Here is a 54049-nt window from a genome sequence, read left to right on the forward strand (position 1 = left end):
CAGATCGCCCCACCCCGCTCCTCCAGTTGCTTGATCCAGCCGGCGGCCTCGGCTTTTTTGCCGGTCTGCAGCACCACGCAGGACTGATGGTCGTAATCCACCACCGGCTCGATGCCGGCAGCTTGATCCGAGGCGAACGCCTGCAGGATGAGAGGGAGGCCACTGAACCAAGGGCCGCGCCCATCCCGGCCGGTAAACCGCCCGGCCGGAATCAGCTCGACCCACTCCGGCACCTCGGCGGGCAGATCGATGGTCAGCGCGTTGATGGCCCGCCCAGGAGAGCACAAGGCGTTGATGGCTAGGTGAAGTGGAGTCGTGTTCATGGCCCGCATTGTGAGCGGGCTGAAAATTGGTAAAACGGGGGAAGGGGTTCGGTAAGCCGGGAGGTGGGGTGACGGCGCGCTACGGTGATGGCGTTAAAAGCCCGTTAAATCGGCTCAGGTGCGGCTTGTGATGGTATTGGCATACATCGGCTACAGTGGCATGATGAACGTGTTGTGGCGGCGGTTTTGGAGATCCCGGCTACGCTTGTGTGTAGGACGCTCAAGATAATGTCCTCCACCAGAACCGGTGCCCACTTCACTGTCAGTCCGGAGACTAAATGGTGAGCCAGGACGAAATCGACATATTGAGGGCAAAGAGAATCTGCCATCGCTGTGTCGGCGAGGAGTATCTACGTGCCGAGATACAAAAGGATGGCCAGCGCCGTCGCTGCTCATACTGCAACAAGGTCGCTAGGTCCTACATCATTGGGGATTTATCCGAACGCATCGACAAGGTCTTCGAACAGCACTATACCCGCACCTCAAACGAACCGGACTCTTGGCAGTATTCATTGCTTTCGGATCGTGAGTCAGACTATGAGTGGGAGCGGGACGGCGAACTGGTTGTTCAGGCGATCGAGAGCGCGGCTCAAATTCCCGTAGAGGCTGCGGAGGACATTCAAGCGATTCTCGATGAGGAGTACAGCGACTTCGACTCTGCAGCGATGGGTGAAGAAACCGAATTCTCGCCGGAAAGCTATTACGAGGAGAAGGGGACCAGTGATCGGGCTTGGCAGGAGGAATGGCGCGACTTTGAGCGGTCTTTGAAAACCGAAGCACGCTTTTTCAGCCGGACAGCGGCGGCCCATCTCGCATCTGTATTTCGTGGGATCGAGACAATGTTTGCAACCGACGGTAGACAGTTGGTGATCGATGCCGGGCCTGGAACGACACTCAGCGCCATCTATCGCGCACGTGCTTTTCAATCCGACGACAAATTGGTGGATGCACTGTGCCGTCCAGATCAACACCTGGGCGCACCTCCCTCAAGTTTGGCGAGTGCCGGGCGAATGAATGCACGAGGCATTTCGGTGTTTTACGGAGCTAACGACCCCCGTGTTGCAATAGCTGAAGTGCGTCCGCCGGTCGGCAGCCAGGTTGCAGTCGCACGGTTTGATATCATTCGGCCCCTTCGGCTGCTTGATCTCACTGCCCTCAGCGTAGTAAGCGAGAGAGGCAGCATCTTTGATCCAGGCCTTGCTGATCGTCTTGAACGTGCCATGTTTTTGCGGTCTCTCAGCCAACGTATCACTAGGCCGGTCATGCCCGATGATGAGGCCTTCGATTACCTACCAACCCAAGCCATCGCTGACTTCCTGGCTACAGAGAACGAGCCTCCGATCGACGGAATCGTCTTTCCATCCGTCCAAGCGGCCGGAGATACGCTGAACGTGGTGCTCTTCCACAAGGCCGCTCGTGTCGACACAATCAGCATTCCCAAGGGAACGGAAATTCACGCGAGCACGGGCCAGGTAGGCGAAGAGGGCTGGGAGGATGACTATAGGGTGATTGAGGAGGTTCCGCCTGATCCGCCATCGGACGCAAAAAATGATGATGATAAGTGGCCGAGTCTCGCTAAGTTAACGGGTGCGTTGGGGTGGCCACCTGAACCTGGTTTCAGAGATCCGACGCTGCGTATTGACTTGGACTCGGTGAAGGTTCATGTCGTGCAACGAGTTGAGTTTGATACAGTTGAACATGATGTTCGTCGACATCGCTGGGTGAAGCGTGATCCAGAATTTTGAGGCTCATGTAGTGTGGGTTGGCTGTCGTCTGAAATTTATCCAAGGGTGAAGCAACTATGAGCAACGAGGAAATGCAGGAAGAGCAAAAGCTGTTTGCGTACATTCAGGAATTCAATGATAGTTTGGCAGGAATAGTTCAGGATTCCCTAAACATCGTGCTCTATCCAGTTGCCGTACTGAAAGCCAATGATTTGTTCGGGCAAAAATGGATGATAGATTCGGCGTTTGCAGGATTTCGCGCCAAAATTCCCATAGAGGCTGCTGTAGCCATGTTCATTCTAGCAAACGCCATGGTATTTACAAAAAACACCTCCACACTGGGCCTGCTATTTTCAAGTAAAAATCGAGAACGAAACCTTGAACTCAAAAAAATAACGCGATTCGTTAGCCCAACATTAGATAAATACGCAGGCAAAGGATTAGATGCTCGATTTATGTCAGAGCTGAAAAAAATAAACCATACTCCATAGCGGAGAGAAGAAATGCGTTTTTAATTCAGTTAAAAATAAGCAAAAACAAACACCTACTACGCTTTATTCCCATGCTCTGGAGCGCTGCTTTATATCGCCCTCCTTACCGCAGACATCTCAAATATGATCAAATAGGAATTTTTCCACACCAACATCCATGACCCATTATATTTTTTGAGTTTCATGACCAAATCAGGAAGTCGTTGCAAAGAAATTCATCAAATCGGCAAAAAATTAATAAACCATTGACTATCTATTTATGGAGCTACCTGTGGGGGCATGGCAAACAATTCTTTTTGCTTTTGGTGGCAATGCTGCATTACTTGCCGTTCTTGGACTTCTTGGGAAATCCCTGCTCGAAAAACTTATAGTTCGCGACACAAAACAGTATGAGGCCGACCTAAAAATCAGAACTGATTCTGCCATTGAGCAGCTAAAGAACAACTTGATGCTCAGCGTTGAAAGCTATAAAGTTCAACTCAAGAAATCAGAGTTTTTCTTTGAGAGAGAGTACGCTGCGGCACAAGAATTCACTACTATTGTTAGTACTATTACTCCACGCCCAAGCTGGCCGGACATGGAATGGCATGATGCACTGGAGGAAGTAATCGACAGCTTTGAAAAAATAGAGCGTCGCCTTCATGCCTTCCTGATATCGAACAGTCCGATTCTGACTGATGACGAAAGAAAGTTGCTACGCGAAACAATTTCCATTGCAACAACCGGAAATTTCCATGCAGTCAAAGGCGACCCGGCCGGATACAAATTGGCAGAATCACTATGCGAAAATATACAAAAACTTGAGACTCAACTAATTAAGCGTGTTCGTGAGCAATCAAGCCTGTAATCAATCAACTCACCTTATAACCTTAAATCACCTCAGCGTTAGAGAATACGCATCGCGGTGGCCACATTTCAATATAACCCAAGCCAAGTACAACCGACCATGCAGCCATAAATAATTTTTCACTTCAATTGTCAGGTTCCTCGAAATACCTCCCCAACACCGCCAGCAGCTCCGCCTCCGCCGCCGGAGCCAGCTGGCCGTTGGCATCCACCGGCAGCCCGGCCCGCACCAGGGTGTCGACCACTCCGGCCAATGCGGTCAGATCCTCCGGCTTGTTGATGCGCAGCCGGATCTTTGGGTAGGCGGCTTGCGGCCCGAGGTTGAGGTCGACCAGCGGGCGCACGTAGTCGCGGCTCAGCGTGCTTTCCAGCTCGATCACGTCCGATTCCAGGATGTCTTGCCTGACCTCGTTGTGCACCTTGCCCAGGGCGTAGGCTCCGCCGCCGCCGTCCCCGGTGTTGGTGGACAGGGTCTGGCCCAGCACCACCTTGCTGATCTGCTTGTCGAAGTACGCCGCCAGCCGGTCGTAGATGTCGACCGACGCCGCCTTGTTGCCGGCGTCGACGAAGTCGATCTCCATGTTCTTGGGGATGACGGCGGCTGCGTCGGTGCCCAGTTGGCGCAGCGCCATCAGCAGGGTATCGATGTCCTCGGCGGTGGCGCTGCTGTCGTACTTGCCGATGCGCAAGGGCTGGCCGTAGGCCTCGGCGAACACCACCCAGTCCTTGATGGCGTAGTTCGAAAACAGGAAGGCCCACGCCGCCATGACCGCTTTGAGGACATGCGACAGCTGGCCAGCCTCCTCTATCAATTGCTGCGGATGCTCGGCATGGAATTTGACCGGCGGGGTATGGCGGAAGAGCTGTTCCTGATGTTCCGGGTCAAGGTGTTTGCGCGAATGGGCTGGGAGGGTGGTCGCTTCGCCCTGGATAAAACTGTCTATGTGCGCGGCGTGCACCTGTTGTGTACAAAGTCCGGGACATGCATCCCTTCTCGTCCTGGTTTGCCCGCTGCCAGGCGATGCAGGCATTGCTCAATGGCAAGAAGGGTCTGGATGCGCAGTTCGGCCTACAGATTTTGCTAGTGCCCGACTGGCGGGACGGCCCACCCACCCGAAAGCAGTGGTGGCTTTGGCAGCAACATAACCTGCATTGGCTATGGGGATGGATGCATCTGAACCGCGATAACTCTGGGCGAGCCCCTGACGACACGTTGTGGAATGAGTTGGAGGCCAAGTTCGATACGCTCGACTGGGCCAAAAATCTGCTCCCTGCTTGGGGGGCACGGTGAGACTCAAGGCCATAGCTTGGCCTTCTTTGCCTGTTTTCAAGGCTAATATTTATAGTGTTACGGGTGAGTCTGGCCCGGCGCGAGATCATGCCAATTGAGAGCCTCTCGTGGAAATACATACTCCTGACTTTGGCAAATGTGGCCATGGTGATTACCTTGGAAATCCCTGCTAACGAAGGTGCAGAGCAAATTTTCAATTTGCGTCAACAAGCAGGTGAAAACCACAGAGTGCAGTCCCGCAGGAAAATTGCCTAACTCGTCGTATATGGACTCCGCTTCATGGCGCGGCGCAGCTCAGACGTTAGATTTCAAGAGGCTTTCTCATGACTTTCGACAGTACAAGAAACGTCATCACAGTGGGTCCCGATTCGGATTTCATAGCCGACTCCGGGGCGCTCTTCATCAGTGAACTGAAAGCCGACGCTGGCCGCGCTAACGCCTCAATGTTCCTGAAGAAAGACTGGGGCGTTATCGAGGCATGGCTTCAATGCGAGGGTCGTCCGTTGACACAAGGCGACTGCGAGAAGATTGGCAATGCGTGGCGCGCCTACATCGCGCTTGGTGTTGCACCATCTGAGCAACTTAATTTCGTATTTTTGCACTACTCCATACAAGCAGCACGTGATGGAGTTTTGACAGCACAAGACAGGCCGCCATCGGCGGTGATAGACGTCTTCGATCGTCTCCTTGCATCAGACGAGGATATCGCTAGAAAACGAAAGCAAGACTACAACGCTAGCCAGATCGCATCGAACACATCTGACACTGCCAACGTAGAGGAATACCACATGGATCTCGTTCACATTTCGAGTGCGGCGGAACTACTAAAAGTTGAGCACCCTCACTTTGGTAAGATTCAGAAACTTGGATTCCTCAAGACAACAGCCGGCTTGTTTACTGGTACCAGCAGGAAAGCCGACGCCATTGCGGATTACAGTTCAGGTAAACGCCAGTCTGTCGCGCTGCATATCGAAGCAGATAATTTCATGGCAACCATTGCCAGTTCTTTTTTGCTCGTCACACTTAAAGAAGGCGCGAGTAGATTCCCGGTTATCAGAAAAAAATGGAAGCTGGTCAATCAGGAAAAGGGCGAGGGAATTACAGAGTTCTTTGGTACGGTTAACACCTATGTAGATTCCGATGGCTTGAGGTGGGAACACAGATTCAAAAGGGCAACCGACGAGGATGAATTAGTTGGGTTTGATAGTAATGGGAAAGAAATCCTAGTCATCACACTTGAAACCATCCGATAAATTTGTTATCAAGAAACCGTAATAGATATAACACCTATCGATCGGTTTGACCGGATGCTTACCTATTTAGTGAAGCTGCACCCGATAGTGCTAACTGGGCGCTTATTATCTATGCTTCAGATAAAAAGATAGCTTGACCATCGTTTCCCTGTAGGTGCTTGGATTAATTGGCTGTTTCACAAAATTGCTGAGGTATTTTAAATTATTTCCTAATTTAAACTATAGTCTAGACGGTCCATGGAGGTGTGAAGTGGGTAGTTCGACTTTCAATATTTTCTTGGCTGCGCTTTCCGGATGTGCAACACAGGGAGATGTTCACTATTGGGATATGACAACTATTCCTAGCTTGTCGAATGATCTCATCGATTTTTATTTAGCAATGCGATAGTAAGGCGACTGTTGTAACAATCAGCCGAAACTACGCTATGCATATTCTCAGGATCAAGGAAAAATATCGAAAGCTGCAGAAATGCCAGTCACTGTATGGATTTCTGACGCTAAGGGTCCCAATACCTTCGCTACTATCGCCAAGTAAGGGAATGCCGTGATAGTAAGAACGATACCCATGATGAAACTGCTTGGCACTGACTATGATGCCTATGCGGCTCTGTTCGGGCATGAAATTGGACATATAGTCAAGAAACATATTGAGCAACATGAAGTGCGAAGAGGGTTCCTAGAAATACTGGGTGTAATCGCTAATCTCGCCATTGCTGCAAAAACTGGTGTTAATGCCAATAGCCTCACCGATTTGGGTGTCAATATCGTGGACAACATCTATAACCGGGACCAGGAACGTGAGGCGGATCGGCTTGGTCTGATCTACATGATCAAAGCTGGCTTTGATCCAAGCGGAGCAGTCCGGCTCCAGTGAGAGCTAATTTCTGCAACCGGTAGCGCGCAGATACCATTCTTGAGTTCGCATCTGACATGGTTGAAGCGGATCGAAAACCTCCAAAATATGGTGGGCGCATGCCGGTCTTCGCAATCAGATCACACTAAATTCTCAGAGTGATATGGCGGTTATCCTATCAAATTCTGGAAATTCATTTAGGATGCGTTGAGTTCAATATATTCAGTGTAATGCGGTTGGTGTAAGTTTTAATGGAGTTGAAATTAGTTGTAAAATTATCGCTCGATCTGTTATTTAGGCGTTTGTCATTTTTTTGAATGCGACTTTTTGTTCGGCTATCTTCTTGGTGTGAGTTAAGGCGGGTTGCAATTAAAGTTGGAATGTCAGGTGAGATTAGGGTTGTTTAGGCTTGTGAGGTGAGAAGGTTGATTGTCTCGATTGGGTTGATAGTCATTTTAAAGGTATAAGTGCAGGTCTGTTGTCTTTGATTTGCATTTGAAAACAATGATGAACTGATGTGTTGGATGAGAATTTATAATAAAGTGTATCGGCATTCCTTTTTTTCTATCCATTGTGTGCCAAGTGGAGGATAAATAATGTTGAAATGTAGATGCCTTCATATTGATGGAAAACCCAATGTGATTCTATGTGTAAAGCAAAGCGATAATAAGAAAAATACGTTGCAAATTTGCTTTTTTGTTGCACATTCCATCATTTTGTTGGCCTTGTGTTTTATGTCAAATTCGGCGGAAGCACTTCAACCTGAGGAAATTTTCAGAATGAATCGGGATGCCGTTGGCACTGTATTGACCCAGCAAGGTCAGGGAAGTGGTGTTGTGATTGGCGCTGGGGTTGTATTGACGAATTGCCATGTGGTGGCCGAAGCAAATTCTATTGAATTTGTGTCTAGAAAGCGTTATTTTTCGGCAAAATTAATTGCAGGCAACCAAGCGCTGGACCTTTGCAAACTTTTCGTGCCAGGGCTCAATGCTCACCCCGTTAAGATTCGTAGCTTAAGTAATATAAAAATAGGTGAAAGAGTTTATGCAATTGGTGGTCCGGAAAAGTTTGAATTGACTATTTCAGAAGGTCTGGTTTCTGGGTTAAGAGATATTGAGGATTCTTTTTTTATTCAGACCACTGCGCCAATTTCGCATGGGTCAAGTGGAGGAGGGTTGTTTGACTCTGTTGGGAACTTGATCGGTATTACGTCTGGGTCTTGGGTAAACGGGCAAAATATTAATTTTGCCATACCTGCCTCTTTCTCTACCAGGATGAAGGGTATGTCATATGTGAGTAAGGAAGATGAGGTGGATGGGATAAGGATAACTCCAGAGATAATTAATAGTGTTTTTACTATTTTTGAACGTCAAGATTTTAATGGCGCTGTAGTGGTTGGTGAAAAATGGGTTAAGCTAGATCCAAATTCTCCACAGGGATGGACAGTTCTCGGTTTCGGCTACTTAAATACAGATCGTTATGTCGATGCAGAGTCCGCATTACATCAAGCAGTGTACCTAGATCCAAGTTTCTCACCTGCTACTTATGGTCTTTCATTGTTATATGATCTGAAAGGTGATGTTGAAGAAAAGACTAGGTACATTCGTCAGTGTGCAGATAATGGAAGGTTAAAAAATTCGTACCTGCAGGGCTATCGTTTCCTCTGTATGGTTATGGGAGGGAATAAAAAGGGCTTGCAAGAGCTGAGAAAATTGGTGAGTGAACATAAATTTAAAAGCTGGTTGTTCACTTTGCTAGGGCAGGCTTATCTATCAGCGCATGATTTTGATCGAGCAAGAGAAGCCTCGGATCGCGCATTGGTAATCAATCCTAATAGTGTATGGGCTTATGATACGGCTGCTGCTGCCTTGATTGGGGCCCATGATTATATTGCAGCCAGCTTGTATGTTGGCAAGGCATTGAAAATAAGTCCGTCAAGCCCTGGTTCTTTGGAGTTGGAGGTGATGATTGCTCTGTTACAGGGGGATCGTGAAACAGCTAAGATGGCCTTCTCTCAATTGCAATCTGTAAATCCTTTAAGGGCAAATATATTGTTGGATAGATTTAGGAAAAAATAGTTGAAGCCGAATAATTATGGATAAGCAGAATTATTGAATTTTCTAGCGCAGTTAATCATGTCGCAAATCATCCAATGCCAAGGCAGCCTCTATACCGATGCTGAGCGTCGTTCAGCTGTCCTTGCTTACCTTACTCTCGGCAACGTGCGCAGTGTTGCAAAAATAACCGGCATCCCCTCCCGTACCCTCTATGACTGGCAGAAGACCGAATGGTGGGAAATCTTGGTCGCGCAACTTCGCGCAGAAAGGGACGCTCTACTCGATTCTGCCTTCACTAAAGTGATCGAAAAGGCGATGTGCTGCGTGATGGACCGCTTGGAAAACGGAGACGTTATCGTTTTGAAAAATGGATTGATAACTCGCCAACCAGTCTCTGTGAATCATGCAGCCCACATTCTCGATATCGTGCATAGTATCCGAGAAAAGCTAAGAGCTGCGATGCAAACCAAGCGAATCATCCCTCTTCATGAGCTAGCGGCTATGCTCGAAATGTTGGGAGAGGCGAGGGTAAAAAAAGACACAATATAAAAGAGATTGCTGTTGCCCGTGTGTGACGCTTCAGTTTTTTTGGCCAAGCTCGCGCAGTGTCAAGGCCCGTCCGCCGCCCGTTGGGCGGTCTCTCGGCCGGGCCATTTATACTTTTATACGTTGGTTTCGCTGTACGGGAATGTTCTATCAAGTGAATCATTTGCTTAGGGTGCAAGAAAAACTACCTGAGTGCGTGATTTGATATAAGTTAATTGCCTATATAATTTTGATTTTTGGTTGAAGACCTCTGGCGTTGTTCCACGCATCAATTTCTGCTTTACGCTCTGGCGAGTTCCAATACTCTATTGCTTCATGATGGCTCCTCCAAATTACTACAACCACAATATGGTTGCAGCTTCTTTTTGGGTCAACACATAAGATGGAATCCAGTCCGCCTGCCGCATGTCGACTGGATTCTTGCCTGTTAAATGTTTCAATAAAGGTCTTGGGAAGTGAAACATTTAATTCAATAAAAACGAGAGCGGTAGCGATTTTATCACCCATTTTGGATTCTCCTTGAGTCAATTTCCCATTTCCCGAGAGTTACCGAGTTTGGGAAGAAATGGGATTTTCGGGGTTTCCCATTTCCCGCTCTTCCCGCCCCTCCCTAGAGGGGGCGGGAACGGGAGGGAAAAATGGGAAAATCAGGGGAGCCATAGCCAGCCATCCTGCTCAAATAACCAGTTATTTTTTATCAAATCGTTGATCACCTTCTTGGCGCGTTCGACTTTCCGATTTTGGGGGCAGTCTAACTGATCTTTGGTCTGGCTAACGGCATCTTCCCTTCGGATAGCTCTTCGATTGTTTGGGATGAAAGATGGCAGGGTGTCACCTTTTATGCTGGTCTGCGAAAACAACTCTTGTAATGCTTTAAGAATAGTTATTTGATTTTTTCCTGAAGGAAGATTTTTCTCCTTAATTATGGCTTTGCCTTCTTTGTCTAAGATTGGTGCTACTATACAAGTCATAACTTTTTCACCGTCTTCGTCAATCCCTATTGCCACCTTCTCCAAGGTAAAATGGTAAGGAACACCTTCGCTGCCATCTTTTGACTTGGTCACTTGCCAGGTTCTCTTATCACTTTTTCCCTGGCGCTTCACCTCGATGGCGACATCCAGTGCAGCAAGAAGGCTGCTGTGTCCCCTCAATCCCTTGTTCTCGTCCTTTCCGGTGTGGTGGATCAGGATTACAAGCCCTCCAATCAGGGCCTGAAGGTGCGAAACATTGCCGATAATATCGCTCATGTCTCGGGACGCGTTTTCGTCTGCTCCTGGGCTGGCCCTATTCAGGGTGTCGATGATCACTACTCCGCTACCTGCTCCTTTTGCAAGAATGGCCTGAGCCAATGCTTCGACATCGTCTCGGTTGCGTAAATTGATAGGCTCAGTAAGAAAATGGAGTTGCTTGTTGTTGGTAGGGTACATTTCTCGGTAGGCTTTGGCCCTGTTCACCATGCCAACCGCTCCTTCCAGTGCGCAGTAGGTCACGTGGCAAGCCGATATATAGGAGCCGAACCATTCCCCGCCGACCGATAGTGCCATTGCCAGGGAAAGCGCAAAAAAACTTTTTCCGGCTCCGCTTGGGCCGAAGATGGCAGCTAACCCTGTTTCAGGTAGTATCCCCTTTGCACGCCACTTGATTGGCGGGAGCGTCATAAGCTCCTCAATTGATAGGAGCGGATATCGCTGTGCTTTCATGTATGTAGCTACTCATGATTCGGTGTCGGAGTGTCCTAGTGATCAGATGGCTCTACTGCTCTCGATCTTTCGTGCAATCCACTCATCAATTTCAGACTCGATCCAACCTTTAGAGCGTGCGCCCAAGAGTATGGACTTAGGGAACTGACCTTTGATCATGAGGGCGTATAGATGGCTACGGCTGATGCCGCAGCGAGCTAAGACAGCGGGTAGGCGGAGGATGCTAATAGCCATGATTGGACTCCTTTCACACTCTTGGTGTGTTGTGGATGTTACATGGCAATGATAACAAACTGGCGAAACGAAGATAATCTGTGTAATTCGCGTTAGCCGGCTATTGCGAATTGAGACGTGATTTTTTTATGATGCTTACGCGGTCTTTTATTCCTGAGATTGGAGATTTAACGGTGGCGCTACTGTTCTTACGCCAAAGTATTGAATCAGCAGTGATGTCCTCGATGACGCCTCCACCCTTCAGTTTTGCCAACTCCTTAAGAACCTGCTTCCAAGTAAAGTCGGGGTGTTGATCAAGGATTTCGGTAATGATGCGATTTAATGCATTTGGGCGTTGCTTGCCGGCAATTTTCTTCTGGTGCAGAGAAAAATTTGCCTGATATACCTCGGACATTGTCAGAACATCCGACAGCCATTTTATTCGCCAATAAAAGACGGCATAGTCATTGCATTGCTCAAAAGTAACCGTTCGTTGTTCAGAGAGAGCTTTGGATAGCATATTGATTTGTTTGGCGGTCTTGATAATTCCAACCGCTGCAATGAATGGATAACGTTCCAGATGATAGGGGTCGACATCCTTGCTTGTCATTCCTTGGGGGAAGTCCTTGTTGGGGTGCATGTGCTTTACAAACATCAATGCTTTAACAAGCTCGTGCTCGCCCTTGTTATCTAGGGCTTTCCAATCGGAGCGAAATTGTTCTCCTCCAACCTGAATCCCTTCATCTAAGAGAAACTGCTTTGCCAAGGTATCAAGCGATGTCGTCAGTTCCAGAAATGCCTTGATCGTGGGATGTGTACTGTTTTCTTTATTGCTCTTGGTGCCCATATGGGGCTGCTCCTGGCGTTGTAATAAAGTCGTACCCTCTGCTGACTGTGAAAACTACCTTTCACACAGGGCAAGAAGATCAATGATCCAATCGCTATGCCTGCTTGGTAGTACAGATGGGTACGACCTTGGCGCCGTTGGCCAATCTATCCAGATAATCGGCCCACGCCTGCATCATCTTTCGCCGTTCGGGCAGATGCTCGGCAAAGTTATACGCTGCACGCACCTGATTCCGCTCTCCATGGGCCAGTTGCCGTTCTATAGCGTCACGATGCCATCCCTGTTCGTTCAAGATGGTGGAGGCCATGCTGCGGAAACCATGGCCGGTCATTTCCTCCTTGGCATAGCCCATTCTGCGAAGGGCTGCGTTGACGGTGTTCTCGCTCATCGGTCGGCCATTCGTCCTGGCCCCCGGAAATACATACTTCCTATTCCCAGTCAGGGGATGTAGCTCGCGGAGAATCTCCACTGCTTGCCTAGAAAGTGGGACAAGGTGTTGCTCGCGCATTTTCATGCGCTCAGCAGGGATGCGCCACTCCGCCGCATCAAGATCAAACTCTGCCCATTCCGCCTTGCGCAGTTCGCCAGGGCGCACGAATACGAGTGGGGCGAGGAGTAGTGCGCACTTGGTAACAACGCTGCCCTGGTAGCCTTTTATGGCCCGTAGCAGGTCGCCAATTCTCTTGGGGTCGGTGATGGTGGCGTGATGCTTTTCTTTGACAGGGGAGAGGGCACCACGCAGGTCCGCTGCCAGGTCTCGGTCGGCTCGCCCGGTGGCGATGGCGTAGCGGAAAACCTGGCTGCAGTTTTGTAGCGCACGGTGTGCGGTTTCCACTGCTCCCCGACTCTCGACTCTACGAAGTGTTGTCAGTAGTTCAATGGCTGTGACTTCTGCGATTGGTCTGTTGCCGAGCCATGGAAAAATATCCCGCTCAAGTCGACGGATGATCTTGTCTGCATGGCTTTCGGCCCAAGTAGGGGAGTACTTAGCAAACCACTCGCGTGCCACAGCCTCGAAACTGTTCTCAGCCGAAATCTTTGCTGCATGCTTTGCCTGTTGCTTGGCTACCCCAGGGTCAACACCGTTAGCGAGTAGCTTGCGGGCTTGGTCACGCCGCTGTCTGGCTTCGGCAAGTGTGGCCTCGGGGTACACACCGAGCGCGAGCAACTTCTCCTTGCCAGCGAAACGGTACTTTAGCCGCCAGTATTTGCTGCCGTTCGGGTTGATGAGTAGGAACAGGCCTTTCTCGTCAGCTAGCTTGATGGGCTTGTCTGCGGGCTTAGCATTGCGTACTGCAACGTCGGTGAGTGCCATGTGGGGGTACCTCCAGGCAGTGGGGGCTGAGTTACCCCCACTTGTACCCCCTGAATGGTCTGGATGTAGGGGGTACTTACTGGACAGTATAGGACAAGCTAGAAAGCAAAAACCCCATGAAATCATGGGGTTCTGGCTCTTCCTGGACGGCTCAGGAAATCAAATTGGTGGAGGCGGCGGGAATCGAACCCGCGTCCGGAAATCCTCTACAGTGAGTTCTACATACTTAGCCGTGTCATTTGGATTTAACTCCGGGTCACGCCGACGGGCAGGCTGGACTGGAGCGAGTCACCTATTGTTTCGCGCTGGATCAAGTGACCCGGTACAGCGCTAGCTGATGTAGAGTGACACTGCAGCGGTTTGACCCACCCGACCCATCAGCGAATCGTTGCAGTGTCTAGCGCGATTAAGCGGCTAGAGCGTAAGTTTCGTCGTTTGCGACTAAATAAATTCAGTGTTTTACGGGGTGACTGAAATCCCGGTATGCCCTCATCTGCTTCGCAACCCCCGTCGAAACCAGGTCGCCCCCAGATAAAGTGTTGTGATTGTACAGACAAAGGGGGGTGTCTGCTAGTTCCGCGGTCGATTAAAGATAATTCAACAATTGGAGCGGGTGGTCGATGGCGAGGTCGGCACCCCAGGCGTGCGGGGTGTCGAGATCCGAGATGTAACCCCAATTGGCCAGCACCGTTTTCATGCCTACGGCGTGGCCGGCCTGGATGTCGCGCTCGGCGTCACCGACGTAGATGCAGCAACTTGGGTCGGCGCCGATCAGTTCGGCCGCATGCAGCATCGGCTTGGGGTCGGGCTTGGCGACGCCGACGGTGTCGCCACTGACGACCACCGCCGGGGGCGTGGCGAAAGGGAGGGCGGGCACCAGGCGGTCGGTGAAGCGCATCGGCTTGTTGGTGACGATGCCCCAGCGCAGATCGCGTGCGGCAAGCTGCAGGATCAACTCGTTGATGCCGTCGAACAGGCAGGTCTGGTCGGCGAAACTGGCCTCGTAATGATCGAGGAAGCGGGTGCGCAGCGCATTGAAATCGGGATGGCCCAGGTCGATGCCGAATCCCAGGCGGATCAGGCCGCGGGCGCCGTGCGAGGCGATGGGGCGGATGGCGTCAAAGGGCTGCGCTGGCAGGCCTTCTTCCGCCAGCAGCCGGTTCAGCGCGGCGCCGAGGTCGCGTGCGGTATCGGCCAGGGTTCCGTCAAGGTCGAACAGTACGGCTTTGATCATGGTGTGTGATGCGGGTCAGGCTTCGGCCAACCTTTTGCACGGGCGCAAGGTTGGCCGCAGGGGTTACAGGGCGGTCTTGCCCAGGAATAGCTTGTACGCCGGGTTGTCGGTCTCTTCGACGTAAGGGTAGCCCAAGCTGTCGAGGAAGGTCTGGAAAGCCTCGTTGTCGTAGCCGGGCACCTGGATGCCAACCAGCACCCGGCCGTAGTCGGCGCCGTGGTTGCGGTAGTGGAACAGGCTGATGTTCCAGTCGGTACGCATGGCGTCGAGGAAGCGCATCAGTGCGCCCGGACGTTCCGGGAACTCAAAGCGCAGGATGCGTTCGTCGCGCAGTGCCGGGGCGTGGCCGCCGACCAGGTGGCGAATGTGCAGCTTGGCCAGCTCGTTGTCGGTCAGGTCGAGGCCGTCCAGCTCGTTGCTCTTGAGGTCGTCGATGATGCGGGTGACGTCGTCCTTGCTGCTGATCTGCACCCCGACGAAGACGTGGGCGGTCTTGTCGTCGGCGTAGCGGTAGTTGAATTCGGTGATGTTGCGGTTGCCGACCACGCTGCAGAACTTCTTGAAGCTGCCCGGTTTTTCCGGAATGGTGACCGCGATCACCGCCTCACGCCGCTCGCCCAGCTCGGAGCGCTCCGACACGTGGCGCAGGCGGTCGAAGTTCATGTTGGCGCCACAGTTGATGGCGACGAAGGTCTTGCCCTGACAGCCTTCCCGTTCGACATAGGCCTTGACCGCAGCCACCGCCAGTGCGCCGGCAGGCTCGGTGATCGAGCGGGTGTCTTCAAAGATGTCCTTGATAGCGGCGCAGATGGCGTCGGTATCGACCAGGATGATCTCATCAAGCAACTCCCGGCAGATACGGAAGGTCTCTTCGCCCACCAGTTTCACCGCCACGCCATCGGCGAACAAGCCCACGTCTTTCAGCTCGACACGCTCGCCCTTGTCGATGGACTGCTTCATGGCGTCGGAATCGACCGGCTGCACGCCGATGATCTTGATTTCCGGCTTCAGGCGCTTGATGTAGGAAGCCACCCCCGCCGCCAAGCCGCCGCCGCCGATGGCGACGAACACGGCGTCGATCGGTCCAGGATGCTGGCGCAGGATTTCCATGCCGATGGTGCCCTGGCCGGCGATGACGTCAGGGTCGTCAAACGGCGGGATGTAGGTCTTGCCGGTTTCCGCCACCAGTTTCATGGCGTGCAGGTAGGCATCGCTGAACGACTCGCCGGACAGCACGACCTTGCCGCCGCGACGGGTGACGCCGTCGATCTTGACCTGAGGGGTGGTCACCGGCATCACGATGATGGCTTCGCAGCCGATTTTCTGGGCAGACAGCGCCACGCCCTGGGCATGGTTGCCGGCGGAGGCGGTAATCACGCCTTTTTCCAGCTGCTCGGCGGTGAGCTTGGCCATCTTGTTGTAGGCGCCGCGCAGCTTGAAGGAAAAGACCGGCTGCAGGTCTTCGCGCTTCAGCAAAATGGTGTTGTTGAAACGGCGGGACAAGTTGGGGGCCGGTTCCAGCGGCGTCTCGATTGCCACGTCATAAACGCGCGAGGTCAGAATACGTTCCAGATAATCTTGAGGGTGGTGCATGGTGATGCCGATTGTCCTGATGTTTTCTTTGTGAACTGTCAGAGTATCAGGAACTCCAAGCTCTCGGGAAGCCGGCAGCTCCTGCATCGGTCGCCACGATGGATCGCCAGGGTAATTTTTGGTTGAAGAGGGCGGATTCGGGTGTGTTTTTGGCCGCATCGGTCCGAAGCAGGGGTATAATTGCTGGCCATATCGTTCACACCCATCATCGTGAAGTGCCGTTCCACGCTAATGAAAAAACTGACTAGCCTGCTTGTGGCAGCCGCTGTTGCTCTGCCGTCCGTTTCCTTCGCCAATGCCCCGTTCGTTCCTCCCGTTCCGGAAATCGCCGGCAAGGCTTATTACCTGGTCGATTTTTATAGTGGCCAGGTCGTGGCCTCGAGCGATCCGGATAAGCGGATCGCCCCGGCTTCGCTGACCAAACTGATGACCGGTTACCTGACCTACAAGGCCATCAAGGAAAAGCGCCTGACCCTCGATCAGAAACTGACCGTGTCCCATAAGGGCTGGACCACGGGCGGTTCGCGCATGTTCCTCGACCCCAAGATTCCGGTCAGTGTCGACGACCTGATCAAGGGCATGGACGTGCAGTCGGGTAACGACGCCTGCGTGACCCTGGCAGAAGCCATCGCCGGCAGTGAAGAGGCGTTCGGCCAGATGATGACGGCCGAAGCGCGCCGGCTGGGGATGAACAACACCCAGTTCCGCAACGCCACCGGTCTGCCGAACCCGGAACACTACACCACGGTACACGATCTCGGCATCCTGGCCAGCGCGATCATTCGCGAGTACCCCGAGTTCTACAAGACCTACTCGCTCAAGTCGTTCACCTATAACGGCATCTCCCAGCCCAATCGCAACCTGCTGCTGTACCGCGACCCCAACGTCGACGGCATGAAAACCGGCTTCACCGACGACGCCGGCTACAACATGGTGGCATCCAGCCGCCGCGATGGCCGTCGGGTGATTTCCGTGGTGGTGGGTACCGCCAGTCCGGAAGCCCGCGCGGTGGAAAGTTCCAAGCTGCTGAACTATGGCTTGCAATTCTTCGATACGCCCAAACTCTATGCGGCGAGCAAGCCGGTTTCGGAAATTCCGGTGTACAAGGGCGATGCCAGGAAACTGCCGATCGGTTTCGCCAGCGATGTCTACACCACGGTGCTGAAGGGGCAGTCTGCCCAGCTCAAAGCCGACCTGACCACCAGTCAGCCGGTCATCGCGCCGATCAAGGCGGGCCAGGTCGTGGGCAAGCTGGTCGTCAGCCTGGATGGCAAGAAGGTGTTGGAACGCCCCGTGGTGGCGCTGAAGGCGATCGAACAGGGTAATTTCTTCAGCCGCTTGTGGGACAGCATCAAGCTGATGCTGGGCTGGTAAGCGCATGCGGTTGGCCGGCTGCCCACGAGGGCTTCGGCCAACCTTTGTCTGTTTTCAGGATGTGGTGTCATGAGTAACGATCTCAAGGATTTGCTGGATTTCCCCTGCCGCTTCCCCATCAAGGTGATGGGCGAGCACCATCCGGAATTCCACACCATCATTTACGAGGTGGTGCGGGTGCACGCGCCGGATCTCGAGATGGTGGACATCGTGGCGCGTGACAGTTCCAGCGGCAAGTACATCTCGCTGACGGTCAACGTCATGGCCGTGTCGCGCGAGCAGCTGGACAGCATTTACATGGCGCTGACCGCCCACGCCATGGTCAAGGTGGCGCTGTAACCATGGGTCGTATCGTCAAGCATCTCGGGCTGGTCGACTACTCGCCCACCTGGCGGGCCATGCAGGCCTTTACCGATAATCGTACCGCCGATACGCCGGACGAGCTGTGGTGCCTGGAGCATCCGCCGGTGTACACGCTGGGTCTGGCCGGCAAGCCAGAGCACCTGATCATGCCGAGCCAGATCGAGGTCGTGAAGTGCGACCGTGGCGGCCAGGTGACCTACCACGGCCCCGGTCAGCTGGTGGTGTACTTGCTGATCGACTTCAAGCGCATGGGCATCGGCGTGCGCGAACTGGTGCGGCGCATCGAACAATCGGTCATCGATCTCTTGGCCGAACTGGGTATCGAAGCCAACGGCGACGTCAATGCGCCGGGGGTATACGTGCGGGGCGAGAAGATCGCCTCGCTGGGACTGCGCATCAAGAACGGCGCGGTGTATCACGGTCTGAGCCTGAACGTGGACATGGACTTGACACCGTTCAGCTGGATCAACCCTTGCGGCTACGCCGGCCTCAAGGTCACGCAGATCAAAGACCAAGGCGCTTCGCTGACGGTAGCTGAAACGGCTGAACGCCTGCTGCCGCACCTGGAGCGACACCTGACGGTGAAGAAGGAGACCGCATGAAACTGGACAACCAGACTGGCGTGAAGCACAAGGGCGCCGAAAAGACCGCACGCATTCCGATCAAGATCGTGCCGCTCGACGAAAAACTGAAGAAGCCCGAGTGGATTCGCGCCAAGCTGCCCAACGGCCAGCGTTTCAACGAGATCAAGCAGATCCTGCGTGAGCAGAAGCTGCATACCGTCTGTGAAGAAGCCACTTGCCCGAACATCGGCGAGTGTTTCAGCAACGGCACCGCTACCTTCATGATCATGGGCGACATCTGCACCCGGCGCTGCCCGTTCTGCGACGTCGGCCATGGTCGTCCCAACCCGCTCGATCCGAACGAGCCCAAGCACCTGGCCGAAACCGTGGCCGCGCTCCGGCTCAAGTACGTGGTGATCACCTCGGTCGACCGCGACGACCTGCGTGACGGCGGCGCCCAGCACTTTGCCGACTGCATCAGCGAAATCCGCAAGTTGTCGCCGAGCACCCAGATCGAAGTGCTGGTGCCGGACTTCCGCGGTCGTCTCGACATTGCGCTGGACATCCTGACGCAAACGCCTCCGGACGTGATGAACCACAACCTGGAGACCGCGCCGCGTCTCTACAAGCAGGCCCGTCCGGGTGCCGATTACCAGCACTCGCTCACCCTGCTCAAGGAATTCAAGGCGCGCAACCCGAATGTATCGACCAAGTCCGGCATCATGGTCGGCCTTGGTGAGACCGACGAGGAAGTGTACGAAGTGATGGCCGACATGCGCGCCCACGACATCGACATGATCACCATCGGCCAGTATCTGCAGCCGACCGACGGCCACCTGCCGGTGCTGCGCTACGTCCATCCGACGGTGTTCAAGCAATTCGAGGACAAGGCTTACGAGGCCGGCTTCAAGCATGCGGCGGTTGGCGCCATGGTGCGTTCCAGCTACCACGCCGACCAGCAGGCGCATGGCGCCGGGGTGTAATAGCGTGAAGCAGCGGGTGATGGTGTGGGATTTGCCGCTTCGCCTGTTTCACTGGGGTATGGCCGGGCTGTTTGGCGCCATGTGGTTTACCGGCAAACAGGGCGGCGACTGGCTGCATTACCATCAGTTGGCGGGTTTTACGCTGGCCACGCTCTTGCTGTTTCGCTTGGTATGGGGCGTGTTCGGCAGCGAGACGGCGCGCTTTGGCCGTTTCGTGGCCGGGCCGCGCACGGTGGTACGCTACCTGCGCGGCGAATTGAGCGAGGCGGAGCAGCCGGGGCATAACCCGCTGGGGGGCTGGATGGTGCTGGCCCTGCTTTGCACCTTGTCGCTGCAGGTGCTCTCCGGGCTGTTTGCCGCCGACGTCGACAGCTATCTGTACGATGGCCCGCTGGCGGCCCGTGTCGCCGGCGAAGTGGCCGAGCGCATCACGGCCTGGCACAAGGCCTCGTTCGATGCGTTGCTGGTGTTGGTGTCGCTGCACCTGCTGGCCATTCTGGTGTATCGCGTGGTCAAGCGCAAAAACCTGGTGCTGCCGATGATTACCGGTTACAAGGCGATCGATGGGCAGGTCCGCTCGCTGCATTTTGCTCCGGCGGGCTTGGCGCTGCTCGCGCTGGGCGGTTCGGCGGGAGTGTTCTACGCGCTATTGCATTAGCCTCCGGATACACAGTCATAAAAAAAGCTGGCCTATGCCAGCTTTTTTTATGACTGTCGTGCGGCTCACTTTTCCGGGCCGCGGAAGCTGTCGTGACAGGATTTGCAGCTTTGTGCCACCACGCCATAACTGCGCTTGATGTTGGCGATGTCGCCCGTTTTGGCCGCGGCATCGAGGTCGTTCACCGCCGTCAGGAACTTCTGCTGTGCGGCCTTGAATTTTTCCGGCTGGCTCCAGATTTCGGGCTTGGCTCGGCTTTTCGCGTCGATGCTGTTCGGCGTGAACAAGGTGAAGGGGGTCGCAGCGATCTGCTTCAGTGTATCCGCCTGCTTGATGAATTCATCCTTGCGGTACGGTGCGCGATCGCGTGCCACCAGCCCCATCGGCTCGAACGTTCGCAGGATTTTCTTGAAGGACTGCTGGCGCTCTTCCCCGGACGAGGCCAAGACCGGGAGCGACAGAACTAACAGGGCGAGGGCGGGGGCAAGGTTTTTCGGGAGTGTCATTGGCGTCGAACTCGGGTTGAACAAGCCGGTAAGAGTGAGCGCTTCAGCTTAAGTTAAGCTGAAGCGCTCGGGTAAAACGCGAGGGAGCGGTGACGGACGGTTGGTCTCAACTCAGCTCGCCGGCCTGCTTCGAGCGACGTGCCGTGTAATGACTGGCTTTACCAGCCTGGCTAGGGGTGTCGAGTTGCAGGGTTTGCTCGGCGAGCATGTCCAGATGAGCGGCCAGTTTGGCCTGTTCGTCGCGCGTCAGATTGTTTTTGCCCGGCGCTGATTGCGCGGTCCGCTGCGCCGCTTGCTGGCACTGCGCGAAGGCGTCGGAACGAGGGGTGATCAGGCCTGCGGCAAGCGCGCTGGTTACCAAGAGGCAGCCAGCCAGACACGATAGCATCCGCTTCATATGTTCTTCTCCGGTCGTTGATTGGCGTGAAGCCAGTCTAACACCATGAGAAATCCATTATACATGCCAAGAGTGTTAATAGTTGTGAAGGGAAGTGTTATATAATAACATAATGACTTCACTCCAGAATCGTTGACCTTTCCCGTGATGAACAAGCAAAGCTATTTGGCCGCTGCCGAGCAGCATTGCCTGCACCGAGGCTGCAAGCTCACTGCCTTGCGCCGGCATATCCTCGAGCTGGTGCTCGAATATGATGGCGTGGTCAAGGCTTACCAGGTGTTGGCCGATCTGCAGCGCGAGCGCGGTGTGGCCGCGCCGCCAACCGTCTACCGGGCACTCGACTTTCTGGTCGAGCAGGGGTTGTTGCATAAGGTGGATGCCTTGAACGGCTTCGTCGTATGCAGTCATTTCGAATGCAATCACCATGGTTTGATCCTGGTGTGCGAGCAGTGCGGGCGGGTCGAGGAAATCGATGCCAGCCAGTTTTTGGGGGCGCTGAAGGAAGTGACCGAGGCGGTGGGTTTTGAAAGTCGTGAGCAGAACTTGCTGCTCACCGGGTTATGCAAGGCATGTCACGCATGAAGAAAACGATTGTCAATCTGTTCACCGGGTTTCTCGGGGTGGGCAAAACCACGGCTTTGCGCCATCTGATCGCCAACCGGCCGGCACATGAGCGCTGGGCTGTTATCGTCAATGAATTTGGCGAGGTCGGTATCGACGGCGCGGCTCTGAGCAGCGACGAACTGCCGGTGGCTGAAATCGCCGGTGGCTGCATGTGCTGCGTGGCCGGCCCGCAAATGACGGTCACCGTGGCCAACCTGCTGCGCCGCGAGCGGCCTGACCGGCTTCTGATCGAAGCCAGCGGGCTGGCCCATGCTGCGGGCGTGATCGACGAATTGCGCGAACCGCCGCTGGGCGATGCACTGACGCTGGGGGCGGTACTGACCGTGGTCGACCCACGCCAGTTCACCAATCCCGATTACTTCCGCCAGCCGCTTTATCGCGACCAGGTCTCACTGGCCGACGTGTTGGTCGCCAACAAGGTCGACCTGGCCGACGTCGACATGCTGGACGCCTTCCGGCGCCAGGCGGCCAGTCTGTTTCCGCCAAAATCGCTGGTGTCTGAGGTGCGGCAGGGGGCGCTGGATCCGGCCTGGCTCGACCTCGCGGTGGTGCCCAAATCGCGTTATCGCCCGGCAGTGCCGCCTCAGGCCGCCATGGACTGGCGCTCGCAGGGCTGGCTCTTCTCCCCGGATACGGACTTCAACGGCGAGGCGCTGACGGATTTCTTCGACACCCTGCCGCAACGTGTGCCGGGGCTGGTGCGTGCCAAGGGGGTATTCCGGGTGCTGGGTTCGTGGGTCTGGCTCAACTGGGCGGAAGGGCAGTGGGGGGCGAGCCAGGTTGCCTGGCGTCGTGACAGCCGCTTCGAATTGATCGCGCCCGAGTTGGATGCGGAAGAGATCGAGGCCGCCTTGCGCGCCTGTATCGAACAACAGTGAATGGCATCATCATGAATAATGATCATCATCATCACCATCATCAGGAACCCACTCCGCAGCTTGGCGTCAGCCTGATGGGAATGTCGGTGGCCGAGCGGCTGGGCGGCGTGCTGGTCCTGCTGGCCCTGTTGTGGAGCATCGTCGGCTGGGCAATGGGGGGCGGGGAATGAGTGTTCGCGTCGAGAACCTGACGGTCTCCTACCTGCGTCACCCGGCGGTGCATCACGTCAGCGGATCGTTTGCCGAAGCCGAGGCGACCGCCATCTTCGGGCCCAACGGCGCCGGCAAGAGCACGCTGCTCAAGACCATGATCGGCGCACTGAAGCCGGACTCCGGTCATGTCAACCTGGGGCCATTTCAGCGCAAGGACATTGCCTATCTGCCGCAACAGTCGGAGATAGACCGTACCCTGCCGGTTTCGGTCCACGACCTGGTGGCCACGGGGCTGTGGCACCAGACCGGGGTGTTCGGCAAGGTTGGCCGAAAGCAGCGGGGAAAGATCCAGGAGGCGCTGCAGGCAGTGGGGCTGGTCGACTTCGCCGAGCGTCCGATCTCGGCCCTGTCGACCGGGCAGTTCCAGCGCGTCTTGTTTGCCCGCATCCTGCTGCAGGATGCGCCGCTGATCCTGCTGGACGAGCCGTTCAACGCCGTCGATGCCAAGACCACTTACGATCTGCTCGAGCTGGTGCGCCGCTGGCGCGATGAAGGACGCACGGTGATCGCGGTGCTGCACGATTATGAACAGGTACGGGCCTACTTCCCGTACACGTTGCTGCTGGCGCGCGAAGTCGTGGCCTGGGGCAAGACTGAACTGGTGTTGACCGACCTCAACCTGCGCCGGGCGGCGGAAACGGCAGCGCACTGGCACGAACGTGCTCCGGTTTGCCGTGTGGACGAGGAGGCGGTGTAATGACGCACTTGTACGACCTGCTCATCTCGCCCTTCGTCGAGTTCGCCTTCATGCGCCGTGCCTTGGCGGGCTGCCTGGCGCTGGCGCTGGGTAGCGGCCCCGTCGGCCTGTTCCTGGTGATGCGACGCATGAGCCTGATGGGCGATGCGATGAGCCACGCCGTACTGCCCGGGGCGGCGGTCGGTTTCATGGTGGCCGGATTGAGCTTGCCGGCAATGAGCCTGGGAGGCTTTGTCGCCGGGGTGCTGGTGGCGTTGCTGGCTGGCCTCGCCACCCGTTTCACCACCGTCAAGGAAGACGCCAGCTTCGCTGCCTTCTACCTGCTGTCGCTGGCCGTAGGGGTATTGCTGGTGTCGCGCAATGGCAGCAACGTCGACCTGATCCACATCCTGTTCGGTTCGGTGCTGGCGGTGGACGATGCCGCCTTGCTGCTGGTGTCCGGCGTAGCGTCGTTCAGCCTAGTGGTGCTGGCGATCATCTATCGCCCGCTGGTACTGGAGAGCCTCGACCCCGTGTTCCTGCGTGCGGTCGGCGGCAAAGGCGGTATCTGGCATCTGGCATTCCTGATGCTGGTCGTGCTGAATCTGGTGGCCGGCTTCCAGGCGCTGGGCACGCTGATGGCGGTGGGTTTGATGATGCTGCCTGCCATCACGGCCCGGCTGTGGGTGCCGAGCATCGGCCGCATGCTGGCCTTCTCGGTCGGGTTGGCGTTTGTCTGCGGCATCGGCGGGCTGCTGCTGTCCTATCATTTTGAACTTCCATCCGGGCCGGCGATCATCCTGCTGGCCGGGCTGTTCTATCTGCTGTCCCTGTTCGTGGCGCCGCTGGGTGGGGCCTTGCCCCGTTATATCCGTGCCCGCCATTTCGAGTCGTAAGGTAAAGAAATGAAGAAAACTTTGTTGGGTGTTGCCCTCTTGAGCCTGCCTTTGTGGGCGTGGGCCAAGCTGCCGGTTATAGCCAGTTTCAGTATCGTGGCGGACATGACCCGTGAAATCGGCGGCGACCGCGTCGAAGTGGTGTCGCTGGTCGGTCCTAACCAAGATGCCCACGTGTTTCAGCCGGCGCCGGCGGACGTGAAACGCCTGGCCGCGGCCAAGGTGTTCGTCGTCAACGGCCTGGGCTTCGAGGGGTGGATGGGGCGTCTTACCCGTTCCGCCGGGTTCAAGGGAACGCTGATCGAAGCCAGCAAGGGTATCCAGCCGTTGATGGTGGAGGAGCATGGGGTGGAAGAGCACGGCCACCAGCATGGTGGTGTCGACCCGCACGCCTGGCAAGACCCCGAGCGGGTGCAGACTTACATCAAGAACATTGCGGAAGGGTTGAGCAAGGCGGATCCAGAGGGACAAGCCGTCTACCGGCAGCGCGCGGCCGACTACGGACGCAGGGTGAGCGAGGTGGATCAATGGGCGGCCAAGGCCTTTGCCGCCGTGCCGGCCGTGCAGCGCAAGGTACTGACCTCGCACGACGCTTTTGCTTACCTGGGTAAGCGCTATGGCATCCAGCTGCTGTCGCCGCAGGGGGTGAGCACCGATACCGAGGCGTCAGCCAAGGCCGTGGCGATGCTGGTACGACAGGTAAAAAAGGAAAAGGTCAAGGCCATCTTCTTTGAGAACATGAGCGACAAGCGCCTGCTCGAGCAACTGGCAAGGGAGGCCAATGTGAAGGCTGGCGCGGCACTGTACGCCGATGCCCTGTCGGCGCCCAACGGACCGGCCAATAGCTACCTGGCGCTGTTCCGTTACAACGTGGATACCATTCTCAAATCGTTCCGTTGATCAAAAGTGGGGGTGTTGCGGCAGCAGATGGCTGAGTAATTGATACACACCCATTCCCACCACGGCCAGTCCGGCAATCAGCCGCACTGGCCGTTTTTGCAGCCAGCGTTTCAAGGTGTTGGCGAACAAACCCATGGCGAGCAGATTGGGCAGCGTTCCCAGAGCAAACGCCAGCATGACCAGCGCGCCACGAGCGGCCGACCCCGAGGCCAGGGCGGTGAGGCTGGCACTATAGACCAATCCGCACGGCAACCATCCCCACAGCGCGCCTGCCAGCAGCGCCTGACCTGGATGGCGTATCGGCAGCAGGGGAGCCAACAGCGGCTGCAAGCGCCGCCACACGGGCTTCCCGATTGTTTCGATGCGGGTGATGGCGGGCGATAACCCTGCCAGGTATAACCCCATGCCGATGATCATCACGTTGGCCAGCAGGTAGAGGCCAATTTGCAGCGGGCGTACTTGCAGCAAGGAGAGCCCTGCCTGCGCCAGACCGCCGAGTAAGGCGCCAATCAGTACGTAGCTGGCCATGCGCCCGATATTGTAGGAGAGCAGGATGAAACCGCGTCGTTGCTCGGGCAGATTCAGGGACAGCGCCGTGACTATGCCGCCACACATGCCGATACAGTGCCCACCGCCGAGGAGCCCGGCCAGGAACAAAACAAGAAAACTGGTTTCAATCATCGACGGCACCGTCACGGAAAGCCTGATTTTACCAAAGAGGCAGTGGCTCTACCTGCATGTCGCTTTTCTTGCCTTTGGAATAATTGAAAAGGCACCGATTTTATTTTGGCATTCACCAAGCAAAGAGCTAAAAATCAATAAGTAAGAAACAGTTGTTGTACTGGTAAATATCTGTGTCAACAATGGCTGGGCGCACCCTGCGCTGCCCTGAGAGGCTGCTGTGAGGTGCCTGCCGCCATGAACGTTCACAACCATAACAAACGAGAGCGTAGTGAGGAGCATCATGGCGAACAGTGTGACTGTCGAGAAACTCGGGCAATCGGCCATTCTGACCATCAACAACCCTCCGGCCAACCTGTGGACGTTGGCGAGTCTGCGTGAATTGGGGGCGGTGATGGAGGAAATCGAACAAGACGATTTGATCCGTTCCGTGGTGCTAACTGGAGAAGGCGATGCCTTCTTCTCGGCCGGTGCCGACCTTAATCAGTTTGCCGGCGGAGACCGGCAGTTGGCTGCCGAGGTCATCGATGCCTTTGCGCTGGCATTCGGTGCGATCCGCGGTTTCCATGGAGTAACTGTGGCCGCGATCAATGGCTATGCCTTGGGGGGAGGGCTGGAGTGCGCCTTGGCTTGCGATTACATGGTGGCAGAAGTCGGCGCGCAGCTTGGTCTCCCGGAGACCAAGGTAGGGCTGCTGCCTTGCGCTGGTGGCACCAAGGCGTTGACTGACAAGGTCGGTGTGTCCTGGGCGAAGCGGATCATTCTTGGCGGTGAGATTCTCACGGCGGCCAAGGCCTTGTCCATTGGCCTGGTGGAAGAGGTGGTTGACCCCGGCCTGTCCAAGATTGTTGCCGTCAGTCTGGCGAATAAAGTCGCGCGCCAGGCTCCGCGAGCCATCCAGGAGGTACGCAAGCTGATCGTGGGCAGTGCATACCATGACATGGAGGAACATCTGGCTTTGGAGAAGCAAGCCATGCTGCGGCTGGTCGGGGGGGAAGAGCAGCTGGAGGGGGTGGCCGCCTTCATGGGCAAGCGAACCCCGAAGTGGTGCGACGACGAGTGAGTGCGGGTGTGGCAATGAAAAAAAAACGGGGCGGTTATCCGCCCCGTTTTTTGATGACTAGCATCCCGATTACTGGATACTGGCCTTGGCCTTCAGATCACTGATGAACTTCTCGATGCGGCCGGACATGATGCGCTGTTCCAGCTGCGGGCGGATCTGTTCCACCGGCGGGGCCGCTTCGGTGCGCACGTCGTCAAGCTTGATCACGTGCCAGCCAAATTCGGTCTTGACCGGTTCCGAGGTGACCTGGCCCTTGGCCAGCTTGGTCATGGCTTCGGAGAACGGGGCAACAAAGTTGCTGGCTTCGCTCCAGCCGAGATCACCGCCGTTGTTCTTGCTGCCCGGATCGATCGACTTTTCCTTGGCCAGCTGGTCAAACGCCTTGCCCTTCCGCAACGCATCGATCACGGCCTTGGCTTCCGCTTCGGTCGGAACCAGGATGTGGCGAGCATGATAGCTCTTCTTCTCCGGGAACTGCGACTTGATCTTGTCGTATTCGGCGCGCAGCTGTGCATCGCTCACCGGGTTGCTGCGCTGGAAGTCCTTGATCAGACGGCTGGCCAGTGCCATGGTCTGCATGTTCTCCAGCTCGGCGCGGTATTCGGGCGACTTGTCGAGACCTTTCTTCACCGCTGCCTGACGCAGGATTTCGGCGGTAATCAGTTGGTCACGCGCCGCAGCCTGCAGGTCCGGCGACGACTGCTGGCCTTGGGCTTCCATCATGCGGACGACGGCGTCGATACGGGACTGGGAAATGGCGGTCCCGTTGACGACCGGAGGCGCCGCCAAGACGGCGGTCGACAGCACGGCGGCGGTCAGGGTGCTAAGCAGCAGAGTTTTGCGCATGTTGGATAGTATCCTTTGTCGTTCTTGATTTACTGGATTTTGGCCTTGGAGCGAAGTTCACCGACGGCCTTGGCTACGTCTTCTTGCTGAATCTGGCGAGCGATCTGGGCTTTCACTTCGTTCAGCGGCGGCAACTTGGCGTCGCGGATGTCTTCAATCTTGAATACGTGCCAGCCCAGCCCGGATTTGAACGGCTGGCTGCTGCTCTGGCCCTTGCCCAGACCTTTCAGCGCTTCAGCCAGCTTGGGTTCCATCTGGCTCAGGTTGCCCCAGCCCATGTCGCCGCCAGATTGTTTGGCGGCCGGGTCTTTGGAAAGCGTCTTGGCCAGGTCTTCGAATTTCTTGCCCTTCTTCAGGTCGGCGATCACCTTGGTGGCTTCCGCCTCGCTGGCCACCATGATCTGGCGGGCGTGCACTTCCTTGCTGCCGGCCTGCTGGGAGGCGAGCTGGTCATAGCGGGCCTTAATCTTGGCGTCGGTAACCGGGCTCTGTTTCACGATCTCGGCAAACAGCGCATCGCGCAGCATCTCTTCACGAACGTTCTGCAGGCGCTCGACGAAATCCGGCTGTTTTTCCAGGCCACGGCGCGTGGCTTCCTGCAGGATCAGCTGCTTGTTGATCAGGTTTTCCTTGATCTGCTCGCGCAGTGCCGGGCTATCCTGGACTTTGCCATTGCTATTCTTGCTCAGCATGGTGACGGCTTCGTCGACGTCTTTTTTGTCGATGGCGACACCGTTGACGGTGGCAACGGCTTGCGCAGCAGCGAGGCCGGGGATGCCGATGGCGGCAACGAACAGCAGAGCGGCGAGACGGGAATGTCGCATGAGGGAATCCTTATTGGTGATATCAGATTTCGTTCGGGGCGAAAGCCTTGATGGCCAGGGCATGGATGCCGGTTTTCATGAGATCGCCCAGCGCCTCGTATACCATTTGGTGGCGCTTGACACGACTCAGACCCGCGAAGCAGGGGCTGACAATGGTCAGGTTATAGTGTCCACCACCCGATCGGGCGCCGGCGTGGCCGGCATGGGCGGCGCTATCGTCCTCGATGTCGAGGTGTTCGGGTTGCAGGCTGGACGACAGGCGTTCTTGCATCCGTTGCAGGATGTCGCTCATGCCGGGAAAACCTTGCGGAACGGTTTGATCTCGACCTGCGCGTAAACGCCGGCAGCGACGTAGGGGTCGGCATCGGCCCAGTCGCGCGCCTCGTCGAGTGAAGCGAATTCGGCCACGATCAGGCTGCCGCTGAATCCGGCTGGACCCGGATCAGGCGAGTCGATGGCCGGAAACGGCCCGGCGACGAGCAAGCGGCCCTGCTCTTGCAAAGCCTGCAAGCGCGCCAGGTGCGCCGGGCGGGCGGCCAGACGGTTTTCCAGAGAGCCTGGCTGGTCCTGGCCGATAATGGCGTACAGCATTACTTTTTTTCCTCTAGATACTTGGAGAGAAACAGGCTTTGGGCGATGACGAAGGCGAACATCAGGCCCAATCCACCAAACAGCTTGAAATTGACCCAGATGTCTTCACTGAAGCGGTAGGCAACGAACAGGTTAAGCGCACCCATCAGGGCAAAGAACGCCACCCATGCGTAATTGAGCTTGCGCCATACGGCTGCGGGGAGTTCCATTTGCTGTCCAACCAAGGCTCTGATGCCGTTCTTGCCGGCAAGTTCCCCGATCAGCAGCCCAGCGCCCATGATCCAGTACAGTACGGTCGGCTTCCACATGATGAAATGCTTGTCATGCAGCAGCAAGGTGGCACCGCCCAGCACCACGATCAGCCCGAGGCTGACCCATTGCATGGTTTCGACCTTGCGGTGGCGCAGCCAAGCACTGGCCACTTGCAATGTGGTGGCGGCAATGGCGACAGCGGTGGCGATAAACATGTCTCTGCTGAACCAGTAGGCACCGAAGAACAGCAGGACGGGAAAGAGGTCGGACAGGAATTTCATGCAAACGATTATGGGGGCAGGCCGGCCGCAATACAAGCTGCGGCCGTAGGCTGTCTTAACGTTGAACCTGCTTGACGATGCTCATGGCGCTGGCAACCAGGCCGCCGATGTCGGCGACGTTGCCGGGCAGGATCAGGGTATTGTTCTCTTTGGCGAGCTTGCCGAACGCGTCGACATATTGCTCGGCCACCCTGAGATTCACCGCTTCGATGCCGCCCTCGGTCTTGATCGCCCCAGCCACGCGCTGGATGGCTTCGGCCGTGGCAGTGGCAACCAGGCGCAGGGCTTCCGCTTCGCCGAGGGCCTTGTTGATGGCAGCCTGCTTTGCCCCTTCCGACTGGTTGATGGTGGCCTGCATTTCGCCCTGCGACTGCTGGATGGCTGCTTCACGCGTGCCGGAGGCGATGTTGATCTGTTCCATCTTGCGGCCTTCCGACGAGGCGATCAGGGCGCGCTTTTCCCTCTCGGCCGTGATCTGTGCCTGCATGGCGTGCAGGATGTCCTGCGGAGGCACCAAGTCCTTGATCTCATAGCGCAGCACCTTGACCCCCCAGGAGAAGGCGGCTTCGTCAAGTGCCGCCACGACCGCGCGATTGATCTCGTCACGCTCCTCGAAAGTCTTGTCGAGTTCCATCTTGCCGATAACCGAACGCAGCGTGGTCTGGGCCAGTTGGGTGATGGCCAGTATGTAGTCGCTGGAGCCATAGGAGGCGCGCTGCGGGTCGGTGACCTGGAAGTACAGGATACCGTCGACCTTGAGCTGGGTGTTGTCGCGCGTGATACAAATCTGGCTGGGAACGTCGAGCGGAATCTCCTTGAGGATGTGCTTGTAGGCGACGCGATCAACGAAAGGTACGACGATGCTGAGTCCGGGCTGCAGCGTGCCGTGGTAGCGTCCGAGCCGCTCGATCACGTAGGCATGCTGTTGCGGTACGACTTTGATCGACTTGAGGACGAAGATCACTACGGCCAGAAAGAGGATGAGCGCCAGTTCCATTAGTGTTGTCCTGGTGGTGTTGAGGAAATCTTGAGCCGGCCGCCATCGCTGCCGGTGATGTAACCGGTCTGGCCGCGAGAGAGGGTGGGGTCGAGCAGTTCGGCGTCCCATTCGGTGCCACGGTAATGAACGCGGGCTTGACCATTGCCGCCAATGCTGACGATGCGTACGGGTTGGCCGAAGTCAGGTTCGCGGCGAGGCTGGCGCGGGTTGGCGTGGCGCTGTTTCCAGCGGGTGACGAGCCACAGTCCGATCACGCCGGTCAGGCTGGCAGCGGTCAGCTCGGCGGCGGTTCCAAAGCCGCTTAGTGCCGCCAGCCCACCCCCGGCCAGGGCTAGCGCTACCACCAAAAGGTAGAAGGTGCCGGTGACGAACTCGGCGATTAGGGCAACCACGGCGCAGGCGAACCATAGGGTAGGGGTGATCGGCATCGTTACCTTTCCGGCCATGATGAATGGGTTATTGTCCGTCCCGGCTGGGTTGGTGACAAGCATGAGAGACGTGTTGGCCTGGCCGGGCTCATCGGCAATTGCTTTGCTTCATCTCAGTCTAGGTGGGGCTTCGGGTAAGATGGGGGCTTTGCGTGTGCTAACAAAACTCGGGTAGCAGGGTGTGCTGCCGCGCGCCCGCGAATCGATCCAGGTAGGCACAGTGTGATTTATTCATGGCTTCAGCTTGAGGGAAGGCAGCAATGTTGCAACTGGCGGCACCGGTAACGGCCGAGATCGAGATCAAGAAAAGCCGCTTCATCGCGGTACTCTATCCGGTGACCAGCCGGGCCGAGGCCATGGACCGCTTGGCCGAGGTGCGCCAGCGCTGGAAGGATGCCCGACATTACTGCTCGGTCCTGCTGACGGAAGGGAATTCGGGACTCGACGACGACGGTGAGCCTTCCGGCACGGCGGCCAAGCCGATGTATGTGGTGCTGACGCACAAGGACGTGGGCAACGTGCTGGCGGTAGTGGTGCGCTATTTCGGGGGCATCAAACTGGGAGCCGGCGGCTTGGTGCGGGCCTATGCCCAGGCGGTGAGTACCGCGTTGCAGCAGGCCCAGCTACTGCCGACCGTCAAGCTGGTTCGCTACAGGGTCAGTACCGGCTTTGCCGAGGAGTCGCGATTGCGGCGCTTTTGTTCGGATCATGGGGTGGTCGTACTGGAGGCCGCTTACGGCGATCGGGTGCAGCTGACTCTGGAAGCGCCGGCGGAGCAGGGCGGGCAGTTGCTGGCCCAGCTGACCGATTATCTGTACGGGGCGTTGACGGTTCTTGAAGACCAGGCCAATACGCCAACTGACGGAAAGGCCCGGGGCTAGGTTAGCCGAGGTGTTCGGCCAACCTGTCGATGTCACAGTGACTTGAGGAGGTTCAGGGCGTCGTGCAGGGTGTCGCACGTGGCGAGGGCCTTGGCGTTGTCTTCCGGGCTCGGCTTGATCAGGTCTGGCACCAGGATGACACGCATGCCTGCGGTGTGTCCCGCCAGGAGCCCGTACGGAGAGTCCTCAAGCACAATGCAGCGCTCAGGCGCGATGTCGAGCCTGGCGGCGGCGGCCAGGTAAACGTCGGGGGCCGGTTTGGTATGCGGGACCTCGTCACCGGCAACGCTGATGTCGAAATAACGCGCCAAACCGGTGCGTTGCAGTTTGAGGTCGCACATCAGCCGTTGTGTCGACGTCGCCACGGCGCGCGGAATGTCCTGTTCGCTCAGCCAATCCAGCACCGCCTCGATACCACTCTTGAGGGGAATGTCATCCTCGGCGAGCTGGCGCCGGTAGTGATGACGGCAGGCTTCGCTCAAGGCTTGGCCGAGGGTGCGGTCGCCGTAGTGCTCGATGACCCTCTCCAGGCTCCGGCTGACCGACAGGCCGACCATGCTGTGAATCAGCTCCTCGGGGATCTGGATGTCGAGCGATTCGCCCGCCAGGCGCCAGCTCGAAGCGCTCACCGATTCGGTATCTATCATCAGGCCGTCCATATCGAACAAGACGGCGTCAAAGCTGCGTATCATGGTTGTTTCCCTGTATCCAGCGGCAAGCTGAACAGAATTTCCTAAAACAGGCAAGGGCGATGGCTTTGGTAGAGTCATCGCGCCGTGATGCAATGGAGACGAGCATGGTGCTTTCGGTGCTGGTTGCCAACCCCAAGGGTGGGAGTGGCAAATCGACCCTGGCGACAAATCTGGCCGGATATTTTGCCAACAGCGGTGACAAGGTCATGCTCGGCGATGTCGATCGGCAGCAGTCTTCCCTTCGCTGGCTGGCACAACGCCCGCCGGCACTGCCGAGCATTCACGGCTGGCAGGTCGAGCCCGGCGAGCCGGCAAAGCCGCCGAAGGGCACCAGCGTCGTGGTGCTGGATAGCCCTGCCGGGCTGCATGGCAAGCGACTCAACACCCTGATCTCCCGAGTCGACCGTATCCTGATCCCGATTCAGCCTTCCCCGTTCGACATGTGGGCGGGTGAGGAATTCTTCCATCGGCTGCTGGAAGAAAAGGCGATCAGGAAAAACAAGGTATTCATGGCGGTGGTCGGCATGCGTGTCGACCCGCGCACCCGCTCGGCGCGCGAGCTGGAGTCCTTTCTGCAGCGCCACGACGTGGCAGTGCTGAGCTGGCTGCGGGATACCCAGTTGTATGTGCAGGCCGCGGCGCAAGGCCTGACCTTGTTCGATCTGCCTGCCAGCAAGGTGGCTAGGGATCGTGCCGCGTGGCAGACCATTGTCGAGTGGTTGCGTCCTCCGGCCAGGGAGGGCTGGTGCGATAAGTAGAATAGAGCGGGGATGCGAGCCCTGCCGTGGTGGCCGGGATACGCGATTTGCCCGCAGAACCCCGCTTTCCACGCTCTTTGCCTCCCCTTGGCCAGATTCAACAACGTCACCTGAACCCGGTTAGCACTAGCGACCACCATGGGTGGTTTCCCGGTCAACCGCCTGCCCCATCCTTCCGCCGATCCCCGCCATGGACCCCCCGACCATCTCGCGCCGGTTTTGATCGGCTTGATGTCGCTCAAGGCAAAGTGAGCGACGATTGCTTTGCTTTGTTCCGGGCAATTATTTATTATAAATAATAATTATAAAATATCGTTATTTCTGAGATCGTTTCGTGAAAATCAACCTGCCGGTTACCGATCAGGAACATCTGGTCGACCCATCCAACCCTATCGTCAGCAAGACCGATGCCAAGGGCAGCATCACCTATGTGAACCGTGCCTTTGTCGATATCAGTGGCTTCAGCGAAGCGGAATTGGTCGGCCGCAATCACAACATCGTGCGCCATCCGGATATGCCGCCCGAGGCCTTTGCCGACCTGTGGGAGACCATCAAGACGGGGCGGCCGTGGCGGGGTTTGGTTAAGAATCGCTGCAAGAATGGAGATTTTTACTGGGTGGAGGCGTATGTCACGCCGATTACCGAGCATGGCAAGATCACCGGTTACATGTCGGTGCGATCGGCGCCTCGGCGCGAGGAAATTGCGGCCGCCACGACGTTGTACCAGGCTGTCCGCAACAAGCAGGCGGTGGTGCCGTCCACCCTCAAGGCCTTGCGACGTTGCATCGACGTGCTGCGCTGGGCCCCTTTGCTGGCGGGGAGCGGGGTCGTGTTGTTGTTGGCCGGCAGTCTAGTGCCACTAGGAGCGGGCGGGGCAGCGCTTGCCACGGCCGGCGCTGTGCTGGCGGTGAGTGGCGGGGCTTGGGGCTGGTGGCGAGTCAACAAGGTGTTGGGTCTGTTGCGGCAGGGATTCGGTGAACTCGCGGAGGGGCGGCTCGGCCGCAACCTCCAGGTCCGTGATGGCGGGCTGCTGGGCGAGGTGATCGGCGGTCTGGAGTCGTTGCGCATCCATTATCGCGCCGTGGTGGCGGATGTGATCGGTGCGGGTTCGCGGACCTCCGGCCAGGCTGACCAGTTGCGCGACGAGATGCATTCGCTGGCGGCGCGCTCGGTACAGCAGGGCGAAGGCCTGATGCAGATCAGTCGCAACATGGAAACCATGAGCGCGGCGATCAAAGATGTGGCGGAACTGGCGGAGCAGAATCTGAACGGGGCCGAATCGACGAAATCGGTTGCCGAAGCCGGCAAGGACACGATGCAGGCGGCGACACGGGCTGCCGAGCGCACGGTGTCGGTGGTTGGAACCTCACGCGCAGCGATCTCCGAAATGGATCACTCGATGCAGCGTATCCGCACCATGACCGACATGATCCACGAGATCGCCGAGCAGACCAACCTGCTGGCACTCAACGCAGCCATCGAGGCGGCGCGCGCCGGCGAGGCGGGACGCGGCTTTTCCGTGGTGGCCGACGAGGTGCGCAAACTTGCGGAACGGACCAGTTCGGCAACCGGCTCGATTACCGAAGTGGTTCAGCAAATCGGTGAGATCACGCGCCAGGCCGTCTCCAGCATGGATGCCACGGTCGAAGAGGTGGAAGAGGTCAGCGGGCATATCCGCCAATCTTCGGCCAACCTCGAGAACCTGATGCAGGTGGCCGAGCAGGCGCGGCGTCAAGCCAACGATCTCGCCATGGGCATGGAGGAAAACTCGCAGTCGGTGCACGAGGTGGCGGCCTCGCTGGAGCAGCTCAACGCCATCGCCGAGCAGAATCTGCATACCACGCGTGCCATCGAACAGAGCTCGAACCATCTGGCCGAAACGGCCGGCGACCTCTCCAAGCTGACAGCCGATTTCCGCAAGTGGAATGACCGCTGAAGACCCGTTCAGAGGGGGACAGCCGTGCGGGTGCCCAGCGTCTGCTTTTTTCTGTTCGGGGTGTGCCGCTGCTGTTGTGGCACGCCCTGCTTAACCCTCAAACGATCATGCCGGGCGGGCCGGCTCTATCGGCTCAGTCCGCTTCGCCGCGCGCCTGGACCCAGATGCGGTTTTCCAGTTGCATGGCGATTTCCTGCCGTTGATTGGTGGTGGTCCAGCGTACGGTGACGATGCCGAAGCCGGGCTGGCTGTTGGAGCGACGGTTTTCCAGCACCTCGACACACACGGTGAGGATGTCCCCGGCGCGGGTGGGGCGTGGCCATCGCATCGAAATGATGTCCATGCCGACCAGCCCGTTCGCCACCGTGCCCAGCTCGGACAGGGCGACCAGGCGCATGCTGAGGCTGCTGGTGTGCCAGCCGCTGGCGGCAAGGCCATCGAACACGCTGTTCTTGGCCGCTTCGTGGTCGGTATGGAAAAACTGCGGGTCGAACTGGTGCGCGAAGGCCAGCAACTCTTCCTCGGTGAGGGTATGGCTACCGGTCTCGAAGCGTCGGCCGGGGGTCAGGTCTTCCAGGAACAGCATGCTTTTCTCCTTCGTTACAGGCGCAGCGTTTCGAGCAGTTCTCCCTCCAGCGCCAGCACGCTCTTGCCGTCTTTCAACGCCGAGCCGGTGACCAGGAAGGAGTCCTCGACGCGGCTGCCCAGCGTCATGATCTTGGCCGAGTGGACGTTGAGCCGGTAGCCGGTCAGCACCTTGGCGATCCGCGCCAGAAGGCCGGGCCGGTCGCCCGCCACGATCGTCAGCACGAAGAAGTTGTCGCGGTCGTCGGGGCGGATCATGACCTGGGGGCTGACCGGGAAGTGCTTGAGATGGCGGCTGATACGGCCCGCGGGAGGCAGAGCGATCGGTGCCGCTTTTTTCAGGCAGTCCGCCAGTTCGAATTCGATGAAGTTGATCATATCCCGGTAGTCGCCATCATGGTGCTCCGGGATAAAGACGTGGAACGTGTCGAGCGCGTAGCCGTGCCGCGTGGTATGAATCTTGGCGTCGGCAATGCTGTAATTGCTGCGACCGAAGAAGGCGCAGATGCGGGCGAACAGCTCCGGCTGGTCCGGGGTATAGACCAGAACCTGGATGCCTTCGCGGTCGTCCGACAGTCGCGTCTTGACCATCGGTTCGGTGACGTGGGTGAAACGGTTCAGCACCCGGGTGTGCCAGGCGATCTCGCGTGCTTCGTGGCGCAGGAAATAGACCGTGTCCAGCTCATCCCAGAAACGCTGAATGGCGTCGTCGGGTACTGCGAACAGGCGTAATTGGGTGAGGGCCTCCTGCTTGCGGTCATTCAGCTCGGAGGCCACGTCCAGTGCACCGCCGCTCATCAGTACCTTGAGTGTGGCGTGATAGAGGTCTTCCAGCAGCTTGGCTTTCCAGGCGTTCCACACCTTGGGACTGGTGCCGCGAATGTCGGCCACGGTGAGCATGTACAGTGCAGCGAGGCGGCGCGGGGTTTGCACCATGTCGGCGAAGCGCAGCACGGTATCCGGATCGTAGATGTCCTGCTTTTGGGCGACGCTCGACATCGTCAGGTGTTCGCCGACCAGCCACACCACCAGCTCGGTATCTTCGGCCGACAGGCCGTGGCTTTCGCAGAACTGGCGCGCGTCGTCCTTACCGAGCTCCGAGTGGTCGCCGCCCCGGCCCTTGGCGATGTCGTGGAACAGCCCGGCCGCGTACAGCGCTTCCGGCCGGACAAAATCGTTCATCAGCCTAGAGAGCAGTGGGTATTCGTGGCTGAAAGCACTGATGGCGAAGCGGCGCAGGTTGCGCACCACCATCAAAATGTGTTCGTCCACAGTGTAAACGTGGAACAGATCGTGTTGCATCTGACCGACGATGCGGCCGAAGTTGGCCAGGTACTTGCCCAGTACGCCGTACAGATTCATGCGTCGCAGCGTTCGGGTCAGACCGGGTTCGCGCAGAATCTGCATGAATAGCGCCCGATTGGTCGGGTCGCGGCGGAATTTCTCGTTGATGCGGCTGCGCGCGTGCCATAGGGCGCGCAGCATGCGCGGCGCAAAGCCGGTCAATTCCGGGTTTCTCTGCAGGATCAGGAAGGCTTCCAGAATCGCCGACGGCTCTTTCTCAAACACGTCCGGGCGACGAATCCCCAGCATGCCGTTGACGCTATAGAAGCGGGCGTTGAGATTCTGCGTGACGCGCGGCACCTGCGAATAAATCCGTGCCCGCAGGTTGGGGAGCAGAATGCCGTTCAGCTGGCCGACCGTCTTGGCGGCACGGTAATACAACTGCATTACCTGTTCACTGGCGCGCTTGGCCGGGGTGTCCTTGAGCCCCCAAGCCAGGCCCATTTGCTGTTGCAGGTCGAAGATCAGACGATCTTCGCGCCGGCGCGCCAGCAGGTGCAGGTCGATGCGCAGTTTCTGCAGCTGGCTCTCGCTATGCTTGATCAGGCGGGCTTCGGCCAAGGTCAGGATGCCGCGCCGCACCAGCGCATCCCAGTTGTCGCCCAGATCGATGGCCTTGCTGATCCACAGGATGGTTTGCAGGTCTCGCAAGCCGCCCAGGCTTTCCTTGACGTTCGGCTCGAGGTTGTTGGTGACACCGAAGTAGCGGTTATGACGCTGCTGCTGTTCGAGAATCTTGCCTTCGAAAAAGGCCAATGGGTCGCGCTGCTGGGCGAGCGCGGTACAGACTTCCTGGTGTAGCTGGGCGTCTCCGGCAAGGAAACGATTTTCCAGCAGCGTGGTCTCGATCGTAATGTCGTTGGCGGCTTCTTCCAGGCACTCCGCGAGGGTGCGCACGCTGTGGCCGACCTCCAGTCCGCTATCCCACATCAGGCCGATCAGGCGGGTGATCGCATCGTTCAGCTCGGTTTCGGTGGCCGATGGCAGCAGGAACAGCAGGTCGATGTCGGAGTGCGGGAACAATTGCCCGCGCCCGTAGCCGCCGACCGCGACCAGCGCCGCCTGCTGGCCGAGCTCCAGTGCTCCCCACATGTCCTGCAGGATGCCATCGACGACCTGGCTGTATTGCTTGAGGAAGCGCTCCGGATCACGCTTCTTCAAGTAGGCCTCAGCCAGCCGCTGACGACCGTCGTTGAGTGTCCGGCGCCAGGCCTTGCAGCGTTCGAGCATCGGATCGGTCATGTCAGCGCCTTTCTTGTCGCACGGTGATGGTAATGCCCGCCAGCAGGAACAACAGGGTGGGGAGCGTGGCCGCAAACATGGCATTCCAGTCGTAGAGCAGGCCCAGGTGCGCAAACAGCCGGTTGACGAAGTGGAAGGCGACCCCCAGGCAGATGCCGACGAACAGCCTTATCCCCAGTTGGGCATGACGGCGTTGGCGCGGCGTGAAGGCGAGAGCCACCAGGGCCATGGAGATGCAGGCCAGCGGATAGAAAAATTTGCTCCACAAGGCAATTTCGTAGCGTTGGGTTTTCTGCTCATTGCTGCGCAAGTGTTCGATGTAGGTCGTCAGGTCCATGGCCGACATCTGCTCGGGGACTACCAGCAGCACGTCGAGGATCGACGGTTCGATCACCGAATGCCAATCCAGGGTGTTGAGTTGGCGTGTTGTTGTCGCCTTGTCGCCCAGCGTGGTTTCCTTGACCTTTTCGAGTCGCCACACGTGCTGTGGCCGCTGATAGGTGCCGCGCTCGGCAAAGCGGGTTTGCACTAAGCGGTAGTCCTTGTCGTAGGTGTAGATACGAACCCCGAGCAGGGTGTTGTCCGGCAGCATTTCGCCCACGTTGATGAAATTCTGGTCATCCTTGACCCAGATGCCCGAGTGGAACTCCTGGGTGACCATCGACTTGGTCGCCGATAGTTTCATGCGCTCCGCCTGCTTTTCAGAGAACGGGGCGCCGAATTCGCCCAGCAGGCCGGTGATCACGGCAAAGCCGATGCCGAAACGCAACAGCACGCCCGCGACCTGGGCGAGGGTGACGCCACTGGTGCGGATGATGGTGTATTCGCTGCTGGTGGCGAGCTGGGTCATGGCGACCATGCCGCCGATCAGAACCACGAGGGGCATCAGTTCGTAGGCGTGACCCGGCATCAGGAGCGCAATGTAGAGCAGCATCTGCGGCACGCCGTAGCTGCCGTGTCCCAAGTCGGGGACTTCTTTGATGATGTCGAAGAAAGCGTACAGCGCGAGCAGGGCTGCTAGCGCATACAGCGTGGCCACGGTCAGCTGGGTGGTGATGTAGCGGTAAATCAGTTTCATGGATCAGGATTTCCGGATGAGCTGGCCCAGGAAGCGACCCGGTGAACTGGCCGGGCGGTTGCGGTACGCCAGCATGCCGAGTGCTACCAGCAACATCAGCATATGGGGAGCCAGCATCGCATAGGCGCTCAGGCGATCTTGCAGCACCCAGTTACGGCATAGGGTTAGGGCATTTTGGTAAACGAAGTAAGCCAGCAGGGCCAGCAGAAGGTTGTAGGTGTGGCCGCTGCGCGGATTGAAATAAGACAAGGGAATGGCGAGTAGCGCCAGGACGACCGTGCTGATGGGCATGGACACCCGCCAGCCGAGTTCGGCCTTGTCGCCGGCCTTGTCGCTCAGGGCCAGCGCGGCGGAGGTCATGGTCTGGCGCGAGTTGCCTGAGGGAATAAACTGGGGTTGGTCATTGATGACCACGCTGTAGCGGGCAAATTCGGCAACTTCATAGTCCGCCTCTCCCGGATTGCCGACATAGCGCCGGCCGTTTTCCAGCACCAGAAGCCGCTCGCCCTGCTCGTTGGTCACGATTCGGCCGGATTTGGCGAAAATACTGGCCACCTTACCCTTGCTCATGTCCTGCATGAAGATGTTGGCGGCCGAGCCGTTCTTTCCGGAGAAATTCTCGACGAAATAGACGCGACGGGAGGAGTGGGATTCCTTGAAAATGCCGGGGGATATGGCCGAAACATCCTCGTGCTGTTTGAGGATTTCGGCGTATTCGTGGCTGCGCTGCTCAGCCCAGGGTCCGATCAGTAGCGATGAGATGCCGACCAGAATGGCCAAGGGGACGGCAAAACGCAGCACCGGCTTGACCCAGTCCTTGAGCGACACACCCGAGGCCAGCCAGACGGCCATTTCATGATCCCGCCAGAGTCGGGTCAACACCACCAGGACGCTGATGAATACGGTGAGAATCAACAGCAGGGGAAACAAGCCGAGTGTCCAGAAACCGATCAGGGCCGCTACCGCCTCATTGGCGATGCGCCCCTCGGCGGCACGGCCGAGCAGATTGATGGTCTGGGTAGTGACCAGAATGGCCAACAGGACCACGAACACGCTGACCGCAGTAAAAGTCAATTCACGGGTCAGGCTTTTTTGAAAAACCATTGAGCAGGGCCTTTTTGACTTTTTATGTTAAGCGTAGAGATAATTTGAATGAATTTTCAGAGGTGCCTGTTTGGCAAATTCTGGAGTGGGAGACTATCTGTTTGCGGTCAATGCCTCTATTCTTGGGCGTAACCGGCTGACACACGGTTGGAACAGGCATAATTGACGCACATAATCCATGAGAGTTCACGATGGAATTTAACATAAAAAGCGGTAGCCCGGAAAAACAGCGCGTCGCCTGCGTTATCGTCGGCGTGTTCGAGTCGCGCAAGCTGACCTTCGCTGCGGACCTGCTCGATCGCATTTCCAACGGCTTCATCAGTGATGTGATCCGCCGCGGAGACATGGAGGGGAAGTTGGGCTCCACCCTCATCCTGCATGCGGTGCCGCACACCCTGTGCGACCGGGTGATGCTGGTCGGCTTGGGCAAGGAGCGTGATTTCCGCGCCAAGGAGTATCGCGAGGCGATCCGCAGCTCGGTTCGGGCCCTGACGCAGACGTCGGCCAATGAGGCTGTGAGCTATCTGACCGAACTGACGGTCAAGAAGCATGATGCGGAGTGGATGATCGAGCAGGCGACCGTAGTAACGCTCGACACCCTGTATCGTTTCGACCGCTTCAAGACCAAGTCCGAAGACGGTCCGCGCGAGCCGCGCAAGCTCACCCTCGCGGTGCCGCGTCGCAGCGACCTGGCCGACGGCGAAAAAGGCCTGCAGCGCGGCCTGGCCATCGGTAACGGGATGAATTTCGCCAAGGATCTTGGCAACCTGCCGGGTAACGTATGCACGCCGGATTATCTCGCCCGGCAGGCGGAGGACATGGCCCGCCAGTTCTCGGTCAAGGCTGATATCTACGCTCCCGACGCCATCGAGGCGCTAGGCTTGACCTCCTTCCTGTCGGTGGCCAAGGGCAGCGAGGAAGAGGCCCGTCTGATCGTGCTGTCCTACCAGGGCGGCAAGACGGACGATAAGCCGATTGTGCTGGTCGGCAAGGGCATTACATTCGATTCAGGCGGCATTTCGCTCAAGCAAAGCGAAGGCATGGACGAGATGAAGTACGACATGTGCGGCGCGGCGACCGTGCTGGGCGCATTCCGCTCCGCTGTCGAAATGCAGCTGCCGCTGAACCTGATCGCCATCGTTCCCACCTGCGAAAACATGCCGTCGGGCAAGGCCAACAAACCGGGTGACATCGTGACGACCATGTCCGGTCAGACCGTCGAAATTCTCAATACCGACGCCGAAGGCCGACTGATCCTGTGCGATGCCCTGACTTTTGCCGAACGCTTCAATCCGGCATTGGTCATCGACGTCGCCACGCTGACCGGCGCCTGCATCATCGCCTTGGGCAACGTCGCCAGTGGCCTCTACAGCAACCAGGATTCCCTGGCGCGCGAATTGCTGGCGGCGGGCGAAGAAGTCGGCGATCGTGCCTGGCACTTGCCGCTGTGGGACGAGTATCAGGAGGCGATCAAGAGCCCGTTCGCCGACATGGTCAATACCGGTGGGCGCCCGGCCGGCAGCATTACCGCGGCATGTTTCCTGTCTCGTTTTGCCAAGTCCTTCGATTGGGCCCACATGGATATTGCCGGAACCGCATGGAAGAGCGGCAAGGACAAGGGGGCTACCGGCCGTCCCGTGCCGCTGTTGGTTCAGTTCCTGCAGGACCGAGCCGATATCGCCGTCGGTAACGTGGTGCGTCGCGGCCGGCCACGGCGTGAATCTCACGATTTGGTTGACGATGCCGCGGATTGACTTTTACACCAACGTCGCCGACCCCCAGGCTTTTGCTTGCCGGCTTGCCCAAACGGTATTCCGCAAGGGCGAGCGTTTGCTGGTGTGGTTGGCCGACGAAGGGCAATTGGCCGGTTTCAGCGCCCGCTTGTGGAGCATCGCCGATACCCAGTTCGTGCCGCATTGTGAGCTGGAGGCTGGCGAAGCTCCGGAAACGCCGATCTGGCTTACGACGCGCTTGCCAGCCGAGCTGGAACACCCGGTTCTGTTGAATCTGGGACCGGAGTTGCCAGCACATCCCGAGCACTTTGCCCGTATTCTGGAAATTGTCGGTTGCGACGAGGCGTCGTTGGCGACAGCGCGCGAGCGCTTTCGGTTCTACCGCGCGGCAGCCTACGAGATCGAACATCACGATATGAGTCACCTCTGAGATGAATCCCTCGCAAAACGCATCGCTCCCCGCTGGTCTGGAACTCCCGGTGTTGACCGACGTAGTCGAAGAAGCTGCGCCGCCCATCCTGGCGGAAGAGCCTCCCTTCGAGCTGACAGACTTCGACTTCTCCGGCGAACTGGATGCGATGGCGACGGCCATGCCGGATGCCGCCGCCATCGAGCTGGAGATTCCTGAGTTACCCCTCGACGATGTGCTGGATGTGGGTCCGATGCCCGTGAGTAACGAGCCGGTAGTGGATTTTTCGAACCTGCCGTCGCTGGATCTGGATGTGGCCGCCTTGGACGAGCTGGCGCTGGGCGAGGTTCTGCCCGAGTTGCAGAAGGCTGTGCCGGTGCCGCCGGAGAGTGAAGCGGCTCCGGCAGGCGATCTGGGGGCGGGCGTCTTTGATTTTGTGCTGACGCCGGCGGCGGAGAAACATCCCACGACGGTCTCTGTAGAGCCTGCGCCACTGCATGACAGCGCGTTCGATATCCCCGAGCTGACCATGGAATGGTCGGAGTCGGTGGCAACTCCAGACGTGCAGTCCGAGAACGCTACCGTGGCCTCCGTGCCGGATTCGGTTGGTTTGGCGCGTCCGGTTTCGATTCCGTGGCCGACAGAAGACGCCCCGGAAGCCGCTGTCGCCATCGTGCCAACGGCAGATCAAGACCAGGGCAGGGGGTCAGATGGCGTGTCTGGTGACGGGCAAGTTGAACCGGACGTTGTCGCCGCCGCCGAGCCGGTGGTGGACCCGTTCACGTCCTGGGCTGAAAATGTCGAGGTGGGGCCGACCCCTCTCATGGATGTGGCTACCGAGCCGGTTTTGGCTCAGCAGCGTATCGATATCGACAGCTTGCCGACTGGCGTGCTGGGCGGTGGGGTCGGTCCCGAGCCGTCTTCTTCGTGGGCTGTGACGTACGCTCCGTCCGGGGAGGGAGACGAATTGGCCGGCGTTCTGGCCTTGCCGGAGTTGGATGTCTCATTCGTGGAAACCACCGAGGTGCACAACCTCCCGGCAGAAGAGCCTCCCTCGCCGTCGGCCGGCGTTGCCGAGTCGCCTACGGAAGTTGATGGCAATGCGTGGCTCGAGCAATTCGTCAACGGCGAATTGACCGAGCTTTCGGCGGCGGCAAACGAGACCGAGGAAGTTCAGCCTTCGGTTCACGAGGAAGTCGCGCTGGATCTACCGCATGGGATTGGTTTGGCGGAAGCGGCGGCCGGGCTGGACAGTGTGGCTGTTGATCTGCCTGTGTTGGAAGAGGAAGAACCGTCAATCCTTGCGTCGGAGCTTGACGAGCTGCTGCCTGAAGCAGGCGGTGAGCCTGAGCTGGGGACCTCCGCCATGTCGCCCGACCGGGCCACCATGTCGGATCATGTTGTTTCTGCCGCTGAGGGCTTGAAGGACGTTGTTGACGGCGTTAGGACGGTTGAGGTTGAAGCCTCCTTCATGCCTGAGAGCAGCGCGGTAGCTGTGTCGTCACCCGTGCCGCAGCCGGGTCCGGAGGCGATGCCTGACGCGGTGGCGCCGTTGCTGGAGCGGCCCGAACCGGTTGTTGGTGCGGATACAGTGGTGGAGAAGAGCCCTGAACCCTCCTGCGCCGTGGTGGATGAGCAGGCCTTGATCGATTCACTGACGCAGAAGATTCTGCCGCGGATGAAAGTCGAGTTGTCGCTGTGGTTGCAGGACGCATTGGAAATGCAGGCGCGGCAGATGCTGGCCGGCGTCATGCACCAGTTGAAAGAGGACTACGAGATGCTGTTCAACGAAACGCTGCGTGAGAGCCTGCGTCAGGCCATTAGCGAAATTGGCCGTGACGAACGGGACGGTAAGTCGTGATGGGGCATCGGCTGTCACGTATCGTCACCCGCACCGGTGACGATGGAACGACCGGCCTGGGTGACGGTAGCCGGGTTGACAAGGATGCTACTCGCATTGCCGCCATGGGCGATGTCGACGAGTTGAACAGTGTGATCGGCGTACTGTTGGCCGAAGCGCTGCCATCTGAGGTGGTGCTCTGGCTAAGCGAGGTGCAGCACGTACTGTTCGACCTCGGTTCGGAATTGGCCGTACCCGGCTACAAGGCGCTGCAGCCGGCCCAGGTGCTGGCGCTGGAGGGCAAGGTGACAGAGATGAACGCCGAGTTGCCGATGCTCAAGGAGTTCATCCTTCCTGGCGGTTCGCGTTCTGCCGCGCTGGCTCACCAGGCCCGTTCAGTCTGCCGTCGCGCGGAACGGACGGTGGTGGCGCTGGCTCGTGAGGAGGAGGTCTCGAAAACGGCCCGGCAGTATCTCAATCGCTTGTCTGACGCCCTGTTCGTGCTGGCGCGGCATCTCAACCGTGTGGAGGGTCGCCCTGACGTGTTGTGGCAGCCACGCCGGCATGAGAGCGATCGCTGATTGTCGATATAGAGTGGAACGGCCGCAAGGCCGTTTTTGTTTTGTGAAGGGTGTATGTGCAGATGAAAGTGAATCAGCGGCAACTCGGTGCCGTCATCACGCTGTTCTCCGGGGCCTCCACGGCTAAAAAGCTGATCGCAGGCGTCACGCTGCTCTTGGCTGTTGGTGCCTATTTGGCCCAGGCGGATAACGGAGAAATCAGCGGAGTTGTCGTTGGGGTGGCCGATGGCGACACCATCACCGTGCTGGATGCGGCGCAACAGCAGCATAAGATCCGGTTTGCCTTCATCGATGCACCCGAGAAGGCTCAGCCGTATGGGCAGCGTGCCAAGCAGATACTGGCTGCCCGCGTTTATCGCCAGGTGGTGAAGGTGGACGTGGTGGAAAAAGACCGTTATGGCCGGATCGTGGGGCGTGTCTGGCAAGGGGCAACCGACGTCAATCTGGCCCAGCTCAAAGAGGGTTACGCCTGGCATTATCGCTTTTATGCCAGCAAGAACCAGTCTGCCGAGGATTTCTCCCGCTACGAGGCGGCTGAACGGCAGGCGCGCGGCCAACGCCTGGGGCTGTGGGAAGGGAGCGCCCCACAAGCGCCATGGGAGTTCCGGCGCAGTAAACGCGGCAACTGAGGCCGCTTCGGCCAACCTTGGGGTCAATTGGGGGCAGGTTTAGGCTTCAGGTTGTGGCCAGTGCTGGTCGAGCCATTCCAGTATGCGATTGGCAACCTGGGGCCAGTGGGCGTCCAGCATCATCATGTGGCCGATGCTTGGCAGAATCTCGGCGGTGCAGTTGAGCCGGGAGGCGGTGGCGACCACGTCGGCAGCCGAGATCAGCTTGTCGTCGGCGGCACCCAGCACCAGCGCCGGCACCGGCGGCAACGGGCGAATGAACAGCGGGTTGACCAGGGTCATGTCCATGATGGCGCGCTGGCTTTCCTGCTGGACTTGCCTGGCCATCAGGGCGATGACCTCGTTGCTGGCGGCAGGAGAAAACAACATGTCCCGCAACTCGCGCCAGTCCGGTTGGTTCATGCCGTTCTGATACAGATTCAACGCAAGGAACTGCGATGGCGCTTGGCTCAGCAAACGGAGGCTGGAGCCGGCGAGCCCGTGCGGCGGCACCGAGGCCAGGAAGACGGCGCCCGGCAGGCTGTGCAGGGCAAGGTATTGCTGCAGTACGAAGCCCCCCATCGAGTGGCCGATGACGATCGGGGTGTGGCCGATCTGGCGAATCACCGCCGACAGATTGCGCACATAGTCGTCGATGCTGATGCCGGACAGGTAGTTGCGTCCGCTGCTGCCGCCGTGTCCCTCCAGGCTGGGTGCCCAGCAATCGTAGCCTTGCTCGGCGAACCAGGGCAGGAAATGCGCCTGCCAGCACCAGGCGGCGGAAAAGGCGCCATGCAGGAACAAAAGGGGCGGCGCGTTTCGCGCCACCCCTTTTGCCGCCTCGTGAATGACCTCGAGACGGGGGTGCGTCATAGCACTTCGGCAGCGAAATCGGCCAGTCTCGAGCGCTCGCCACGCTGCAGCGTGATATGGCCCGAGTGCACCCACCCCTTGAAGCGGTCGACGACGTAGGTCAGCCCGGAACTGCCTTCGGTCAGGTAGGGTGTATCGATCTGCGAGATATTGCCGAGGCAGACCACCTTGGTGCCGGGGCCGGCGCGGGTGATCAGCGTTTTCATCTGCTTGGGCGTGAGGTTCTGCGCCTCGTCGATGATCAGGTACTTGTTGAGGAAGGTGCGGCCGCGCATGAAATTGAGGCTCTTCACCTTGATGCGCGAGCGGATCAGGTCGCGGGTGGCGGCACGGCCCCAGTCTCCACCGTCGTCGTCGCTCTTGTTGAGGACGTCGAGGTTGTCTTCCAACGCCCCCATCCAGGGCGTCATCTTTTCTTCCTCGGTGCCGGGCAGGAAGCCGATGTCCTCGCCAACCGGCACCGTCACCCGGGTCATGATGATTTCCGAGTAGAGTTTCTGTTCCAGTGTCATGGCGAGTCCCGCCGCCAGCGTCAGCAGGGTCTTGCCGGTGCCGGCCTGGCCCAGCAGGGTAATGAAGTCGATATCCGGGTTCATCAGCAGGTTGAGGGCGAAGTTCTGCTCACGGTTGCGCGCCACGATGCCCCAGACGTTGTTCTTCTGATGGCTGAAGTCCTTGAGCGTCTCGAGGAAGGCGGTCTTGCCCTCGATCTTGGTGACCATGGCCAGCAGCGGCTGCTCGCCGGATTGCCAGAGCAACTGGTTGACGTGCATGTCGGGCACGTCCGGTCCCTTGATCTGGTAGTAGCGTCGGTCATGCTCCTGCCACGAGCGCAGGTCTTCGCTGTTGCGATCCCAGAAACTGGCATCGATCTCGCGCGAGCCGGTGTAGAGCAGGTCGGTGTCTTCCAGCACCTTGTCGTTGAAATAGTCTTCCGCATCCAGTGCCAGCGCACGTGCCTTGATGCGCATGTTGATGTCTTTGGACACCAGGATGACGGGGCGTTCAGGATGCAGTTCCTTGAGCGCCATGACGATGCCGAGGATCTGGTTGTCGGCTTTGCCGACCGGCAGCGAGGTGGGCAACACGCTGTAAATGGCCTGGGTCTGCAGGATCAGCTTGCCGGAGGCGGCATCCTTGCTGGGCCCGGCCAGCGAGATACCGGCGTCGATGCGGGCGTCGGTGCTGCTGACGATCTCGTTCAGGAAGCGGCTGGCCTGGCGGGCGTTGCGCGCCACTTCGGACATGCCGGTCTTGTGATTGTCGAGCTCTTCGAGGGTGATGATGGGGATGAAAATATCATGCTCTTCGAAGCGGAAGAGGCAGGTCGGGTCGTGCAGCAGTACATTCGTGTCCAGCACAAACAGCTTGGCGATTCTGCTTTTCCTGTGGCTTGTCATGATGAGTCCCCTTGTCTGCGCAGTGCCCGGCCGGGGATGCCGGGCAGGGCTGCGCTCAAAGCGTCTTGACGAACGCCAGCACTTCTTCGGCGTGGCCTGGCACCTTCACGCCACGCCATTCCCGCGCCACGTTACCCTGCGCGTCGACGACGAAAGTGCTGCGCTCGATCCCCCTTACTTGTTTGCCATACATGTTCTTCATCTTGATGACAGCGAAACGGTTGCAGACGACTTCTTCCTGGTCGGCCAGCAATTCGAAGGGTAGTTCGAGTTTAGTCTTGAAGTTTTCGTGGGACTTCAGGCTGTCACGCGAGATGCCGACCACCTCGGCACCGGCTGCGCTGAATTCCGTGTAGAGGTCGCGGAAGGCCATCGATTCGTTGGTGCAGCCAGGGGTGTTGTCCTTGGGGTAGAAATAGATGACCAGAGGTTTGCCGGCTTCGGCCAACGTGAACGTTTTGCCGGAAGTGGCCGGCAGGGTGAAGTCGGGGCAGCGTTCGCCTTGCATGCGTAGCTCCTGGGTAGGGTGGTAATGACATGGGCCCGCCCTTTTCTTGAAGACTAGCGGAAACCCATGACGCTGGGAAGAGGGGTTATTTGTTCGGTGAGGAAGGGCGGCGCAACAGCACCATCAAGGCGCCGCTGCCACCCTGGCGTTCGTCCGCCTCGCAGAAGGCCAGTACCTCGGGGTGGTGTTTGAGCCAGTTGCGTACCATGCGCTTGAGCACCGGTTCGCCTTGCGAGCCGAAGCCCTTGCCGTGGATGATGCGCACGCATTGCCCGCGTGAGCCGGCGCGGTGCAGGAACAGCGTCAGGATGTCCTGGGCCTGGTAGCGGTCGAGTCCGTGCAGGTCGAGTTCGGCGACAACGGGCCAGTGTCCCGCGCGCAGGCGTTTGAGCGTGGCCGCGGGCATGCCGTTCCGGGCGAAGTTGCGCTCGAGTTCGGCCGGCTCGAACCAGCCGACGGCATGCGCCAGCAGCGCCGCTTCCAACTCCGGGGGGAGCTGGCCATATCGATCCGACTGACGCGGGCGCGGGCTGGGTTTGGGGCTGTACGGCGGGATACGGTTGCCGTCCTTCACCGGGCGGACGTCACTGAACAGTGCACGAAAGTCCGGCTCCGGCTCGGGAGGCTTGACCGGAGTCAAAACAGGCAAGGCGGCTTGCCTTGCCTGTTTGCGAAACCCCTTCAGCTGTTCCTTGAAGGGCTTCAAGGCTTACTTGCCGTCCAGGAAGCGCTCGGCATCGAGGGCCGCCTGGCAACCAGAGGCGGCGCTGGTGACGGCCTGGCGGTAGATGTGGTCCTGCACGTCGCCTGCGGCGAATACGCCCGGCACGCTGGTGGCGGTGGCATTGCCTTCGCGGCCGCCCTTGGTGATGATGTAGCCGGTGCTGTCCATTTCCAGCTGGCCCTTGAAGATATCGGTATTCGGCTTGTGGCCGATAGCGATAAAGACCCCGGTCAGGGCGATGTCACGGGTCGAGCCATCGGCGGTGCTCTTCAGGCGTGCGCCGGTCACGCCGGAGTCGTCGCCCAGCACCTCGTCCAGCGTCTGGTTCAGGGCCAGCGTGATCTTCCCTTCCTCGACTTTGTGCATGAGGTGGTCAACCAGGATTTTCTCGGCACGGAAGCTGTCGCGACGGTGCACCAGGGTCACGTGCTTGGCGATATTGGCGAGGTACAGGGCCTCTTCCACGGCGGTGTTGCCGCCACCGATCACCGCCACATCCTGATTGCGGTAGAAGAAACCGTCGCAGGTGGCGCAAGCCGACACACCTTTGCCCATGAAGGCCTCTTCAGAGGCCAGGCCCAGGTACTGGGCGGAGGCGCCGGTGGCGATGATCAGGGCGTCGCACGTATATTCGCCGGCGTCACCGACCAGGCGGATCGGCTTTTCCTGCAGGTGGGTGGTGTGGATATGGTCGAAGATCATCTCGGTGCCGAAACGCTCCGCGTGCTGCTGGAAGCGCCCCATCAGCTCGGGGCCCTGCACGCCGTCGGCATCCGCCGGCCAGTTGTCCACGTCGGTGGTGGTCATCAGCTGGCCGCCCTGTGCCAGGCCGGTAATCATCACCGGCTTGAGGTTGGCGCGCGCGGCATAGACTGCAGCGGTGTAGCCGGCCGGGCCAGAACCAAGGATGAGAAGAGGGCTGTGGCGAGTCGTGCTCATGGAGATGTTCCTGTTCTTGGGGTGTAGATCAGTATTTTAACAAGTTATGACTGACAGAACCGCTGCCGGAGGTTACAGTCAAAATAGTAGCAAGCAATGTGGGAGATGTGGGCATGGACCCGATTAGTCAAGCCGGTTCGGTGGACGTTGCCACGACGCTGCAAGTGTACTCCTTGAACAAGGCCAGAGAGGTGGTGTCGGATACCGTGCTCTCCTTGGTCGAGGGCGCGGTGACCGCTTCCGAGCAGGTGGCATCGGTCAATCCTCCTCATCTGGGTCAGAATGTCGATGTCACCGCCTGAGCGGCCAGCGGCGGCTGTAACTTCTTCCGATGAAGGAGGATGCCGTGCGTTACCTGATGCTGACGTGTTTGTTCGGCCTGAGTCTCTTCGCACTGGCAGAAGAAAAGCCGGCGATACCGGGTTGGTCCTCCTATCAGGGAGGGGATTATTCTACCGCTCGGAAGCTGTTCGAGGAGGGGGCTCGCGCAGGTGAGCCGGTGGCTGAGTTCAATCTCGCCATGATGTACTGGCACGGGCAGGGGGTTTCGGCCAACCGTGACAAGTCGCTTGAGCTGCTGCGTAAATCTGCCGGTCATGGTTTGTCGCGGGCGCAGTATGCGATGGGGCTGTTGTACGAGAACGGTGACGGTGTGCCGCGCTCCCAGCCGGAAGCAACCCACTGGTTCGACCTGGCGGCGCGACAAGGCTACCGTGATGCCCAGGTCAGCCTGGGCACCCAGTATTACCTGGGGCGCGGCGTGACGCAGGATTACCTGCAGGCGGCCAAGTGGTACAAGGCGGCCGCCGAGCAAGGCGATGTCGGCGCGCAGTATCTGCTGGCCAGCCTGTACGAGCACGGCGACGGAGTGGCGCAGAACTTGCGCGAGGCGATTCGCTGGTATGTGGCGGCGGCGCGGCAGGGGGATGTGGCCGCCTCGCTCAAGGCGCGTGAACTGGCGCGGCGCTTGGCAGAGTGAATGGCGCGGCGAGGGAACGAATACGACGAAGGCCCGGCACGGAGGATGTGCCGGGCCTTCTCCTTTTGTGGAGCTGCCGCGCGGTCAGGCGGAAAGAGAAATCCGGCGCGGGCTGGAATCATTGCCCGTGTCGAGCAGCGCCTGGTTCGCCTGATACTGGGTGACGGCCAGTTGAGCCGTGGCGTTCAATTGCCCGGCAGTGTCCGTCTGGGTTGGCCGGGAAGGTGGTGCCGACTCGGGGTTGTCGGCGTAGGCTGTTGCTGCGGCCGATGTCTTTCTGGTACTCGTCGCCGTGGCGTCGGGCGCGGCGCTGTTGGCCTCGGTCCCGGTGGCCTGGCTCACCGTCAGCTGGCGGCTGAGCTCGCTCTCGACCTGGGCGATGCTCTCGCTGCGGCGCGGCACGGTGATGCCGGCCGCCGACGCGAGGGGGCTGGAGTCGTCCGAGGTGTCGGGTGTCGACTCGGGAAGCGGGTCGCGAGCAGTGCGGTAAGCCGCGCTTGGCGCAACGGTGGTGTAGCCAATGCTGGCTGTGCTGCCTGCGATGTTCATGTGCGGACCTGCTGCCGAAAGGCGTGATGCTGACATTCTAGCCCAGCTTGCGAATCATGCTGCAGTAATGATCGCCTGCCTGGGTGGAAAAACGACATGGCCCGTGTAATCCGGTTACTTCGATTGTTCGATCAAGACCAGATCCAGCATGCGGTCAGCCAGCTTGTCCACGGACAGTTCGCCATCCTTGCGGTACCACTGGACGGACCAGTGCAGGCTGCCTAGCAGGGTGCGGCGCAGCAGGCGCGTATCCGGCTTGATCAGTCCTGCCGTCGCTGCCTCGTCCAGCACGGCTTGCCACAACGCCTCGTAACGGTCGCGCAGCAGGATCAACCCCGGCTTGGCGGCCTCGGAGACGCTGCGCCACTCGTACAGCATGACTTCCAGCGCCGCCTGATTGTCGCCGAGCAGCGAGTTCAGGTGAACGTGGAACAGCGCGGACAATTTCTCGCGCGTCGATCCGGCCTTGGCGATGGCCCGCTCCAGTTGCTCGGTAGTGCTGCTGATGCCCAGTGCCATTACGGCAACCAGGATTTCTTCCTTGGTGCGAAAGTGGTAGAACAAGCTGCCCGATTGCAAGCCAACCGCGTTGCCGAGGTCGCGCACCGTGGTGCGTTCGTAACCCTGGTCGCGGAACAATTTGGCGGCCGCCCGTACCAGTTCCATCCGGCGGCTGTTTTCTTCCAGTGGCGTATTCTTTTCCAGCGTGGTCATGTCTTGGTCAGTGTCCGGTTACGTTTCATCGGCCTTGTCCGTCAGCGGCGGCACAAACTGGACGACGGCTTTCCAGGGAATGTCGGGGACGAGTTTCTCGAGGCAGTCGGTATGCCCGTAGGGGCATTGGCGCTCGAAACAGGGGCTGCATTCCAGATTCAGCGTGGCGATGGCCGAGCGCGATGTCAACGGCGGCGTGAAATCCGGGCTGGAGGAGCCATACAGGGCGACCAGCGGTACGTCTAGCGCGGCCGCAACGTGCATCAGGCCGGAGTCGTTGCAGACGGCGACACTGGCCAGGCTGAGCAGGTCGATCGCCTCGTCGAGGCCCGTCTTGCCGCAGAGGTTGATGGCCGTATGCCCCGACAGGGCGGCAATCTCGTCGCCGATCTCCTTGTCCTTGGGGGAGCCGAACAGCCACACCTGGTAGCCGGCCCGGGTGAAGCGCTGGGCTAGTTCGGCAAAGTGCCGGCTCGGCCAGCGCTTGGCCGGGCCATATTCCGCCCCGGGGCAGAAGGCGGCAACCGGTTTTTGGGTATCGAGCTGCAGACGGGCGAGGGCGGTTTGTCTGCCGGTTGTGCTGCTGGCGAGCCGGGGGTGCGGGATCGGGCGCACCACCGGTTGGTCTTTGTCCTCGGCCAGGGCGCAAAAGCGCTCGACCATCATCGGCAGCGCCGTTTCGTCCAGCTCGCGCGCGTCGTTGAGCAGCCAGTAGCGCGACTCGCCGAGGAAGCCGGTGCGGCGCGGGATGCCGGCAAACATCGGCACCAGGGCCGATTTGATCGAATTGGGCAGGACGATGGCCTGGTCGAAACGCTCGCGGGCGAGCATGCGGCCCACTTGCCAGCGGTCGCGCAGGCGCAGCTGGCCATGGCCGAACGGATTGAGGTGGGCCTTGTGGACTTCGGGCATGCGCGCCAGCAAGGGGAGTGTCCAGCTGGGGGCGAAGACGTGCAGTTCCAGGTCCGGATGGCGTTCGTGCAGGCGCCGGTACAGTGGCTGGGCCATGACGCCGTCGCCCACCCAGGACGGGGCGATCACCAGGATTTTTTTCATCATCGATACAAAGCAAAAAGGTGCGGCAGCGAGCCGCACCTTCTGTCGTGTCCTCGCGGCGGATTAGTGGTGGTGCCCGCTCACCGGGCCAACCAGCTTGTAGCGGGTGCCGCAATACGGGCACAGCGCTTCACCGGTCTTGTGCACAGGCAGGAAGACACGCGGGTGGGCATTCCACTTCACCATGTCCGGCATCGGGCAGTGCAGCGGCAGGTCCTTCTCGGTGACTTCGA

At 58.5% G+C, this 54049-nt stretch carries 63 protein-coding genes and 1 other RNA gene (1 of these 64 cut by a window edge); 30 read left to right on the forward strand and 34 right to left on the reverse strand.

Annotated features, from left to right (window positions below; all coding sequences use genetic code 11):
• Positions 1-323: phage protease (locus tag AC3WG5_RS14105; protein ID WP_492569119.1), on the reverse strand; the 323-nt coding region annotated here is incomplete at its 3' end.
• Between the two features lie 278 nt (positions 324-601).
• On the opposite strand from AC3WG5_RS14105, the gene AC3WG5_RS14110 reads away from it, so the two are divergent.
• The 3 genes from AC3WG5_RS14110 (at position 602) to AC3WG5_RS14120 (ending at position 3385) form a co-directional block, all read left to right on the forward strand.
• The gene (locus AC3WG5_RS14110) at positions 602-2068 is read left to right on the forward strand and encodes an RES family NAD+ phosphorylase (RefSeq protein WP_492569120.1); all 1467 of its coding nucleotides are present in this window, start codon (positions 602-604) and stop codon (positions 2066-2068) included.
• A 56-nt stretch (positions 2069-2124) separates the two neighbouring features.
• Positions 2125-2538, forward strand: a complete 414-nt coding sequence (locus AC3WG5_RS14115; RefSeq protein ID WP_492569121.1) for a hypothetical protein — start codon at positions 2125-2127, stop codon at positions 2536-2538.
• Between the two features lie 259 nt (positions 2539-2797).
• Complete coding sequence (locus AC3WG5_RS14120; RefSeq protein ID WP_492569122.1) at positions 2798-3385, forward strand: hypothetical protein; 588 nt, start codon at positions 2798-2800, stop codon at positions 3383-3385.
• 124 nt (positions 3386-3509) lie between these two features.
• Here the strand turns inward: AC3WG5_RS14120 and AC3WG5_RS14125 are convergent, their stop codons facing one another.
• Entirely contained in the window at positions 3510-4343 is an 834-nt protein-coding gene (locus AC3WG5_RS14125) for a phage portal protein family protein (protein ID WP_492569123.1), read from the reverse strand.
• A 23-nt stretch (positions 4344-4366) separates the two neighbouring features.
• Between AC3WG5_RS14125 and AC3WG5_RS14130 the strand changes: the two genes are divergently transcribed.
• From AC3WG5_RS14130 to AC3WG5_RS14150, 5 genes are all read left to right on the forward strand, one after another.
• Positions 4367-4675 carry a hypothetical protein gene (locus tag AC3WG5_RS14130; protein ID WP_492569125.1) on the forward strand — a complete coding sequence of 103 codons (309 nt, stop codon included), beginning with the start codon at positions 4367-4369 and terminating at the stop codon, positions 4673-4675.
• A 323-nt stretch (positions 4676-4998) separates the two neighbouring features.
• Positions 4999-5928, forward strand: coding sequence for a hypothetical protein (locus AC3WG5_RS14135; RefSeq protein ID WP_492569127.1), 930 nt, complete (start codon positions 4999-5001; stop codon positions 5926-5928).
• A 565-nt stretch (positions 5929-6493) separates the two neighbouring features.
• The gene (locus AC3WG5_RS14140; protein WP_492569129.1) at positions 6494-6802 is read left to right on the forward strand and encodes a M48 family metalloprotease; all 309 of its coding nucleotides are present in this window, start codon (positions 6494-6496) and stop codon (positions 6800-6802) included.
• A gap of 575 nt (positions 6803-7377) precedes the next feature.
• Positions 7378-8859 (forward strand): trypsin-like peptidase domain-containing protein, encoded by a 1482-nt coding sequence (locus AC3WG5_RS14145; RefSeq protein WP_492569131.1) that lies wholly within the window; start codon positions 7378-7380, stop codon positions 8857-8859.
• A gap of 57 nt (positions 8860-8916) precedes the next feature.
• Positions 8917-9387: a hypothetical protein gene (locus tag AC3WG5_RS14150; protein WP_492569133.1), complete on the forward strand. Its 471-nt coding sequence runs from the start codon at positions 8917-8919 to the stop codon at positions 9385-9387.
• 216 nt (positions 9388-9603) lie between these two features.
• Here AC3WG5_RS14150 and AC3WG5_RS14155 read toward each other — a convergent pair whose 3' ends face one another.
• From AC3WG5_RS14155 to ilvA, 8 genes are all read right to left on the reverse strand, one after another.
• Complete coding sequence (locus AC3WG5_RS14155) at positions 9604-9891, reverse strand: hypothetical protein (protein ID WP_492569134.1); 288 nt, start codon at positions 9889-9891, stop codon at positions 9604-9606.
• Between the two features lie 140 nt (positions 9892-10031).
• Entirely contained in the window at positions 10032-11084 is a 1053-nt protein-coding gene (locus AC3WG5_RS14160; protein ID WP_492569135.1) for an AAA family ATPase, read from the reverse strand.
• Between the two features lie 42 nt (positions 11085-11126).
• On the reverse strand, positions 11127-11318 hold the full coding sequence (locus AC3WG5_RS14165; RefSeq protein ID WP_492569137.1) for a helix-turn-helix transcriptional regulator: 192 nt from the start codon (positions 11316-11318) through the stop codon (positions 11127-11129).
• A 100-nt stretch (positions 11319-11418) separates the two neighbouring features.
• Positions 11419-12144: a hypothetical protein gene (locus AC3WG5_RS14170; RefSeq protein ID WP_492569139.1), complete on the reverse strand. Its 726-nt coding sequence runs from the start codon at positions 12142-12144 to the stop codon at positions 11419-11421.
• A 94-nt stretch (positions 12145-12238) separates the two neighbouring features.
• The gene (locus AC3WG5_RS14175; RefSeq protein WP_492569140.1) at positions 12239-13459 is read right to left on the reverse strand and encodes a tyrosine-type recombinase/integrase; all 1221 of its coding nucleotides are present in this window, start codon (positions 13457-13459) and stop codon (positions 12239-12241) included.
• Between the two features lie 165 nt (positions 13460-13624).
• Positions 13625-13988, reverse strand: a transfer-messenger RNA (tmRNA) gene (ssrA, locus tag AC3WG5_RS14180).
• Between the two features lie 57 nt (positions 13989-14045).
• Positions 14046-14693, reverse strand: a complete 648-nt coding sequence (locus AC3WG5_RS14185) for an HAD family hydrolase (RefSeq protein WP_294863969.1) — start codon at positions 14691-14693, stop codon at positions 14046-14048.
• Positions 14694-14756: 63 nt separating this feature from the next.
• Positions 14757-16286 carry a threonine ammonia-lyase, biosynthetic gene (ilvA, locus tag AC3WG5_RS14190; protein ID WP_492569142.1) on the reverse strand — a complete coding sequence of 510 codons (1530 nt, stop codon included), beginning with the start codon at positions 16284-16286 and terminating at the stop codon, positions 14757-14759.
• A 231-nt stretch (positions 16287-16517) separates the two neighbouring features.
• On the opposite strand from ilvA, the gene AC3WG5_RS14195 reads away from it, so the two are divergent.
• The 5 genes from AC3WG5_RS14195 to AC3WG5_RS14215 all read left to right on the forward strand — a co-directional run bounded on the left by AC3WG5_RS14195 (position 16518) and on the right by AC3WG5_RS14215 (position 20227).
• Positions 16518-17660, forward strand: coding sequence for a D-alanyl-D-alanine carboxypeptidase family protein (locus AC3WG5_RS14195; protein ID WP_492569143.1), 1143 nt, complete (start codon positions 16518-16520; stop codon positions 17658-17660).
• A gap of 69 nt (positions 17661-17729) precedes the next feature.
• The gene (locus tag AC3WG5_RS14200) at positions 17730-17999 is read left to right on the forward strand and encodes an HP0495 family protein (RefSeq protein ID WP_482582393.1); all 270 of its coding nucleotides are present in this window, start codon (positions 17730-17732) and stop codon (positions 17997-17999) included.
• A gap of 2 nt (positions 18000-18001) precedes the next feature.
• Complete coding sequence (gene lipB, locus AC3WG5_RS14205; protein ID WP_008953895.1) at positions 18002-18625, forward strand: lipoyl(octanoyl) transferase LipB; 624 nt, start codon at positions 18002-18004, stop codon at positions 18623-18625.
• Entirely contained in the window at positions 18622-19569 is a 948-nt protein-coding gene (gene lipA, locus AC3WG5_RS14210; RefSeq protein ID WP_008953896.1) for a lipoyl synthase, read from the forward strand. Before lipB ends, lipA begins: the two co-directional genes overlap by 4 nt.
• Before the next feature lie 19 nt (positions 19570-19588).
• A complete protein-coding gene (locus AC3WG5_RS14215; RefSeq protein WP_492569146.1) occupies positions 19589-20227 on the forward strand; it encodes a cytochrome b/b6 domain-containing protein in 639 nt (212 codons plus the stop codon).
• Between the two features lie 65 nt (positions 20228-20292).
• Here AC3WG5_RS14215 and AC3WG5_RS14220 read toward each other — a convergent pair whose 3' ends face one another.
• On the reverse strand, positions 20293-20733 hold the full coding sequence (locus AC3WG5_RS14220) for a c-type cytochrome (protein WP_008953898.1): 441 nt from the start codon (positions 20731-20733) through the stop codon (positions 20293-20295).
• 106 nt (positions 20734-20839) lie between these two features.
• Positions 20840-21130 (reverse strand): hypothetical protein, encoded by a 291-nt coding sequence (locus AC3WG5_RS14225; RefSeq protein ID WP_482582390.1) that lies wholly within the window; start codon positions 21128-21130, stop codon positions 20840-20842.
• A gap of 147 nt (positions 21131-21277) precedes the next feature.
• Between AC3WG5_RS14225 and AC3WG5_RS14230 the strand changes: the two genes are divergently transcribed.
• Genes AC3WG5_RS14230 through AC3WG5_RS14255 form a run of 6 tightly spaced genes read left to right on the forward strand, consistent with a single transcriptional unit; the run spans position 21278 to position 25317 of the window.
• Positions 21278-21712 (forward strand): Fur family transcriptional regulator, encoded by a 435-nt coding sequence (locus AC3WG5_RS14230; RefSeq protein ID WP_008953900.1) that lies wholly within the window; start codon positions 21278-21280, stop codon positions 21710-21712.
• Complete coding sequence (locus tag AC3WG5_RS14235; RefSeq protein WP_482582388.1) at positions 21700-22632, forward strand: CobW family GTP-binding protein; 933 nt, start codon at positions 21700-21702, stop codon at positions 22630-22632. Before AC3WG5_RS14230 ends, AC3WG5_RS14235 begins: the two co-directional genes overlap by 13 nt.
• Positions 22633-22643: 11 nt before the next feature.
• The gene (locus tag AC3WG5_RS14240; protein ID WP_492569149.1) at positions 22644-22802 is read left to right on the forward strand and encodes a hypothetical protein; all 159 of its coding nucleotides are present in this window, start codon (positions 22644-22646) and stop codon (positions 22800-22802) included.
• Positions 22799-23542 (forward strand): metal ABC transporter ATP-binding protein, encoded by a 744-nt coding sequence (locus tag AC3WG5_RS14245; protein WP_294863961.1) that lies wholly within the window; start codon positions 22799-22801, stop codon positions 23540-23542. The genes AC3WG5_RS14240 and AC3WG5_RS14245 overlap by 4 nt, the downstream gene beginning before the upstream one ends.
• On the forward strand, positions 23542-24417 hold the full coding sequence (locus tag AC3WG5_RS14250; RefSeq protein WP_008953904.1) for a metal ABC transporter permease: 876 nt from the start codon (positions 23542-23544) through the stop codon (positions 24415-24417). The genes AC3WG5_RS14245 and AC3WG5_RS14250 overlap by 1 nt, the downstream gene beginning before the upstream one ends.
• A 9-nt stretch (positions 24418-24426) precedes the next feature.
• A complete protein-coding gene (locus AC3WG5_RS14255; RefSeq protein ID WP_492569152.1) occupies positions 24427-25317 on the forward strand; it encodes a metal ABC transporter substrate-binding protein in 891 nt (296 codons plus the stop codon).
• Here AC3WG5_RS14255 and AC3WG5_RS14260 read toward each other — a convergent pair whose 3' ends face one another.
• Positions 25318-25998: a sulfite exporter TauE/SafE family protein gene (locus AC3WG5_RS14260; protein ID WP_008953906.1), complete on the reverse strand. Its 681-nt coding sequence runs from the start codon at positions 25996-25998 to the stop codon at positions 25318-25320.
• 283 nt (positions 25999-26281) lie between these two features.
• On the opposite strand from AC3WG5_RS14260, the gene AC3WG5_RS14265 reads away from it, so the two are divergent.
• On the forward strand, positions 26282-27061 hold the full coding sequence (locus tag AC3WG5_RS14265; RefSeq protein WP_008953907.1) for an enoyl-CoA hydratase: 780 nt from the start codon (positions 26282-26284) through the stop codon (positions 27059-27061).
• 69 nt (positions 27062-27130) lie between these two features.
• Here the strand turns inward: AC3WG5_RS14265 and AC3WG5_RS14270 are convergent, their stop codons facing one another.
• From AC3WG5_RS14270 to AC3WG5_RS14300, 7 genes are read right to left on the reverse strand one after another with little or no spacing between them, the layout of a single operon-like run.
• Positions 27131-27907 carry a peptidylprolyl isomerase gene (locus AC3WG5_RS14270; protein WP_008953908.1) on the reverse strand — a complete coding sequence of 259 codons (777 nt, stop codon included), beginning with the start codon at positions 27905-27907 and terminating at the stop codon, positions 27131-27133.
• Between the two features lie 29 nt (positions 27908-27936).
• On the reverse strand, positions 27937-28731 hold the full coding sequence (locus AC3WG5_RS14275; protein ID WP_482582380.1) for a peptidylprolyl isomerase: 795 nt from the start codon (positions 28729-28731) through the stop codon (positions 27937-27939).
• A 22-nt stretch (positions 28732-28753) separates the two neighbouring features.
• A complete protein-coding gene (locus AC3WG5_RS14280) occupies positions 28754-29023 on the reverse strand; it encodes a BolA family protein (RefSeq protein WP_008953910.1) in 270 nt (89 codons plus the stop codon).
• Complete coding sequence (locus tag AC3WG5_RS14285) at positions 29020-29322, reverse strand: YciI family protein (protein WP_014086886.1); 303 nt, start codon at positions 29320-29322, stop codon at positions 29020-29022. Before AC3WG5_RS14285 ends, AC3WG5_RS14280 begins: the two co-directional genes overlap by 4 nt.
• On the reverse strand, positions 29322-29855 hold the full coding sequence (locus tag AC3WG5_RS14290; RefSeq protein ID WP_008953912.1) for a septation protein A: 534 nt from the start codon (positions 29853-29855) through the stop codon (positions 29322-29324). Before AC3WG5_RS14290 ends, AC3WG5_RS14285 begins: the two co-directional genes overlap by 1 nt.
• Positions 29856-29910: 55 nt before the next feature.
• A complete protein-coding gene (locus AC3WG5_RS14295; protein ID WP_008953913.1) occupies positions 29911-30852 on the reverse strand; it encodes an SPFH domain-containing protein in 942 nt (313 codons plus the stop codon).
• Positions 30852-31283, reverse strand: a complete 432-nt coding sequence (locus AC3WG5_RS14300) for an NfeD family protein (protein ID WP_008953914.1) — start codon at positions 31281-31283, stop codon at positions 30852-30854. Before AC3WG5_RS14300 ends, AC3WG5_RS14295 begins: the two co-directional genes overlap by 1 nt.
• 260 nt (positions 31284-31543) lie before the next feature.
• Between AC3WG5_RS14300 and AC3WG5_RS14305 the strand changes: the two genes are divergently transcribed.
• Positions 31544-32164, forward strand: a complete 621-nt coding sequence (locus tag AC3WG5_RS14305; protein ID WP_492569157.1) for an IMPACT family protein — start codon at positions 31544-31546, stop codon at positions 32162-32164.
• A 32-nt stretch (positions 32165-32196) separates the two neighbouring features.
• On the opposite strand, the gene AC3WG5_RS14310 is transcribed toward AC3WG5_RS14305, so the two are convergent.
• Positions 32197-32856 carry an HAD family hydrolase gene (locus tag AC3WG5_RS14310; protein ID WP_008953916.1) on the reverse strand — a complete coding sequence of 220 codons (660 nt, stop codon included), beginning with the start codon at positions 32854-32856 and terminating at the stop codon, positions 32197-32199.
• Between the two features lie 104 nt (positions 32857-32960).
• Here AC3WG5_RS14310 and AC3WG5_RS14315 point away from each other — a divergent pair, with 104 nt between their 5' ends.
• Together AC3WG5_RS14315 and AC3WG5_RS14320 are read left to right on the forward strand one after the other, a co-directional pair.
• Positions 32961-33614 (forward strand): nucleotide-binding protein, encoded by a 654-nt coding sequence (locus AC3WG5_RS14315; protein WP_492569160.1) that lies wholly within the window; start codon positions 32961-32963, stop codon positions 33612-33614.
• A 334-nt stretch (positions 33615-33948) separates the two neighbouring features.
• On the forward strand, positions 33949-35550 hold the full coding sequence (locus AC3WG5_RS14320) for a methyl-accepting chemotaxis protein (protein WP_492569162.1): 1602 nt from the start codon (positions 33949-33951) through the stop codon (positions 35548-35550).
• A 133-nt stretch (positions 35551-35683) separates the two neighbouring features.
• On the opposite strand, the gene AC3WG5_RS14325 is transcribed toward AC3WG5_RS14320, so the two are convergent.
• The 4 genes from AC3WG5_RS14325 to lptF are packed head-to-tail and all read right to left on the reverse strand — an operon-like array spanning position 35684 to position 40903.
• The gene (locus AC3WG5_RS14325; protein WP_482582366.1) at positions 35684-36136 is read right to left on the reverse strand and encodes a MaoC family dehydratase; all 453 of its coding nucleotides are present in this window, start codon (positions 36134-36136) and stop codon (positions 35684-35686) included.
• 14 nt (positions 36137-36150) lie between these two features.
• Positions 36151-38721 (reverse strand): [protein-PII] uridylyltransferase, encoded by a 2571-nt coding sequence (locus AC3WG5_RS14330; RefSeq protein WP_482582364.1) that lies wholly within the window; start codon positions 38719-38721, stop codon positions 36151-36153.
• A gap of 1 nt (position 38722) precedes the next feature.
• Positions 38723-39799 (reverse strand): LPS export ABC transporter permease LptG, encoded by a 1077-nt coding sequence (gene lptG, locus AC3WG5_RS14335; protein WP_008953921.1) that lies wholly within the window; start codon positions 39797-39799, stop codon positions 38723-38725.
• A gap of 3 nt (positions 39800-39802) precedes the next feature.
• Positions 39803-40903: an LPS export ABC transporter permease LptF gene (gene lptF / locus AC3WG5_RS14340; RefSeq protein WP_492569165.1), complete on the reverse strand. Its 1101-nt coding sequence runs from the start codon at positions 40901-40903 to the stop codon at positions 39803-39805.
• A 191-nt stretch (positions 40904-41094) separates the two neighbouring features.
• On the opposite strand from lptF, the gene AC3WG5_RS14345 reads away from it, so the two are divergent.
• The 5 genes from AC3WG5_RS14345 (at position 41095) to AC3WG5_RS14365 (ending at position 46095) form a co-directional block, all read left to right on the forward strand.
• Positions 41095-42657, forward strand: coding sequence for a leucyl aminopeptidase (locus AC3WG5_RS14345; RefSeq protein ID WP_492569167.1), 1563 nt, complete (start codon positions 41095-41097; stop codon positions 42655-42657).
• Positions 42620-43066: a DNA polymerase III subunit chi gene (locus AC3WG5_RS14350; RefSeq protein WP_492569168.1), complete on the forward strand. Its 447-nt coding sequence runs from the start codon at positions 42620-42622 to the stop codon at positions 43064-43066. The genes AC3WG5_RS14345 and AC3WG5_RS14350 overlap by 38 nt, the downstream gene beginning before the upstream one ends.
• Position 43067: 1 nt before the next feature.
• The gene (locus AC3WG5_RS14355; protein ID WP_492569170.1) at positions 43068-44906 is read left to right on the forward strand and encodes a hypothetical protein; all 1839 of its coding nucleotides are present in this window, start codon (positions 43068-43070) and stop codon (positions 44904-44906) included.
• Positions 44906-45466, forward strand: a complete 561-nt coding sequence (locus AC3WG5_RS14360) for a cob(I)yrinic acid a,c-diamide adenosyltransferase (RefSeq protein WP_492569172.1) — start codon at positions 44906-44908, stop codon at positions 45464-45466. Before AC3WG5_RS14355 ends, AC3WG5_RS14360 begins: the two co-directional genes overlap by 1 nt.
• A gap of 62 nt (positions 45467-45528) precedes the next feature.
• Positions 45529-46095 (forward strand): thermonuclease family protein, encoded by a 567-nt coding sequence (locus AC3WG5_RS14365; protein ID WP_492569174.1) that lies wholly within the window; start codon positions 45529-45531, stop codon positions 46093-46095.
• 39 nt (positions 46096-46134) lie between these two features.
• Here AC3WG5_RS14365 and AC3WG5_RS14370 read toward each other — a convergent pair whose 3' ends face one another.
• From AC3WG5_RS14370 to trxB, 5 genes are all read right to left on the reverse strand, one after another.
• The gene (locus tag AC3WG5_RS14370) at positions 46135-46947 is read right to left on the reverse strand and encodes an alpha/beta hydrolase (RefSeq protein WP_492569176.1); all 813 of its coding nucleotides are present in this window, start codon (positions 46945-46947) and stop codon (positions 46135-46137) included.
• Positions 46944-48347: a PhoH family protein gene (locus tag AC3WG5_RS14375; RefSeq protein ID WP_008953929.1), complete on the reverse strand. Its 1404-nt coding sequence runs from the start codon at positions 48345-48347 to the stop codon at positions 46944-46946. Before AC3WG5_RS14375 ends, AC3WG5_RS14370 begins: the two co-directional genes overlap by 4 nt.
• Positions 48348-48402: 55 nt before the next feature.
• A complete protein-coding gene (locus AC3WG5_RS14380; RefSeq protein WP_014086902.1) occupies positions 48403-48855 on the reverse strand; it encodes a peroxiredoxin in 453 nt (150 codons plus the stop codon).
• A gap of 85 nt (positions 48856-48940) precedes the next feature.
• Complete coding sequence (locus AC3WG5_RS14385) at positions 48941-49504, reverse strand: Smr/MutS family protein (protein ID WP_492569179.1); 564 nt, start codon at positions 49502-49504, stop codon at positions 48941-48943.
• A gap of 60 nt (positions 49505-49564) precedes the next feature.
• Positions 49565-50518 carry a thioredoxin-disulfide reductase gene (gene trxB, locus AC3WG5_RS14390; protein ID WP_492569181.1) on the reverse strand — a complete coding sequence of 318 codons (954 nt, stop codon included), beginning with the start codon at positions 50516-50518 and terminating at the stop codon, positions 49565-49567.
• A 113-nt stretch (positions 50519-50631) separates the two neighbouring features.
• Between trxB and AC3WG5_RS14395 the strand changes: the two genes are divergently transcribed.
• Both AC3WG5_RS14395 and AC3WG5_RS14400 read left to right on the forward strand, forming a co-directional pair.
• Positions 50632-50820, forward strand: a complete 189-nt coding sequence (locus AC3WG5_RS14395; protein WP_008953933.1) for a hypothetical protein — start codon at positions 50632-50634, stop codon at positions 50818-50820.
• 197 nt (positions 50821-51017) lie between these two features.
• Positions 51018-51497, forward strand: coding sequence for a tetratricopeptide repeat protein (locus AC3WG5_RS14400; protein WP_492569183.1), 480 nt, complete (start codon positions 51018-51020; stop codon positions 51495-51497).
• Positions 51498-51581: 84 nt separating this feature from the next.
• On the opposite strand, the gene AC3WG5_RS14405 is transcribed toward AC3WG5_RS14400, so the two are convergent.
• The 4 genes from AC3WG5_RS14405 to AC3WG5_RS14420 all read right to left on the reverse strand — a co-directional run.
• On the reverse strand, positions 51582-52046 hold the full coding sequence (locus AC3WG5_RS14405; RefSeq protein ID WP_492569185.1) for a flagellar hook-length control protein: 465 nt from the start codon (positions 52044-52046) through the stop codon (positions 51582-51584).
• Between the two features lie 114 nt (positions 52047-52160).
• Positions 52161-52760: a TetR/AcrR family transcriptional regulator gene (locus AC3WG5_RS14410; protein ID WP_492569187.1), complete on the reverse strand. Its 600-nt coding sequence runs from the start codon at positions 52758-52760 to the stop codon at positions 52161-52163.
• 18 nt (positions 52761-52778) lie between these two features.
• Entirely contained in the window at positions 52779-53819 is a 1041-nt protein-coding gene (gene waaF / locus AC3WG5_RS14415; RefSeq protein ID WP_492569189.1) for a lipopolysaccharide heptosyltransferase II, read from the reverse strand.
• 60 nt (positions 53820-53879) lie between these two features.
• Positions 53880-54049 carry the 3' portion of a zinc-finger domain-containing protein gene (locus tag AC3WG5_RS14420; protein ID WP_008953938.1) on the reverse strand. The gene runs 34 nt beyond the window's last position, so 170 of the gene's 204 nt are visible here — the last part of the coding sequence; its start codon lies off the right edge, out of view — the gene reads right to left on this strand; its stop codon occupies positions 53880-53882.

The organism is Pseudogulbenkiania sp. FW507-F1, from assembly GCF_058781125.1.

Excerpts from the sequence above, each read along its gene's own strand:
- AC3WG5_RS14110 (WP_492569120.1), top strand. The coding sequence starts at position 602 with ATGGTGAGCCAGGACGAAATCGACATATTGAGGGCAAAGAGAATCTGC.
- AC3WG5_RS14115 (WP_492569121.1), top strand. The coding sequence starts at position 2,125 with ATGAGCAACGAGGAAATGCAGGAAGAGCAAAAGCTGTTTGCGTACATT.
- AC3WG5_RS14120 (WP_492569122.1), top strand. The coding sequence starts at position 2,798 with ATGGAGCTACCTGTGGGGGCATGGCAAACAATTCTTTTTGCTTTTGGT.
- AC3WG5_RS14130 (WP_492569125.1), top strand. The coding sequence starts at position 4,367 with ATGCATCCCTTCTCGTCCTGGTTTGCCCGCTGCCAGGCGATGCAGGCA.
- AC3WG5_RS14135 (WP_492569127.1), top strand. The coding sequence starts at position 4,999 with ATGACTTTCGACAGTACAAGAAACGTCATCACAGTGGGTCCCGATTCG.
- AC3WG5_RS14140 (WP_492569129.1), top strand. The coding sequence starts at position 6,494 with ATGATGAAACTGCTTGGCACTGACTATGATGCCTATGCGGCTCTGTTC.
- AC3WG5_RS14145 (WP_492569131.1), top strand. The coding sequence starts at position 7,378 with ATGTTGAAATGTAGATGCCTTCATATTGATGGAAAACCCAATGTGATT.
- AC3WG5_RS14150 (WP_492569133.1), top strand. The coding sequence starts at position 8,917 with ATGTCGCAAATCATCCAATGCCAAGGCAGCCTCTATACCGATGCTGAG.
- AC3WG5_RS14155 (WP_492569134.1), bottom strand. The coding sequence starts at position 9,891 with ATGGGTGATAAAATCGCTACCGCTCTCGTTTTTATTGAATTAAATGTT.
- AC3WG5_RS14160 (WP_492569135.1), bottom strand. The coding sequence starts at position 11,084 with ATGAAAGCACAGCGATATCCGCTCCTATCAATTGAGGAGCTTATGACG.
- AC3WG5_RS14165 (WP_492569137.1), bottom strand. The coding sequence starts at position 11,318 with ATGGCTATTAGCATCCTCCGCCTACCCGCTGTCTTAGCTCGCTGCGGC.
- AC3WG5_RS14170 (WP_492569139.1), bottom strand. The coding sequence starts at position 12,144 with ATGGGCACCAAGAGCAATAAAGAAAACAGTACACATCCCACGATCAAG.
- AC3WG5_RS14175 (WP_492569140.1), bottom strand. The coding sequence starts at position 13,459 with ATGGCACTCACCGACGTTGCAGTACGCAATGCTAAGCCCGCAGACAAG.
- AC3WG5_RS14185 (WP_294863969.1), bottom strand. The coding sequence starts at position 14,693 with ATGATCAAAGCCGTACTGTTCGACCTTGACGGAACCCTGGCCGATACC.
- ilvA (WP_492569142.1), bottom strand. The coding sequence starts at position 16,286 with ATGCACCACCCTCAAGATTATCTGGAACGTATTCTGACCTCGCGCGTT.
- AC3WG5_RS14195 (WP_492569143.1), top strand. The coding sequence starts at position 16,518 with ATGAAAAAACTGACTAGCCTGCTTGTGGCAGCCGCTGTTGCTCTGCCG.
- AC3WG5_RS14200 (WP_482582393.1), top strand. The coding sequence starts at position 17,730 with ATGAGTAACGATCTCAAGGATTTGCTGGATTTCCCCTGCCGCTTCCCC.
- lipB (WP_008953895.1), top strand. The coding sequence starts at position 18,002 with ATGGGTCGTATCGTCAAGCATCTCGGGCTGGTCGACTACTCGCCCACC.
- lipA (WP_008953896.1), top strand. The coding sequence starts at position 18,622 with ATGAAACTGGACAACCAGACTGGCGTGAAGCACAAGGGCGCCGAAAAG.
- AC3WG5_RS14215 (WP_492569146.1), top strand. The coding sequence starts at position 19,589 with ATGGTGTGGGATTTGCCGCTTCGCCTGTTTCACTGGGGTATGGCCGGG.
- AC3WG5_RS14220 (WP_008953898.1), bottom strand. The coding sequence starts at position 20,733 with ATGACACTCCCGAAAAACCTTGCCCCCGCCCTCGCCCTGTTAGTTCTG.
- AC3WG5_RS14225 (WP_482582390.1), bottom strand. The coding sequence starts at position 21,130 with ATGAAGCGGATGCTATCGTGTCTGGCTGGCTGCCTCTTGGTAACCAGC.
- AC3WG5_RS14230 (WP_008953900.1), top strand. The coding sequence starts at position 21,278 with ATGAACAAGCAAAGCTATTTGGCCGCTGCCGAGCAGCATTGCCTGCAC.
- AC3WG5_RS14235 (WP_482582388.1), top strand. The coding sequence starts at position 21,700 with ATGTCACGCATGAAGAAAACGATTGTCAATCTGTTCACCGGGTTTCTC.
- AC3WG5_RS14240 (WP_492569149.1), top strand. The coding sequence starts at position 22,644 with ATGAATAATGATCATCATCATCACCATCATCAGGAACCCACTCCGCAG.
- AC3WG5_RS14245 (WP_294863961.1), top strand. The coding sequence starts at position 22,799 with ATGAGTGTTCGCGTCGAGAACCTGACGGTCTCCTACCTGCGTCACCCG.
- AC3WG5_RS14250 (WP_008953904.1), top strand. The coding sequence starts at position 23,542 with ATGACGCACTTGTACGACCTGCTCATCTCGCCCTTCGTCGAGTTCGCC.
- AC3WG5_RS14255 (WP_492569152.1), top strand. The coding sequence starts at position 24,427 with ATGAAGAAAACTTTGTTGGGTGTTGCCCTCTTGAGCCTGCCTTTGTGG.
- AC3WG5_RS14260 (WP_008953906.1), bottom strand. The coding sequence starts at position 25,998 with ATGATTGAAACCAGTTTTCTTGTTTTGTTCCTGGCCGGGCTCCTCGGC.
- AC3WG5_RS14265 (WP_008953907.1), top strand. The coding sequence starts at position 26,282 with ATGGCGAACAGTGTGACTGTCGAGAAACTCGGGCAATCGGCCATTCTG.
- AC3WG5_RS14270 (WP_008953908.1), bottom strand. The coding sequence starts at position 27,907 with ATGCGCAAAACTCTGCTGCTTAGCACCCTGACCGCCGCCGTGCTGTCG.
- AC3WG5_RS14275 (WP_482582380.1), bottom strand. The coding sequence starts at position 28,731 with ATGCGACATTCCCGTCTCGCCGCTCTGCTGTTCGTTGCCGCCATCGGC.
- AC3WG5_RS14280 (WP_008953910.1), bottom strand. The coding sequence starts at position 29,023 with ATGAGCGACATCCTGCAACGGATGCAAGAACGCCTGTCGTCCAGCCTG.
- AC3WG5_RS14285 (WP_014086886.1), bottom strand. The coding sequence starts at position 29,322 with ATGCTGTACGCCATTATCGGCCAGGACCAGCCAGGCTCTCTGGAAAAC.
- AC3WG5_RS14290 (WP_008953912.1), bottom strand. The coding sequence starts at position 29,855 with ATGAAATTCCTGTCCGACCTCTTTCCCGTCCTGCTGTTCTTCGGTGCC.
- AC3WG5_RS14295 (WP_008953913.1), bottom strand. The coding sequence starts at position 30,852 with ATGGAACTGGCGCTCATCCTCTTTCTGGCCGTAGTGATCTTCGTCCTC.
- AC3WG5_RS14300 (WP_008953914.1), bottom strand. The coding sequence starts at position 31,283 with ATGCCGATCACCCCTACCCTATGGTTCGCCTGCGCCGTGGTTGCCCTA.
- AC3WG5_RS14305 (WP_492569157.1), top strand. The coding sequence starts at position 31,544 with ATGTTGCAACTGGCGGCACCGGTAACGGCCGAGATCGAGATCAAGAAA.
- AC3WG5_RS14310 (WP_008953916.1), bottom strand. The coding sequence starts at position 32,856 with ATGATACGCAGCTTTGACGCCGTCTTGTTCGATATGGACGGCCTGATG.
- AC3WG5_RS14315 (WP_492569160.1), top strand. The coding sequence starts at position 32,961 with ATGGTGCTTTCGGTGCTGGTTGCCAACCCCAAGGGTGGGAGTGGCAAA.
- AC3WG5_RS14325 (WP_482582366.1), bottom strand. The coding sequence starts at position 36,136 with ATGCTGTTCCTGGAAGACCTGACCCCCGGCCGACGCTTCGAGACCGGT.
- AC3WG5_RS14330 (WP_482582364.1), bottom strand. The coding sequence starts at position 38,721 with ATGACCGATCCGATGCTCGAACGCTGCAAGGCCTGGCGCCGGACACTC.
- lptG (WP_008953921.1), bottom strand. The coding sequence starts at position 39,799 with ATGAAACTGATTTACCGCTACATCACCACCCAGCTGACCGTGGCCACG.
- lptF (WP_492569165.1), bottom strand. The coding sequence starts at position 40,903 with ATGGTTTTTCAAAAAAGCCTGACCCGTGAATTGACTTTTACTGCGGTC.
- AC3WG5_RS14345 (WP_492569167.1), top strand. The coding sequence starts at position 41,095 with ATGGAATTTAACATAAAAAGCGGTAGCCCGGAAAAACAGCGCGTCGCC.
- AC3WG5_RS14355 (WP_492569170.1), top strand. The coding sequence starts at position 43,068 with ATGAATCCCTCGCAAAACGCATCGCTCCCCGCTGGTCTGGAACTCCCG.
- AC3WG5_RS14360 (WP_492569172.1), top strand. The coding sequence starts at position 44,906 with ATGGGGCATCGGCTGTCACGTATCGTCACCCGCACCGGTGACGATGGA.
- AC3WG5_RS14365 (WP_492569174.1), top strand. The coding sequence starts at position 45,529 with ATGAAAGTGAATCAGCGGCAACTCGGTGCCGTCATCACGCTGTTCTCC.
- AC3WG5_RS14370 (WP_492569176.1), bottom strand. The coding sequence starts at position 46,947 with ATGACGCACCCCCGTCTCGAGGTCATTCACGAGGCGGCAAAAGGGGTG.
- AC3WG5_RS14375 (WP_008953929.1), bottom strand. The coding sequence starts at position 48,347 with ATGACAAGCCACAGGAAAAGCAGAATCGCCAAGCTGTTTGTGCTGGAC.
- AC3WG5_RS14380 (WP_014086902.1), bottom strand. The coding sequence starts at position 48,855 with ATGCAAGGCGAACGCTGCCCCGACTTCACCCTGCCGGCCACTTCCGGC.
- trxB (WP_492569181.1), bottom strand. The coding sequence starts at position 50,518 with ATGAGCACGACTCGCCACAGCCCTCTTCTCATCCTTGGTTCTGGCCCG.
- AC3WG5_RS14395 (WP_008953933.1), top strand. The coding sequence starts at position 50,632 with ATGGACCCGATTAGTCAAGCCGGTTCGGTGGACGTTGCCACGACGCTG.
- AC3WG5_RS14405 (WP_492569185.1), bottom strand. The coding sequence starts at position 52,046 with ATGAACATCGCAGGCAGCACAGCCAGCATTGGCTACACCACCGTTGCG.
- AC3WG5_RS14410 (WP_492569187.1), bottom strand. The coding sequence starts at position 52,760 with ATGACCACGCTGGAAAAGAATACGCCACTGGAAGAAAACAGCCGCCGG.
- waaF (WP_492569189.1), bottom strand. The coding sequence starts at position 53,819 with ATGATGAAAAAAATCCTGGTGATCGCCCCGTCCTGGGTGGGCGACGGC.